This window comes from Nocardioides sp. NPDC127514, from assembly GCF_040302125.1.
In the GTDB taxonomy this organism is placed as follows: Bacteria; Actinomycetota; Actinomycetes; order Propionibacteriales; family Nocardioidaceae; genus Nocardioides.
Map to the genome: position 1 here is coordinate 36,417 of NZ_JBEORF010000031.1, position 56,953 is coordinate 93,369.

At 70.3% G+C, this 56,953-nt stretch carries 53 protein-coding genes (1 of these 53 running past the window's edge); 35 read left to right on the top strand and 18 right to left on the bottom strand.

What is annotated here, in order from left to right; genetic code table 11:
- Together ABTX24_RS22935 and ABTX24_RS22940 are read left to right on the top strand one after the other, a co-directional pair.
- Positions 1–1,490 (top strand): Asp23/Gls24 family envelope stress response protein (locus tag ABTX24_RS22935; RefSeq protein ID WP_350842844.1); only part of this gene is annotated, 1,490 nt, incomplete at its 5' end.
- A gap of 976 nt (positions 1,491–2,466) precedes the next feature.
- Positions 2,467–3,762: an HNH endonuclease gene (locus tag ABTX24_RS22940; RefSeq protein WP_350842846.1), complete on the top strand. Its 1,296-nt coding sequence runs from the start codon at positions 2,467–2,469 to the stop codon at positions 3,760–3,762.
- Between the two features lie 12 nt (positions 3,763–3,774).
- Here the strand turns inward: ABTX24_RS22940 and ABTX24_RS22945 are convergent, their stop codons facing one another.
- On the bottom strand, positions 3,775–4,197 hold the full coding sequence (locus ABTX24_RS22945) for a carboxymuconolactone decarboxylase family protein (RefSeq protein ID WP_350842848.1): 423 nt from the start codon (positions 4,195–4,197) through the stop codon (positions 3,775–3,777).
- A 54-nt stretch (positions 4,198–4,251) separates the two neighbouring features.
- Positions 4,252–5,370, bottom strand: a complete 1,119-nt coding sequence (locus ABTX24_RS22950) for a substrate-binding domain-containing protein (protein WP_350842850.1) — start codon at positions 5,368–5,370, stop codon at positions 4,252–4,254.
- A 134-nt stretch (positions 5,371–5,504) separates the two neighbouring features.
- On the opposite strand from ABTX24_RS22950, the gene ABTX24_RS22955 reads away from it, so the two are divergent.
- The 13 genes from ABTX24_RS22955 (at position 5,505) to ABTX24_RS23015 (ending at position 16,242) form a co-directional block, all read left to right on the top strand.
- Positions 5,505–5,903, top strand: coding sequence for a MarR family winged helix-turn-helix transcriptional regulator (locus tag ABTX24_RS22955; RefSeq protein ID WP_350842851.1), 399 nt, complete (start codon positions 5,505–5,507; stop codon positions 5,901–5,903).
- A 127-nt stretch (positions 5,904–6,030) separates the two neighbouring features.
- Positions 6,031–7,272 carry an urea ABC transporter substrate-binding protein gene (gene urtA / locus ABTX24_RS22960; protein WP_350842853.1) on the top strand — a complete coding sequence of 414 codons (1,242 nt, stop codon included), beginning with the start codon at positions 6,031–6,033 and terminating at the stop codon, positions 7,270–7,272.
- Positions 7,273–7,276: 4 nt separating this feature from the next.
- The gene (gene urtB / locus ABTX24_RS22965; RefSeq protein WP_350842855.1) at positions 7,277–8,161 is read left to right on the top strand and encodes an urea ABC transporter permease subunit UrtB; all 885 of its coding nucleotides are present in this window, start codon (positions 7,277–7,279) and stop codon (positions 8,159–8,161) included.
- Complete coding sequence (gene urtC, locus ABTX24_RS22970; RefSeq protein ID WP_350842857.1) at positions 8,158–9,261, top strand: urea ABC transporter permease subunit UrtC; 1,104 nt, start codon at positions 8,158–8,160, stop codon at positions 9,259–9,261. Before urtB ends, urtC begins: the two co-directional genes overlap by 4 nt.
- Positions 9,258–10,025, top strand: coding sequence for an urea ABC transporter ATP-binding protein UrtD (gene urtD, locus ABTX24_RS22975; RefSeq protein ID WP_350842859.1), 768 nt, complete (start codon positions 9,258–9,260; stop codon positions 10,023–10,025). Before urtC ends, urtD begins: the two co-directional genes overlap by 4 nt.
- Positions 10,025–10,702: an ATP-binding cassette domain-containing protein gene (locus ABTX24_RS22980; protein ID WP_350842861.1), complete on the top strand. Its 678-nt coding sequence runs from the start codon at positions 10,025–10,027 to the stop codon at positions 10,700–10,702. Before urtD ends, ABTX24_RS22980 begins: the two co-directional genes overlap by 1 nt.
- Before the next feature lie 25 nt (positions 10,703–10,727).
- Positions 10,728–11,030, top strand: a complete 303-nt coding sequence (locus ABTX24_RS22985; RefSeq protein ID WP_160022202.1) for an urease subunit gamma — start codon at positions 10,728–10,730, stop codon at positions 11,028–11,030.
- Positions 11,031–11,037: 7 nt separating this feature from the next.
- Positions 11,038–11,376 carry an urease subunit beta gene (gene ureB, locus ABTX24_RS22990; RefSeq protein WP_457163741.1) on the top strand — a complete coding sequence of 113 codons (339 nt, stop codon included), beginning with the start codon at positions 11,038–11,040 and terminating at the stop codon, positions 11,374–11,376.
- A gap of 2 nt (positions 11,377–11,378) precedes the next feature.
- Positions 11,379–13,073, top strand: a complete 1,695-nt coding sequence (locus ABTX24_RS22995; protein ID WP_350842937.1) for an urease subunit alpha — start codon at positions 11,379–11,381, stop codon at positions 13,071–13,073.
- A 5-nt stretch (positions 13,074–13,078) separates the two neighbouring features.
- The gene (locus tag ABTX24_RS23000; RefSeq protein WP_350842863.1) at positions 13,079–13,741 is read left to right on the top strand and encodes an urease accessory UreF family protein; all 663 of its coding nucleotides are present in this window, start codon (positions 13,079–13,081) and stop codon (positions 13,739–13,741) included.
- The gene (ureG, locus tag ABTX24_RS23005; protein WP_350842865.1) at positions 13,734–14,477 is read left to right on the top strand and encodes an urease accessory protein UreG; all 744 of its coding nucleotides are present in this window, start codon (positions 13,734–13,736) and stop codon (positions 14,475–14,477) included. Before ABTX24_RS23000 ends, ureG begins: the two co-directional genes overlap by 8 nt.
- Positions 14,452–15,204: an urease accessory protein UreD gene (locus tag ABTX24_RS23010; protein ID WP_350842867.1), complete on the top strand. Its 753-nt coding sequence runs from the start codon at positions 14,452–14,454 to the stop codon at positions 15,202–15,204. The genes ureG and ABTX24_RS23010 overlap by 26 nt, the downstream gene beginning before the upstream one ends.
- Before the next feature lie 12 nt (positions 15,205–15,216).
- Positions 15,217–16,242 carry an Atu2307/SP_0267 family LLM class monooxygenase gene (locus tag ABTX24_RS23015; RefSeq protein WP_350842869.1) on the top strand — a complete coding sequence of 342 codons (1,026 nt, stop codon included), beginning with the start codon at positions 15,217–15,219 and terminating at the stop codon, positions 16,240–16,242.
- On the opposite strand, the gene ABTX24_RS23020 is transcribed toward ABTX24_RS23015, so the two are convergent.
- From ABTX24_RS23020 to ABTX24_RS23075, 12 genes are all read right to left on the bottom strand, one after another.
- Positions 16,223–17,425 carry an amidohydrolase gene (locus tag ABTX24_RS23020; protein WP_350842871.1) on the bottom strand — a complete coding sequence of 401 codons (1,203 nt, stop codon included), beginning with the start codon at positions 17,423–17,425 and terminating at the stop codon, positions 16,223–16,225. The two genes, ABTX24_RS23015 and ABTX24_RS23020, sit on opposite strands and share 20 nt — an antisense overlap.
- Positions 17,422–18,654, bottom strand: coding sequence for an amidohydrolase family protein (locus ABTX24_RS23025; RefSeq protein ID WP_350842873.1), 1,233 nt, complete (start codon positions 18,652–18,654; stop codon positions 17,422–17,424). Before ABTX24_RS23025 ends, ABTX24_RS23020 begins: the two co-directional genes overlap by 4 nt.
- Entirely contained in the window at positions 18,651–19,784 is a 1,134-nt protein-coding gene (locus ABTX24_RS23030; RefSeq protein ID WP_350842875.1) for a hypothetical protein, read from the bottom strand. Before ABTX24_RS23030 ends, ABTX24_RS23025 begins: the two co-directional genes overlap by 4 nt.
- Positions 19,785–19,805: 21 nt before the next feature.
- Positions 19,806–20,660 carry an ABC transporter permease gene (locus tag ABTX24_RS23035; RefSeq protein WP_350842877.1) on the bottom strand — a complete coding sequence of 285 codons (855 nt, stop codon included), beginning with the start codon at positions 20,658–20,660 and terminating at the stop codon, positions 19,806–19,808.
- Positions 20,657–21,430 (bottom strand): ABC transporter ATP-binding protein, encoded by a 774-nt coding sequence (locus ABTX24_RS23040; protein WP_350842879.1) that lies wholly within the window; start codon positions 21,428–21,430, stop codon positions 20,657–20,659. The genes ABTX24_RS23035 and ABTX24_RS23040 overlap by 4 nt, the downstream gene beginning before the upstream one ends.
- A gap of 67 nt (positions 21,431–21,497) precedes the next feature.
- Positions 21,498–22,163, bottom strand: a complete 666-nt coding sequence (locus ABTX24_RS23045; RefSeq protein ID WP_350842880.1) for a GntR family transcriptional regulator — start codon at positions 22,161–22,163, stop codon at positions 21,498–21,500.
- Positions 22,163–23,632 carry an NCS2 family permease gene (locus tag ABTX24_RS23050; RefSeq protein ID WP_350842882.1) on the bottom strand — a complete coding sequence of 490 codons (1,470 nt, stop codon included), beginning with the start codon at positions 23,630–23,632 and terminating at the stop codon, positions 22,163–22,165. Before ABTX24_RS23050 ends, ABTX24_RS23045 begins: the two co-directional genes overlap by 1 nt.
- 87 nt (positions 23,633–23,719) lie before the next feature.
- Positions 23,720–24,121: a type II toxin-antitoxin system VapC family toxin gene (locus ABTX24_RS23055; RefSeq protein WP_160022224.1), complete on the bottom strand. Its 402-nt coding sequence runs from the start codon at positions 24,119–24,121 to the stop codon at positions 23,720–23,722.
- The gene (locus ABTX24_RS23060) at positions 24,118–24,366 is read right to left on the bottom strand and encodes a FitA-like ribbon-helix-helix domain-containing protein (RefSeq protein WP_141794184.1); all 249 of its coding nucleotides are present in this window, start codon (positions 24,364–24,366) and stop codon (positions 24,118–24,120) included. The genes ABTX24_RS23055 and ABTX24_RS23060 overlap by 4 nt, the downstream gene beginning before the upstream one ends.
- Before the next feature lie 39 nt (positions 24,367–24,405).
- On the bottom strand, positions 24,406–26,823 hold the full coding sequence (locus ABTX24_RS23065) for a GH92 family glycosyl hydrolase (protein ID WP_350842884.1): 2,418 nt from the start codon (positions 26,821–26,823) through the stop codon (positions 24,406–24,408).
- 63 nt (positions 26,824–26,886) lie between these two features.
- Positions 26,887–27,978: an N-ethylmaleimide reductase gene (nemA, locus tag ABTX24_RS23070; protein ID WP_350842886.1), complete on the bottom strand. Its 1,092-nt coding sequence runs from the start codon at positions 27,976–27,978 to the stop codon at positions 26,887–26,889.
- A gap of 24 nt (positions 27,979–28,002) precedes the next feature.
- Entirely contained in the window at positions 28,003–29,175 is a 1,173-nt protein-coding gene (locus ABTX24_RS23075; RefSeq protein ID WP_350842888.1) for an ROK family transcriptional regulator, read from the bottom strand.
- A gap of 169 nt (positions 29,176–29,344) precedes the next feature.
- On the opposite strand from ABTX24_RS23075, the gene ABTX24_RS23080 reads away from it, so the two are divergent.
- The 4 genes from ABTX24_RS23080 (at position 29,345) to ABTX24_RS23095 (ending at position 33,717) form a co-directional block, all read left to right on the top strand.
- Positions 29,345–30,616 (top strand): ABC transporter substrate-binding protein, encoded by a 1,272-nt coding sequence (locus tag ABTX24_RS23080; RefSeq protein ID WP_160022232.1) that lies wholly within the window; start codon positions 29,345–29,347, stop codon positions 30,614–30,616.
- Between the two features lie 101 nt (positions 30,617–30,717).
- Positions 30,718–31,656, top strand: coding sequence for a carbohydrate ABC transporter permease (locus tag ABTX24_RS23085; protein ID WP_160022234.1), 939 nt, complete (start codon positions 30,718–30,720; stop codon positions 31,654–31,656).
- Entirely contained in the window at positions 31,653–32,522 is an 870-nt protein-coding gene (locus ABTX24_RS23090; protein WP_160022236.1) for a carbohydrate ABC transporter permease, read from the top strand. The genes ABTX24_RS23085 and ABTX24_RS23090 overlap by 4 nt, the downstream gene beginning before the upstream one ends.
- A 7-nt stretch (positions 32,523–32,529) precedes the next feature.
- The gene (locus ABTX24_RS23095; RefSeq protein WP_350842890.1) at positions 32,530–33,717 is read left to right on the top strand and encodes an AGE family epimerase/isomerase; all 1,188 of its coding nucleotides are present in this window, start codon (positions 32,530–32,532) and stop codon (positions 33,715–33,717) included.
- 2 nt (positions 33,718–33,719) lie between these two features.
- Here the strand turns inward: ABTX24_RS23095 and ABTX24_RS23100 are convergent, their stop codons facing one another.
- Positions 33,720–34,631: a dioxygenase family protein gene (locus ABTX24_RS23100; protein ID WP_160022240.1), complete on the bottom strand. Its 912-nt coding sequence runs from the start codon at positions 34,629–34,631 to the stop codon at positions 33,720–33,722.
- A 97-nt stretch (positions 34,632–34,728) separates the two neighbouring features.
- Here ABTX24_RS23100 and ABTX24_RS23105 point away from each other — a divergent pair, with 97 nt between their 5' ends.
- The 9 genes from ABTX24_RS23105 (at position 34,729) to ABTX24_RS23145 (ending at position 44,463) form a co-directional block, all read left to right on the top strand.
- Positions 34,729–35,220, top strand: coding sequence for a MarR family winged helix-turn-helix transcriptional regulator (locus ABTX24_RS23105; RefSeq protein ID WP_350842892.1), 492 nt, complete (start codon positions 34,729–34,731; stop codon positions 35,218–35,220).
- Between the two features lie 111 nt (positions 35,221–35,331).
- Positions 35,332–36,315 carry an ABC transporter substrate-binding protein gene (locus ABTX24_RS23110; protein ID WP_350842894.1) on the top strand — a complete coding sequence of 328 codons (984 nt, stop codon included), beginning with the start codon at positions 35,332–35,334 and terminating at the stop codon, positions 36,313–36,315.
- A gap of 10 nt (positions 36,316–36,325) precedes the next feature.
- Complete coding sequence (locus ABTX24_RS23115; protein WP_350842896.1) at positions 36,326–37,783, top strand: FecCD family ABC transporter permease; 1,458 nt, start codon at positions 36,326–36,328, stop codon at positions 37,781–37,783.
- Positions 37,780–38,838, top strand: a complete 1,059-nt coding sequence (locus ABTX24_RS23120) for a FecCD family ABC transporter permease (RefSeq protein WP_350842898.1) — start codon at positions 37,780–37,782, stop codon at positions 38,836–38,838. The genes ABTX24_RS23115 and ABTX24_RS23120 overlap by 4 nt, the downstream gene beginning before the upstream one ends.
- Positions 38,835–39,647, top strand: a complete 813-nt coding sequence (locus tag ABTX24_RS23125) for an ABC transporter ATP-binding protein (protein WP_201450985.1) — start codon at positions 38,835–38,837, stop codon at positions 39,645–39,647. Before ABTX24_RS23120 ends, ABTX24_RS23125 begins: the two co-directional genes overlap by 4 nt.
- A 45-nt stretch (positions 39,648–39,692) precedes the next feature.
- Positions 39,693–40,607 (top strand): ABC transporter substrate-binding protein, encoded by a 915-nt coding sequence (locus ABTX24_RS23130; protein ID WP_350842900.1) that lies wholly within the window; start codon positions 39,693–39,695, stop codon positions 40,605–40,607.
- 58 nt (positions 40,608–40,665) lie between these two features.
- On the top strand, positions 40,666–41,406 hold the full coding sequence (locus tag ABTX24_RS23135; RefSeq protein ID WP_350842902.1) for an AAA family ATPase: 741 nt from the start codon (positions 40,666–40,668) through the stop codon (positions 41,404–41,406).
- Positions 41,407–41,836: 430 nt separating this feature from the next.
- On the top strand, positions 41,837–43,078 hold the full coding sequence (locus tag ABTX24_RS23140; protein ID WP_350842904.1) for an HNH endonuclease signature motif containing protein: 1,242 nt from the start codon (positions 41,837–41,839) through the stop codon (positions 43,076–43,078).
- Between the two features lie 206 nt (positions 43,079–43,284).
- Positions 43,285–44,463 (top strand): Cmx/CmrA family chloramphenicol efflux MFS transporter, encoded by a 1,179-nt coding sequence (locus tag ABTX24_RS23145; protein ID WP_350842906.1) that lies wholly within the window; start codon positions 43,285–43,287, stop codon positions 44,461–44,463.
- Here ABTX24_RS23145 and ABTX24_RS23150 read toward each other — a convergent pair.
- Positions 44,460–45,725: an alpha-L-fucosidase gene (locus ABTX24_RS23150; protein ID WP_350842908.1), complete on the bottom strand. Its 1,266-nt coding sequence runs from the start codon at positions 45,723–45,725 to the stop codon at positions 44,460–44,462. The two genes, ABTX24_RS23145 and ABTX24_RS23150, sit on opposite strands and share 4 nt — an antisense overlap.
- Before the next feature lie 5 nt (positions 45,726–45,730).
- Entirely contained in the window at positions 45,731–46,327 is a 597-nt protein-coding gene (locus tag ABTX24_RS23155) for a TetR/AcrR family transcriptional regulator (RefSeq protein WP_350842910.1), read from the bottom strand.
- Positions 46,328–46,472: 145 nt separating this feature from the next.
- On the opposite strand from ABTX24_RS23155, the gene ABTX24_RS23160 reads away from it, so the two are divergent.
- The 4 genes from ABTX24_RS23160 to ABTX24_RS23175 all read left to right on the top strand — a co-directional run bounded on the left by ABTX24_RS23160 (position 46,473) and on the right by ABTX24_RS23175 (position 51,070).
- The gene (locus ABTX24_RS23160; RefSeq protein WP_350842912.1) at positions 46,473–47,861 is read left to right on the top strand and encodes an APC family permease; all 1,389 of its coding nucleotides are present in this window, start codon (positions 46,473–46,475) and stop codon (positions 47,859–47,861) included.
- A gap of 45 nt (positions 47,862–47,906) precedes the next feature.
- Positions 47,907–48,971 (top strand): agmatinase, encoded by a 1,065-nt coding sequence (speB, locus tag ABTX24_RS23165; protein ID WP_350842914.1) that lies wholly within the window; start codon positions 47,907–47,909, stop codon positions 48,969–48,971.
- A 1-nt stretch (position 48,972) separates the two neighbouring features.
- On the top strand, positions 48,973–50,325 hold the full coding sequence (locus ABTX24_RS23170) for a flavin monoamine oxidase family protein (protein ID WP_350842916.1): 1,353 nt from the start codon (positions 48,973–48,975) through the stop codon (positions 50,323–50,325).
- 148 nt (positions 50,326–50,473) lie between these two features.
- Complete coding sequence (locus tag ABTX24_RS23175; protein ID WP_350842918.1) at positions 50,474–51,070, top strand: adenylate kinase; 597 nt, start codon at positions 50,474–50,476, stop codon at positions 51,068–51,070.
- On the opposite strand, the gene ABTX24_RS23180 is transcribed toward ABTX24_RS23175, so the two are convergent.
- The gene (locus tag ABTX24_RS23180) at positions 51,043–51,933 is read right to left on the bottom strand and encodes a LysR family transcriptional regulator (protein ID WP_350842939.1); all 891 of its coding nucleotides are present in this window, start codon (positions 51,931–51,933) and stop codon (positions 51,043–51,045) included. The two genes, ABTX24_RS23175 and ABTX24_RS23180, sit on opposite strands and share 28 nt — an antisense overlap.
- Positions 51,934–52,004: 71 nt before the next feature.
- Between ABTX24_RS23180 and gabT the strand changes: the two genes are divergently transcribed.
- The 3 genes from gabT to ABTX24_RS23195 all read left to right on the top strand — a co-directional run.
- Complete coding sequence (gabT, locus tag ABTX24_RS23185) at positions 52,005–53,342, top strand: 4-aminobutyrate--2-oxoglutarate transaminase (protein WP_350842920.1); 1,338 nt, start codon at positions 52,005–52,007, stop codon at positions 53,340–53,342.
- On the top strand, positions 53,339–54,823 hold the full coding sequence (locus tag ABTX24_RS23190) for an NAD-dependent succinate-semialdehyde dehydrogenase (protein ID WP_350842922.1): 1,485 nt from the start codon (positions 53,339–53,341) through the stop codon (positions 54,821–54,823). The genes gabT and ABTX24_RS23190 overlap by 4 nt, the downstream gene beginning before the upstream one ends.
- Positions 54,824–54,989: 166 nt before the next feature.
- On the top strand, positions 54,990–56,953 hold the 5' portion of the coding sequence (locus tag ABTX24_RS23195; protein WP_350842924.1) for an indolepyruvate ferredoxin oxidoreductase family protein. It continues 1,489 nt past the right edge of the window; the window shows 1,964 of its 3,453 coding nt (coding positions 1–1,964); the start codon lies at positions 54,990–54,992; its stop codon lies off the right edge, out of view.

A 56,953-nucleotide genomic window follows, 5' to 3' on the forward strand; every position in this document is an offset into this window, starting at 1 on the left:
ACGAGACCGTCATCGAGCCTCTCGCCGAGGCCCCCTCGGTCGACCCGCTCTCCGACCCCGAGCACGTCGTCACCGACACCGAGGAGGCTCCGGCCGCCGAGGTGGCCGAGCTTGCCGTCGAGACTGTTGAGATCAGTGGCGAGGTGGGCACCGACGTCGTCGGCGAGGTCGCCGTGACCGAGCCTGTCGAGGCCGTCGACGAGGTTCCGGCCGAGGCGGTCGAGACCGAGGGTACGTACGAGGCGGTCGAGACCGAGGGTACGTACGAGGCGCCGCTCGAGGGCGTCGACGCCGAAGCCCCCGTCGCCGAGACCACCGAGGAGGTCGAGGAGACCGCTGTCGAGGAGCCGGCCGAGGAGGCGCCGGTCGACGAGGCGTCGGTCGAGACCGAGGCCGTTGTCGACGCCGCCGACACCGAGGTGACGGACGCCGCGGACGAGGTCGTCACCGAGGAGGCCGCTGAGGTCACCGAGGCCGACGGGGTCGTGGTCGACGCCGAGGACGCCGTCGTGCCCGCTGACGCGATCGAGTCCGACGAGGCCGAAGAGACCGTGGTCGAGCCGGAGGGCGAGGCGCTCGCCGAGGAGGTCGCTGTCGAGGAGCCGACCGAGGTCGAGGACGTCGTCGTGACCGCGGACGAGGGTGAGGCGTCCGAGGTCGTGGCTGAGGAGACCGTCGGTGAGGCGGAGGACGAGCCGACCGATGTCGAGGCGGAGGAGACGGTCGAGTCGGCCGACGAGGTTGTCGACGAGGCTGCTGATGAGACTGCTGACGTGACGGAGTCGGTCGAGGCCGACGCGGAGATCGTCGACGTCGTCGAGGAAGAGGCGCCGGCTGAGGAGATCGCTGTCGACGCGGTCGCTGCTGAGGAGGCCCCGGTGGAGACCGAGGTCACCGAGGAGGTCGAGGCGGCCATCGAGCCGACCGACGTCGTCGAGGAGGCGCCGGTGGAGACCGAGGACGAGGTCGAGGAGGCCGAGGCGATCGTCGACGAGGCGCTGACCGACGACCCCACCGAGGCGCCCGCCGACGAGGTCACCGACACCGTGGCCGAGGAGACCGAGCCGGTCGAGGAGCCCGACGCGGCCGAGGAGACCGTGTCTGAGACTCCGGCCCCCGGCTTCGCGCCGGAGCCGGTGGTCGAGCCGGAGCCGACCGCCGACTCGACCCTGACCGGGGTACTGCGCGCCGCCCGTGCCGCCCGCGAGGAGCGCGGGAAGTCGACGGTGAGCGAGGGCCTCGTCGAGCGCCTGGTCCACCACATCGCGGCCAAGGTCGAGGGCGTACACGCCATCGACGACGAGGGCACCGTGGTCGACATCGCCGACGACGTCGCCACCATCACCGTGTCCTACGTGATCGAGTACGGCACCCCGGTCAAGGCCACCGCCGTCACCATCCGCACCCAGGTCATCGAGGCCGTCGAGGACTACTTCGACATCGACGTCGAGGCCGTCGACGTCAACGTGAGTGACTTCCACATCGCCTGATCGTCTCCGGACGGCATGAGAGAATGACCGAAAGCCTCGGAGCGCACCGCGCTCCGAGGCTTTCGTGTATGACGACCCTTCACACCGACCTCGACCTTCCCCGCCCCCTCACCGCGCGTCTCGCCCGGGCTGACGACCATGTCGCCCTTCGCCATCTCTGGCTGCTCTTCCGGCACGAGATGTCGGGCTACAGCTCCACCCTTCCGTTCGCCGACGGCACCTTTCGGTCCGAGTGGCTCGATGCTGCGCTTCGCTCCGAACCTGGGTGGTGCGCCTGGATTCTCACCGCGGGGGTTCATCCCATCGGGTTCGCTCTTGTTCGGGATGCCGACCAGCCTGTACGGATCTTGAACAGCTTCTTTGTCGTCGCTGGGGTTCGTCGGGGTGGAATCGGGCTTCAGTTTGCTCGGGCTGTTCTCTCTGAGTACCCGGGGGAGTGGGGTGTGGCTTATCAGGAGCGGAATCGTGCGGCTGGTGGGTTTTGGTCGCGGGTCACTGCGGGGTGTGATCGGTCGTGGTCTGAGACCGTGGGGGCTGGTGGGGTGGTGGATATGTGGATCTCGTTCTCTGTGGGTTCTGCCTGTTGATCTAGCCTTGGCGCCCGCTGGTCGGGCCGCTCCTTCCGCTGGTCGAGCCGCCGGAGCCGCTAGGCGGAGGCGTGTCGAGACCAACACGGTTCTCTTGCGCGGGAAACCTCGGTTGGGTGACTGTGTTTTCGTTTCGGGGTTCGCCGCCGACCCTTGATTTGAGTGTTTCTCGATCGTGCGCCGCGTCAAGGACGCCCTTCGGGCGCCGCTGCGCGGTGGCCTTCGGCCATCCTTGACTCGGCACCCGATCGAGAAAGATTTCGCCTGTATCGGGGCGGCGGCGAGAGAGTGGCGCGGAGTTCACGTTACTTGTTCGCTGACCGCGTAACACGGGTTTGAACTGCTTAAATAGGTCGCTTGATGATGCTCGTGCGCATATAATAAGACTCATGTACGAGACCATCGACCACCTCCTCGCTGGGCCGTCTCCTGGGGCGTCCGAGGCTGAGCTGGTCGACTGGATCGCGCGCCTTGAAGCCGTCAAGTGCACCGCCGAGGCCCTTCAGGCCGAAGCGGCGGTACGCCTGGATGAAGCTGTCCGGGAGCGCCAGGCCGAGGCCGGGGTGCCGGCCCGGAAGCTCGGCGAGGGCGTGGCCTCCCAGGTTGCGTTGGCGCGGCGGGTCTCGCCCGAGAAGGGCGCCAAGCTCCTCGGCCTCGGGAAGGTTCTGACTGCGGAGATGCCGCACACCTTCGCCTTGATGAAGGCTGGCCTGTTCTCGCAATGGCAGGCCACCATCCTGGCCCGCGAAACCGCCTGTCTCTCCCTCGAGGACCGCAGGGTCATCGACCACGAACTCTGTGCGACGGGGCCGAACAGTGAACCCGCTCGGGCGATGTCGATGGGGCTACGCCAGCTCGAGAACGCCGCTAAGAAACTCGCCATCACCCTCGACCAAGCCTCCGTCGTCGCCCGCGCCGCCAACGCCGTGAAAGACCGCCGCGTCAGCCTGCGTCCGGCACCCGACACGATGACCTGGCTCGGCGCGCTGTTGCCGGTCAAGGACGGCGTCGCCGTCTTCGCCGCCCTCGACCAAGCGGCCAAGACCGCTGCGGCTGCCGGGGACGAACGCACCCGGGGTCAGGTCATGGCCGACACGTTGGTCGACCGGATCACCGGCCGCGGCCAGGCCGATGGCAAACCGCGGATCGAGGTCAAGATCGTGATGTCCGCCGACTCCCTCACAGGCGACGCCGACCAGCCCGCCATGGTCGAGGGCTACGGACCCGTCCCCGCCGCCTGGGCCCGCGAAGCACTCAACGACGCGGACGTATTCGTGCGGCGGTTGTTCACCGACCCCGCCGGTCAACTGGTCGCGATGGAATCCCGCTCCAGGAAAGCACCCGACGGGTTGGCCGAGTTCATTGCGACTCGTGACGGTGGGATCTGCCGCACCAACGGGTGCGATGCTCCGATCCGGAACATCGACCACGTCGAACGCCACGCTGACGGCGGTGAAACGAGATCCGAGAACCTGCAAGGGCTCTGCGAACGATGCAATCAAGCCAAGGAAGCCCTCGGCTGGCGGGCCAGACCAGGGCCAGATGGCAGCATCATCACCACCACACCCACCGGGCACACCTACATCAGCCCGCCACCCGAGACCTGGGCACAACCCCCACCGACCTGGTCCCGAGCCGAGTTCGGACTGCGCGACGTACTCCTCGAACACACCCTCGCTGCCTGAGCCATGTCGCGCTCAGGCGAGGGGGAGGAGGTCGCGTTCGGCGAAGACCTTCTTGGCGGTGAAGGTGGCGTTCAGTGCGCGGGGGAAGCCGCAGTAGACCGCGGAGTGGAGGAATGCCTCGATGATCTGTTCAGGGGTCAGGCCGACGTTGAGGGCGGCGTTGATGTGGACCTCGAGCTGGGGCTCGCAGCCACCCAGGGCGGTGAGCATGCCGAGGGTGACGAGCTGTCGGTCCCGCGGCTCGAGGCCGGGGCGGGCGTAGATCTCGCCGAAGCCCCAGGCGACGACCTGGTGGCCGAGCTCCGGGGCGATGTCGGCCAGCGCGTCGATGACTCGAGCACCGGCCTCGCCGTCGATCGCGTCGAGGATCTCGCGTCCGTGGTCGTGGCGGGCGGCGCGGGAGATGGGGTCCTGGGAAGGGTTCTCGAGGGTCATGCCGCGCACGCTAGGAGTTGGAGCGCACTCGAAGTCAATGGACCGAAGCAGGCGTCAGGAGGCGTACGCGATCTGCTCCTGGATCTCGAAGCGGAGGCCATCTGCGGCGGCGATGTAGACGTCCTGGTCGACGAGGTTGCCGTGCATCCGCATGAGGCCGCGGGGGCTGGAGTAGCTGCGGCGGTCAGTGAGGCGCAGGGCTGGCTCGACCTCGAGCCCGCCGCAGGCGTCGCCGATCTGGCGCAGGAACATCAGCGACTCGTAGCAGGACTCGCCCACGGCGTTGAGGGAGGGCGCGTACTCGCCGAAGCGGCGGTAGTAGCGCTCGGCCAGGTCGGCCGACTCGGGGGTGGTGAGGCCGTCGAAGTAGGCGGCGGCCGCGAAGACGTTGGCGTTGGCGCCGGCGCCACCGGCGAGCAGGGTGTTCTCCTCGACCGCGGGGCTCAGCCGGGTCAACGACTGGCTCAGCCCGGCGGCGGCGAAGTGGCGGTTGAAGTGCACCGCGTCCTGTCCCATCAACAGCATGATCACCCCGTCCTGCTCGCCGCCCTCGAGGCCACGCAGCACACCGGCGAAGTCACGGGTCCCCAGCGGGACGTACGTCTCGCTCACGACCTCCGAGGGCGACCCGCGCAGCGCTGCCCGGGCCGTGGACCCGGTGACGCGCGGGAAGACGTAGTCGTTGCCGACCACCGCCCAGCGGGAGGCGCCGTGGTTGGCGCGCATCCACGCGGTCGCGGGGAGCAGCTGATTGACCGGGCGCTCGCCGATCATGAAGACCCCAGGAGTGTCGTCGCCGCCCTCGTGCATGGCGGCGAAGGCGTACAGCGCCCGGCCGCCGACGCGCGCGGTGATCGCCTGGCGTACGGCGGAGATGTGCCAGCCGGCGATGGCATCGACCCGGCCGAGCTCGACGAGCCGAGCGACCTCGGCGGCGACCTCGTGGGGAGGCCGACCCGCATCGATCGCGACCAGCTCGACCGGCCTTCCGGCGATCCCGCCGCCGGCGTTGAGCTCCTCGGCGGCGAGCTCGCCGCAGGCCAGGCAGCCTGGGCCGTAGATGCCGGTCGGGCCCTGCATCGGCACCACGAACGCGATCGAGAGAGCCCCCGGCGGACGCGGTGCGAGGCCCAGCAGGGCATGGGGCGCCGGGGTGAACGACGGCGGAGACATCGGCACCTGCTCCCAGACGAACCAGACCAGCTGAAGCGGACGGATGACTCACCATTGAGCCGATGGATGGTTAGGGTACGGGAGTCGGGCCCTCGGCGCAGCGGGCATCCAGCAGACATTCGTGGGAGGACGCCATGGAGGTGGCCGAGACGGCCGTCACGGATCTCGCCGTGCTGCTCGCCCAGGCACAGCGCCGGATCGAGCGAGCGCTCGCCGAGGCGTACGCCGAGTTCGACCTCACCGCGGAGCAGTGGCGCATCCTCAGCGTGCTGCTCGACGATCCGGGCCAGACGATGACGCGTCTCGCCGACGGCGCCGCGCTGCCGGCCGGCACGCTGACCAGGCACGTCGATCGCCTCGTCGAGCGCGGGCTCGTGCTGCGCAAGATCCATGCCGAGGACAAGCGCCGCGCCGTGGTCGCGCTCTCGCCGGTGGGCGCCTCGGCTGCCCGGGAGATCCGCGCCCGCCAGCAGACCGAGGCCGTCGCCAGGGTCGCCCGCGATCTGCGTACCGTGCTCGAGAAGCTGCCCTGAGCTCGGCCGACTGAAGGCGTTTCCATCTGGAAACAAATCGTCGCGGAGTCCGACACATCCGCGAAACAACCCGTCCCTAGATTCCTTCCATTCGAGAGCAATTGTCCGATGGAAGGACCCCCATCCCGTGCGTACGAAATTCTCGAGCCGCCTCCTCGCGGCCAGCTCGGTGCTCGCCCTGGGCATGACCGCGACCGCCTGCGGCGGCGCCAAGACCGGTGACACCGCGACCAGCGAGAGCTGCGTCGACACCAGCGGCGACACCATCAAGATCGGCTTCCTCAACTCCCTGTCGGGGACGATGGCCATCAGCGAGACGACCGTCTTCAAGTCCCTGTCCATGGCGGCCGAGGAGATCAACGCCGACGGCGGCGTGCTCGGCAAGAAGCTCGAGATCGTCAGCGAGGACGGCCAGTCCGAGCCGACCGTCTTCGCCGAGAAGGCGACCAAGCTGATCCAGGACGACTGCGTCGCGGCCGTCTTCGGTGGCTGGACCTCCAGCTCGCGCAAGGCGATGCTGCCGGTGTTCGAGGGCAACGACGCGCTGCTCTTCTACCCGGTGCAGTACGAGGGCCTGGAGTCCTCGCACAACATCTTCTACACCGGGGCGACCACCAACCAGCAGATCATCCCCGCTCTCGACTTCCTCAAGCAGGAGAAGAAGATCGAGTCGATCTTCCTGGTCGGCTCCGACTACGTCTTCCCGCGCACGGCGAACAAGATCATCAAGCAGTACGCAGACGCCAACGGCATCGAGGTCCTCGGCGAGGAGTACCAGCCCCTGGGCTCGACCGACTTCGGCACGGTCGTCGACAAGGTCAAGGCCGCCGGCGCGGACGCGGTCTTCAACACCCTCAACGGCGACTCCAACGTGGCCTTCTTCAAGGAGTACAAGGGGAAGGGCCTGACCGCCTCGGCGATGCCGGTGCTCTCGGTCTCGATCGCCGAGGAGGAGGTCCCGGGCGTCGGCGTGGGCAACCTCGAGGGGCAGTACACCGCCTGGAACTACTACCAGACCATCGACAGCCCGGCGAACCAGAAGTTCGTGACCGACTTCAAGGCGGCCAACGGCGCCAAGGCGGTCACCTCCGACCCGATGGAGGCGGCCTACACCTCGCTGCACCTGTGGAAGGGCATGGTCGAGAAGGCCGACTCCTTCGCGGTCGAGGACGTCATCGACGCCTCCGACGGCGTCACGTACGACGCGCCGGAGGGCACCGTCGAGGTGAACGGCGACAACCACCACATCGCCAAGACCGCGCTCATCGGCCAGGTGAACTCCGAGGGTCTGATCGACACGGTCTGGTCGAGCGACGAGCCGATCGAGCCGGACCCCTACCTGAAGTCCTACGACTGGTGGAAGAACTAGCCCGTTGGACGCGCTCCTCGCCCAGGTCTTCACCGGCATCTCCGCCGGTGCGGTCCTGCTCCTCATCGCCCTCGGCCTCACCCTGACCTTCGGTCAGATGGGTGTGATCAACATGGCTCACGGCGAGTTCATCATGGCCGGCGCGTACACCGCCTATGTCGTCTCGACCATCGTCGCCAGCACCGAGCTGAGTCTGCTGATCGCGCTCCCCGTGGGGTTCGTGATCGGCGGGCTGCTCGGGCTGGCGCTCGAGGCGAGCGTGCTGCGGTGGATGTACGCCCGTCCGCTGGACACGCTGCTGGTCACCTACGGCGTCGGCCTCGTCCTGCAGCAGGTCGCGCGTGACATCTTCGGGGCCCCGGCCAAAGAGGTGCCCGCGCCGAGCTGGCTGGACGGGTCGATCCCGATCCTGGGCTATGACTTCCCGCTGACCAGGCTCTTCATCATCGTCCTGGCCGCCGCGTGCGTGGCCGCGCTGCTGGCGGTGCTCCGATTCACCGCCCTCGGGCGGCAGATCCGGGCGACCGTCGGCAACCGCGACCTCGCCGAGACCATCGGCATCTCGACCCGCCGCACCGACCGGGCCACGTTCTTCATCGGGTCCGGCCTGGCCGGTGTCGCCGGAGTGGCGCTCACGCTGCTCGGGTCCACCGGCCCCAACCTCGGCACGTCCTACATCGTGCAGGCGTTCCTGGTGGTCGTGGTCGGCGGCATCGGGCACCTCAAGGGCACGATCGTCGCGGCTCTCGGGATCGGCCTGCTGCAGGCGTTCTTCGCCCACGCCCTGACCGGCTCGGTCGCGCAGGTGATCGTCTTCCTGGCGATCGTCGCGTTCCTGCAGCTGCGCCCGCAGGGCATCCTCTCGGTCCGGACCAGGAGCTTGGCATGAGACTCTCCAACCTCAGATGGGCCTATCCGTACGTCGGCTGGCTGCTGCTCGCGGTCGCCCTGCTCGTCCTCGCCCCCGCGGTCCTGTCCGACTTCCGCCTCGGCCTGCTCGCGAAGTACTGCTGCTACGCCATCGCGGCGGTCGGCATCGGTCTGGCGTGGGGCCGTGGCGGGATGCTGGTGCTCGGCCAGGGGCTCTACTTCGGGATCGGCGCCTACGCGATGGCGATGCACCTCAAGCTCGCCGACGCCGGCCCCGGCGGGGTGCCGGACTTCATGGCGCTCTACGGCGACGCCACGGTGCCGGGCTGGTGGGAGCCGCTGCGCAACGGCGGGCTCGCGCTGGTCGTCATCCTCGTCCTGCCGGCACTGGTGGCGGGCCTGCTGGGGCTCGCGGTCTTCAAGCGGCGGATCAAGGGGGCGTACTTCGCCATCCTGAGCCAGGCGCTCGCCGCCGCCTTCGCGATTCTGCTCGTCGGCCAGGTGAAGACCACCGGCGGCGCCAACGGGCTGAACAACTTCCAGGGCTTCTTCGGGTACGCCCTGTTCGATCCGGCCAACAAGCGGATGCTCTACTTCATCGCCGCCGGGATCCTGCTGGTCTCGATCCTGGTGATGGCCTGGCTCTACCGCACCCGCTTCGGTGAGCTGCTGGTCGCGGTGCGTGACGGCGAGGAGCGAGTCCGCTTCCTCGGCACTGACCCGGCCAACGTCAAGCTGGCGGCGTACGTCATCGCGGCCGTCCTCGCCTCCATCGGCGGCGCGCTCTTCGTGCCGATCGCCGGGATCGTCTCGCCCGACGACGTCGGCGTGGTCGCCTCCATCGGGCTGCTGGCCGGGGTCGCGCTGGGCGGGCGGGCATCGCTGCTCGGTCCGGCCGTCGGCGCGCTCCTGGTCGGGTACGCCGAGACCTCGCTCTCCGAGGCCTTCCCGGGGTCGTGGTCCTACTTCCAGGGAGCCCTGTTCGTGCTGGTCATCCTGCTGTTGCCCGGTGGGCTGGCACAGCTGCTGGGGCTGATGAGAGGTCTGGTCTCGCGCCGTACGGAGTCCACGTCGTCCGGGGAGCCGGAGACACGAGTGGCGGAGGAGGTCACGGCATGAGCACCGACACGCTGGAGGTCAACGATCTGCGGGTCGAGTTCGACGGTTTCGTGGCGATCGACGGGGTGTCCCTGACCCTGCAGCCGGGCCGGCTGCACTTCCTGATCGGCCCCAACGGCGCCGGGAAGACGACCCTCGTGGACGCCCTGACCGGCCTGGCGAGCGGAAGTGGTGAGGCGCGCTATCGCACACGCGATCTGCTCACGCTGGCATCGCACCGGATCACCCGGCTCGGGGTGGGACGTACGTTCCAGACCGCCACGGTCTTCGAGGAGCTCAGCGTGCTGCAGAACCTCGACATCGCCGCCGGTGTGCACCGGGCGCGGTGGCGGCTGATGCTGCCGCGGCGCGGGACACCCGAGCAGGTCGCCGAGGTGCTGGACACCGTGGGGCTCACGGAGCTGGCGGACCGGCCCGCGGGCGTGCTCTCGCACGGGCAGAAGCAGTGGCTGGAGATCGGCATGCTGCTGGTGCAGGACTCCTCGGTGATGTTGCTCGACGAGCCCGTCGCCGGGATGTCGGCCGAGGAGCGGGAGGAGACCGGTGAGCTGCTGCGCCGGATCAGCCCGGAGCGGACCGTCGTGGTCATCGAGCACGACATGGACTTCGTCCGACGCTTCGCCGACATCGTGACCGTGCTGCATGCGGGGAAGGTGATCGCCGAGGGCACTGCCGCCGACATCAGGGAGGACGCCGAAGTGCAGCGGGTCTATCTGGGCGACACGGTCGCCGCGGTCACCGAGACGACAGGGGAGGACGCCTGATGCTGAGGATCGAGTCGGTCACCGGCGGCTACGGCCGCACCACGGTGCTCCACGAGGTCAGCCTCGAGGTTCCGACCGGCGCCGCGGTGGCGCTGATGGGACACAACGGCGCCGGCAAGACGACCCTGCTCAAGGCGGCGGTCGGGCTGGTCCGGGCCAAGAGCGGCCGGGTGCTGCTCGACGGCGAGGACGTCACCGCGCTGCGACCGAGCGCACGGGTCAAGCGAGGTCTGGGCTACGTCCCGCAGGGCCAGCAGAGCTTCGGCGACATGACCGCGCTGGAGAACCTCCAGCTGGTCGGCGACCGGGCCGGGATCAGCGAGATGATCGACCTGTTCCCGGCGCTGAAGGACCTCCTCGGGCGACGCGCCGGGCTGCTCTCCGGCGGTCAGCGCCAGCAGCTCTCGATCGCGCGTACGCTGCTGACCAGGCCGCGGCTGCTCATCCTCGACGAGCCGACCGAGGGCATCCAGCCCAACGTCGTCGCCGAGATCGAGCGGGTGATCGCCGAGCTCACCGGTCGCGGCGACCTCACCGTGCTGCTCGTCGAGCAGCACGTCGGGTTCGCGCTGCGTACGGCCTCTGCCTACTACATCCTCGAGTCCGGCCGGATCACCGCGAGCGGTGACGGCGGCACCGAGGCGCACGATCACGTCCGATCCCAGCTGGCCGTCTAGGCCGGCCGTCCAGAGAGTTGGCGAGATGCATCTGACCCCGTCCGACACCGAGAAGCTGCTGCTGTCCGTAGCCGGGATGGTCGCTCGAGACCGGCTCGCCCGTGGGGTGCTCCTCAACTACCCCGAGTCCGTCGCCCTGATCTCCACCTGGGTGATCGAGCGGGCCCGGGAAGGCGCCCTGGTCTCCGACCTGATGACGCAGGGCCGCGCCGTGCTGACCCGCGAGCAGGTCATGCCCGACGTCGTCGACATGCTCGTCGAGGTACAGGTCGAGGCGACCTTCCCCGACGGCCGCAAGCTCGTCACCATCCACCAGCCCATCGCCTGAAGCGGAGATGTCCATGCAGTCCAGCGGTCCCGGAGCCGTACGCGTCGCCGACGGCACCATCCGGCTCAACACCGACCGGAGCGAGTCGGAGCGGCGTACGTTGGTCGTCCTCAACACCGGCGACCGACCGGTCCAGATCGGCTCCCACATCCACCTCGCCGAGGTGAACTCCGCCCTCGACTTCGACCGCGAGGCGGCCGAGGGGTTCCGGCTCGACATCCCCGCCGGCACCTCGCGCCGATTCGAACCGGGTGCGTCCCGGGAGGTCGCGATCGTGGCGCTCAAGGGTGCCCGGGTCGTGCCCGGCCTACAAATCAAGCACATCCAGGTGAAGGACGGTGAGTGAGCATGGTGGAGATCAGCAGGAGCGAGTACGCCGCGCTCTACGGCCCCACGACCGGCGACCAGGTGCGCCTCGGTGACACCGACCTGTGGATCGAGGTCGAGGACGACCTGACCGCCGGTGGCGAGGAGTCGGTCTTCGGCGGCGGCAAGTCGATCCGCGAGTCGATGAACCAGTCGACGGTGCCGCGGTCCGAGGGTGCCCTCGACACGGTGATCACCAACGCCCTCGTGCTCGACCACTGGGGCATCGTCCGTGCCGACGTCGGCATCCGCGGCGGAAGGATCGTCGCCCTGGGTCGCTCCGGCAACCCCGACGTCGCCGACGGCGTCCACCCCGACCTGGTGATCGGACCGGGCACCGACGTGGTCAGCGGCGAGGGGAAGATCCTCACCGCCGGGGCGATCGACGTCCATGTGCATCTCCTGTCGAGGTCCCAGATCGTCGAGGCGATCTCCACCGGGATCACCACCGTCGGCGGTGGCGGCACCGGCCCCTCGGAGGGCTCCAAGGCCACTACGGTCACCCCCGGACTGTGGCACCTGGAGACCATCCATCGCGCGCTCGACGACATGCCCGTCAACCTGCTGCTGATGGGCAAGGGCAACACCGTCTCCGCGGCCGGGCTCGCCGAGCAGGCGCTGGCCGGCGCCGCCGCCTACAAGGTCCACGAGGACTGGGGCTCGACCCCGGCCGCGATCGACGCTGCCCTCAAGGCCGCCGACGAACACGGCCTGCAGGTCGCGCTCCACTCGGACTCGCTCAACGAGGCGGGCTACCTGGAGTCGACGGTCTCCGCGATCGCCGGCCGTTCCATCCATGCCTTCCACGCCGAGGGCGCCGGGGGAGGGCACGCGCCCGACATCCTCTCGGTCGCCTCGCTGCCGTACGTAATCCCGGGCTCCACCAACCCGACCCTGCCGCACACCGTCAACACCGTCGCCGAGCACCTCGACATGCTCATGGTCTGCCACCACCTCAACCCGCGCGTGCCCGAGGACCTGGCCTTCGCCGAGTCGCGGATCCGGGCGACCACGATCGCCGCCGAGGACGTACTGCACGACCTCGGCGCGCTCTCGATCACCTCCTCCGACGCCCAGGCGATGGGCCGCATCGGCGAGGTCGTCTGCCGCACCTGGCAGGTCGCCCACGCGATGAAGGCCCGGCTCGGCTCGCTGGGTGGGAAGGCGGACAACATCAGAGCCAAGAGGTACGTCGCGAAATACACGATCAACCCCGCCATCGCGCATGGGATTGCCGCCGAGGTCGGCTCCGTGGAGCCCGGCAAGATGGCCGACCTGGTCCTGTGGGATCCGCGGTTCTTCGGCATCCGGCCCGAGGTCGTCATGAAGTCCGGCGCGCTGATCTGGGGTGCCCTCGGCGACCCTAACGCCTCCATCCCCACCCCGCAGCCGGTGCTCATGCGGCCGACGCTGGTGGGGCCGGGAGCGGACCACGCGGTCTCGTTCGTCGCGCCGGCCGCGCTGGAGGCCGGGCTGGCCGACCGTCTCGGCCTGCGCCGCCGTCTCGTCGGGATCTCGCCCACCCGCGAGATCGGCAAGGCCGACATGGTCAACAACTCCGCGACCCCCGAGATCCGGGTCGAGCCCGAGACGTTCCGCATCCACGTCGACGGCGAGCTGATCGAGCCCGCCCCCGCCACCGAGCTGCCGCTGACGCAGCTCTACTCGATGTTCTGAGCCCGATGTCCGACGATCTGCTCATGATGCTGCTCGCCGACGCCCGTCTCCCGGTCGCCGGCCACACCCAGTCGGGCCAGCTGGAGGCAGCCGTACGCTCCGGGCTCACCGCCGAGCAGGTGCCGGTCTTCATGCGGTCGCGCCTGGCCAGCGTCGTGCGGGTCGAGGCGGGCACGGCGGTGGTCGCGCTGCATCGGCTGCGCGCCGGTCTGCCGCTGGAGCCGGTCCACGACGCCTGGGCCGCCCGCACGCCCTCGGCCGCGATGCGCGACACCTCGTGCACCCTCGGTCGCGCGCTGTTACGGCTGGTCAGGCGCCTGTTCCCGGACTCGCCGCACGTCATGGAGGTGGCCGGGATCGGGCGGCCCTGCCGCCCCCTCGTCCTGGCCGCTGCGGCCGCCACCGGTGGCATCGCGCCGGCCTCGCTGGGCCGGCTGGTGGCGTACGACGACCTGCAGACCGTCGCCTCGGCATCCCTCAAGCTGCTGCCCCTCGACCCGCTCGACGCCACCTCGTGGGTGCACGAGCTGCTCCCCGAGGCCGAGCGGCTCGCCACGGAGGTCGCCCCGCTCACCGAGCCCCCAGACATCCCAGCGCCCAGTGCGCCCCAGCTAGACCTGTGGGCCCAGACCCACGCCGACACGACCAGGAGGTTGTTCAGTGCCTGAAACCGAGACGAAGAACGGGACGAAGAACGACAGGGGGCTGCGCATCGGCGTGTGCGGTCCGGTCGGGACCGGCAAGAGCTCGCTCATCGCGCTCCTGTGCCGGGAGCTGTCCGCCGATCTGGAGATCGGCGTGGTCACCAACGACATCTACACCGACGAGGACGCCCGCTTCCTGCGCTCCGCCGGTGTGCTCGACCCGGCCCGCATCCGGGCCGTCGAGACCGGCGCCTGCCCCCACACCGCGATCCGTGACGACGTCACCGCCAACCTGATCGCCGTCGAGGAGCTCGAGGAGGACTTCGCGCCGCTGGACGTGGTCCTCGTCGAGTCCGGCGGCGACAACCTCACCGCCACCTTCTCCCCGGCGCTGGTCGACACCCAGATCTTCCTGATCGACGTCGCCGGCGGTGGCGACGTCGCCCGCAAGGGCGGCCCCGGCATCGAGCGCGCCGACCTGCTCGTGGTCAACAAGACCGACCTCGCCCCGTACGTCGGTGTCGATCCGGTCGCGATGGTCTCCGACGCGGGGTCGGTCCGTGAGGGCCGTCCGGTCATCGCGCTCTCGCGCACCGATCCGGCCTCGGTGGAGGCGCTGGTGACGTGGGTGAGGTCCGAGCTGACCCGGCACCGCGGCGGCGCCCTGGTCCCGGCCGACCCGGGGCCGATGGCGCCCCACTTCCACGCCGACGGCACCAGCCACACCCATGACCATGAGCATGACCATCAGCACGCCTGAGCTCGCCACGGGCTCCCTGACCCGAGTGCGCGTCGGGGCGGTCGACGGCGGCCGGGTGCGCGTGGAGACCGACGTCACCGGACCCGCGACGGCTCCGGCGCTGCGTCCGATGCTGCTCGCCAGCGACGCTCGCTCGGCGCGGATCTCGCTGGTCCCCGACGGCGCGATGCTCCTCGCCGGCGACCAGGTCACGGTCGAGGTCGAGGTGGGGGAGGGCGCCAGCCTGACCCTGGTCGAGCCGACCGGGACGGTCGCCTACGACATGGACGGCGGCCACGCGTCCTGGACGGTCGCGATCACCCTCGCCGCCAACGCCGGCCTGGTCTGGGCGGGGGAGCCCTTCGTGGTCTCCGCCGGCGCCGACGTCACCCGCGACACCCGGGTCACCCTCGCTCCCACGGCGAGGCTCGCCCTGCGCGAGACCCTCGTCCTCGGCCGCCACGGCGAGCGCCCCGGCCGGGTGGCCACCACCTGGTCGGCCCATCAGGACGACGGGTGCCCGCTCCTGGTCGAGTCCCTCGACCTGGACGCGAGCTCGCTGGCGCCCGGACTCCTGGGCCCGCACCGCGTGCTCGCGTCGGTCACGGCGCTAGGCCGGGACGTACCGCCAGACGCCTGCCCCGACGGGCGGCTCGACCTGGAGCGCGGCGGCACCCTGTGGCGCCACCTGGCCGGCGAGACCCACGAGGTCCCGGCCGGCCCCTGGGAATGCGCCACGACTGGTTGATGTTTCAACGGCGTGACTGACATCGAGTTCGGCCTGGACACCTTCGGCGGGGTCACCCGCGACGCCGAGGGCAAGCCGCAGCACCACGCGCAGGTGATCCGGAACATCGTCGAGGAGGGCGTGCTCGCCGATCAGGTCGGCCTCGACTTCTTCGGTGTGGGCGAGCACCACCGCCGCGACTTCGCCGTCTCCAGCCCGGAGATGGTGCTCGCCGCGGTCGCCTCCCGCACCGAGCGACTGCGGCTCGGCTCCGCGGTGACAGTGCTCAGCTCCGACGACCCGGTGCGGGTCTTCGAGCGGTTCGCCACCCTCGACGCGGTCTCCCAGGGCCGCGCCGAGATCGTCGCCGGGCGCGGCTCGTTCACCGAGTCGTTCCCGCTGTTCGGCTTCGATCTCGCCGACTACGAGGAGCTCTTCGAGGAGCGGCTCGAGCTGCTCGCCGCCCTGCTCAAGGAGGAGAAGGTCACCTGGGAGGGCCGCACCCGCGCGGCACTCACCGACCAGGAGGTCTTCCCGCGCACTGAGAACGGCCTGACCGCTTGGGTCGGCGTCGGCGGCAGCCCGGAGTCGGTCGTACGCACGGCCCGCCATGGCTTCGGACTCTTCCTGGCGATCATCGGTGGTCCCGCCGACCGGTTCGCGCCCTACATCGACCTCTTCGAGCGCGCCCAGGACGAGTTCGGGGTGCAGCGCCAGCGCGTCGCTGTCCACTCGCCCGGGTTCGTCGCGGCGACCGACGAGCTGGCGCGCCAGACCGTCTACGAGGGCTGGCTCGCGATGCGCACCCAGATCGGTCGCGAGCGCGGCTGGCCGCCGCCGAGCCCCGGTGACTTCGAGCGCGAGATCGAGGGCGGATCCCTCTACGTCGGCTCGCCGGAGACGGTCGCCCGGAAGCTGGCCGGCACCATCAAGGTGCTCGGCGTCGACCGCTTCGACCTGAAGTACGACCAGGGCCAAGTGCGCCACGAGGACCTGATGGGCTCGATCGAGCTCTACGGCACCCAGGTCGTGCCGCTCGTCAAGGACATGCTGGGCTGACCTCGACGGTCTCGACGCGCGTCGCCACCACCTCGCCGGCATGCAGGACGGTCCGCGAGGTGGGCCCGGCGGCGATGGCGGCGGCCGGTGTCGGCACGTCGAGGACCAACAGGTCCGCCGGAGCGCCGACGACGATGCCGTACGCCTCCAGCCCGAGCGCCCGTGCGGCCGCGTCGGTGACCAGGTCGAGCGCGACGGCCAGGGTCTCATCGGTGCGGAAGCCGGACTGGTAGGCGACCTGGCGGGCGATCGCGAGCATGTCGCCGTCGCCGTAGGGCCACCAGGCGTCGCGGATGTTGTCGGACCCGGACCAGACCGTGGCCCCCTCCTCCCGCAGCGCGAGCACCGGCGGCATCGGCCCGGCCGGCCCGTTGGTGAGCACCGAGACACCCGCCTCGGCGAAGAGCCCACCGACCCGGCGGGCCTCCTCGAGCGGGATCGAGCCGAGGCCGTACGCGTGGCTGACGTTCACCTGTCCGCCCAGCCCCTCGGCGCGGGTGCGTTCGGCGATCAGCTCGTACTGACGGACCGCGGGAGCGCCGAGGTCGTGGAGGTGGATGTCGACGCCGGCGCCGTGCCGAGCCGCCAGACCGAAGACGACGTCGAGGTGGGCCTCGGCGTCGCCGTCGAAGCCGTCCGGGTCGAGCCCACCGACGAGGTCCGCGCCCGCGGCCAGCGCCTCGTCGAGGAGCTTCTCGGTGCCGGGCGAGGTGGTGATCCCGCTCTGCGGGAAGGCGACGATCTCGATGCGCAGCCGGTCGCGGAGCGCCTCGCGCACCTCCAGGACCGCCCCCAGCCCGGCCAGGCCGACGTCGGGGTCGATGTCCACATGCGTACGCACGGTCCCGGTGCCGAACGAGATCATCTGCTCCGCGAGCGCGCGAGCGCGGTCCACCACGGGCACGCCGACCTCGCCGCGCAGGATGTGCTCGGCCGCGACCCGCTCGCGGACGGTCGTACCCGGGCGGTGCGGCTGCCAGCCGGAGCCGACCAGCGTCTTGTCCAGATGGGCGTGACCGTTGACGAGGGCGGGCAGGAGGAGCGCGCCGCCGAGGTCCAGGTCTGCGCCGGCGGCCGACGCGGAGGCGGGCGAGATCGCCGAGATCCTCCCGTCGGCCACCGAGACGTCGACCCGGTGGCCGTCTGCCAGGGTGGCGTTGCGAAGTGTCCTGCTGCCGGTCATGAGGTGACCTCCATGCTCTGCGTACGAATGCTTCGTTGCTCGTGCACGAGCGCCCCCGACCGGATCGAGGTCAGGACCGAGGGCACCTGCAGCGCGACGAGGTGCGGTTCGTCGGTGTCCAGGACCACCAGGTCGGCGACGTCGCCCACGGCGGTGCCGTGCGGGGCTCGCCCGAGGATCCCGGCCGGGTGGTCGGTGATCGAGGAGACGAGCAGGTCCAGCATCGCAGGACCGACCAGCTGCCGGGTCAGCCCGGCGGTCCACGCTGCCTGGAGCAGGTTGCCGTTGCCATAGGGCGAGAAGGCGTTGTGCAGGTTGTTGTTCGAGACCGCGACCCGCACCCCGGCGGCGTCGGCACGCTCCAGCGGAGCCAGGCTGCGGCTGCCGGGCTCGCCGGCCCCGCCGAGATAGAGGTCGGTCGCCGGCATCACGACCAACGAGATCCCGGCCTCCGCCATCAAGGCGTACGCCACCTCCTGCTCGTCCACCGGCATCGCCGCCAGCTTGGTGACGTGCCCGAGGGTGACCTGTCCCTGCATGCCGAGGGCACGGGTGCGCTCGGCGACGGCCGCGACCATCGACCCGGACGGGTCGTCGTCGAAGTCGAGATGCAGGTCGACCGGGAGCCCGAACCGCTCGGCCAGGCCGAAGACGGTGTCGAGATGGGCCTCCTGGTCGTCGTCGACGTAGGGACAGCCGCCGACGACACCGCCGCCGTGCCGCAGCGCGGCGCTCATCAGCGCGGTCACCTCGCGGGAGAGCCCGTTCTGCGGGAAGACCGAGAGCTGCAGGTCGATCCGCTCGGCGTTCTCCTCGCGCAGCGCGATGTGCAGGTCGAGCATGTCGAGCCGGATGTCGGCGTCGACCTCGACGTGCGCCCGCGCGGCCACGACCCCGTGGCGCACCAGCGACTCCACGCCCCGCCGGGCGCCGACCTCGACGATCCCCGCGGGCTGGCTACGCCGCACCTCCTGCATCAGTGCGATCGCCGGGCCCACGCCCGGGCCGGTGGGCTCGAGCCCACCGGCGCCGAGCAGGTGGGCCTTGTCGAGGTGGACGTGGGCGTCGACGAAGGCGGGCATCACGACCGCCCCGGCGGCGTCCAGAACGGTCTCCGGCCCGATGGGGGACGGGCCGGAGACCGCCGAGACGCGGCCGCCGTCGATCCCGAGATCGACCAGCCCGGTGGACGTACGGGCCCCGAGAATGCGCGCGACCGGAGTGCTCAACGCTTGATCTCGGGGTCGATGTAGTCGTTGGTGACCAGCTCGTCGCCGGTGATCTCCGGGACGTCCTTGCCGCCGTCCTCGAGCACCGCGGTCATCGTCTCGATCACGCTGTCGACGCGCGCGATGTCGAAGCTGCCGTACGCGCCGTCCGGGCCGTTCGCGACGAGCCCCTCCTCGACCTGGACCTTCACTGAGTTCGCGTTGCCGCCGGGGGTGATCGGGGGACCGTCCTTGATGGCGTCGGCGATCTCGATCAGGGTGTCGTTGACCGGCTTCGGGTCCTTCAGGTAGTCGATCTCCGACTGCTGCAGCAGCGGCACCAGCTCCTCCAGGCACGGGCTCAGCGTCTCCTCGTCGTCCGCCCGGACCGCGTACGCCTGCTGGTAGACCTGGTAGCCGGCGTCGTCGAGCATCAGATGGGCGGTCGGCTTCGCCCACTCGGCGACGTCATGCTCCCAGCGGTAGGGCTCGTTGCTGACGTAGCCCTGCTGGAACAGCGCGCCGCCATCGGCGACGAACCGGCTCGGGCTGCCGTCGAAGGAGCCGTCGAGCTGCTTCTCGTCGATCAGGCCCTCGTGCACCAGGTAGTCGACCCAGCTGACGCCCTGGGCGTGCAGCACCGGCGCACCGGTCGCCTTCACGTCGTCCCAGGTCTTGACCTCGGGGAACTTGGCCGGGTCGAACATCACCATGAACGGCGACTTCTGCATCATCGTGAACACCCCGCGGGTGGGGAACTTCTCGTAGTCGCGGATCGCGATGTCGGTGGCGACCACGCCCAGGTCGATGGTGTCGTCGGTGTACATCTGCGCGGTCACCGGCTGGCCGCCGATGAACGGCCCGCCGAGCCGGATCTCCGCGGTGACGCCGGTGTCGCCGATCTCGCCGACGTAGGCGCCCTTGTCGACGTCGATCTCGCCGTCCGGCCCGATGAGGTTGTAGGCGGGGGAGCGCTCGGGGGTGGCGTACCAGTCGGTCTGGATGACCACGGTCGACGGGCAGGCGGCGGCGAGCGATCCCTTCGGGGCGTCGGGGTCGCCGATCGCCTCCTCGCTGCCACCGCAACCGGTGAGCGCGAGCGCGGCGAGGGCGGTGGTTGCGGTGATCCGGGTCCAACGGGCGTACGTCATGGGGTTCTCTCCAGTGTGGGGTCAGCGGCGAGGTGAACGGTGGGTCTCGACGGCGCGCAGGACGGCGCCGAAGAGAAGGAAGAGGGCGATCCCGACCAGGGAGGAGGCGGCCAGCGCGGCCATCATCAGGTCGGTGTCGAGGCTCTGCCGGTAGGTGTCGATCAGCCGGCCGATGCCGGGCTGTCCCTGGCGGAAGAAGAAGTCGGCGATGATCGAGCCGACCACGGCCATCCCGGCCGAGATCCGGAAGCCGGCCAGCGCGGCCGGGAGCGCCGCGGGCAGCTGCAGATGGATGAGCCGCTGCCACCGCGAGGCGCGGAAGAGCGAGAACTGGTCGTGCAGGTTGTCGTCGACCGAGGCGATGCCGAACATCGTGTTGGTGATGATCGGGAACAGCGAGTGCAGCACGCAGACGACCAGCCGCGAGGTGAACTCGTAGCCGAACCAGAACCCGAGCAGCGGCACCATCGCCAGGATCGGGATGGTCTGCAGGATCACCGCGTACGGATAGAACGACGCCTCCGCCCAGCGCGCCTGGCTCATCACGATCGCGAAGAAGACACCGATCGCCATCGCCAGCAGCAGACCGACCAGGGCGACCTTCGTGGTCGACCACAGCGCGGTGAAGATCTCGGTGCGGCCGGCCTGCTCCAGGAAGCCCGCCTCGAGCACCTCCCAGGGCGAGGGCAGCAGGAACTGGCGGCTGGGGGAGAGGAGCTGGGTGCTCACCAGCGTCCAGACACTGAGGACGACCACCAGGGTGAGGACGGGGGCGACCCAGCGTACGGTCCGGCTGCCGTGGCCGGGGTCGAAGCGGAGGAACGGGACCGTCGTCAGCGCGCGGGTCTCCGGCTTGGTCTCGACCAGCGTGGTCATGCCGCCTCCTCGGTGCTGCCGTGGGCGCCGGCGAGCGCGTCGGAGACCTGGCGGCACAGGTCGGCGTACTCGGTGCTGAAGCGCAGCCCCTCGGGTCGCGGCCGGGGCAGGTCGATGCGGAGGTCGGCGACGATCCGTCCCGGCTGGGAGGAGAAGACCAGCACCCGGTCGGAGAGGAAGACCGCCTCGGGGACCGAGTGGGTCACGAAGATCCCGGTGAACGGGTCGGTCGCCATCAGGGTGTCGAGCTGGCTGTTGAGGTCCTGGCGGGTGATCTCGTCGAGAGCTCCGAACGGCTCGTCGAAGAGGAACAGCTCCGGCCGCTGGACCAGCGAGCGGGCGATCGAGACCCGCATCCGCATCCCGCCCGAGAGCTGGGCCGGCCGATGGTCCGCGTACGCCGTCAGCCCGACGACCTCGAGCGCCGCGCGTGCCCGCTCCTCGGCCTCGGCCTTCTTGGTCCCGGCCAGCCGCAACGGGAGGAGCACGTTGCCCAGGGCTGTACGCCACGGCAGCAGCGTCGCGTCCTGGAAGACGTAGCCGATCTCGCCCTCTCCGCGCTCGACGCTGCCGCTGGTGGGCACGTCGAGGCCGGCGACCATGCGGAGCATCGTCGACTTGCCGCAGCCCGAGGGCCCGACGAAGGAGACGAACTCACCCGCGCGGATCTCGAAGCTCGCCTCGGCGAGCGCGGTGGTGCCGTTGGGGAACGACCTGGTGACGCTGTTGCCGGCCACCAGCACGGGCGGCTCCGTATACCGTTCGATCATTCTTGTATACAAACAGCGCACGGTTTCGTCCCCGTTTCAGACGACGGCCGGTCTGGTTACGCCGCGGTCAGGGTCGCTGGCGCTCCGCGCGAGCCACCAGCAGGTCGACGAGGAGGTCGGCGTCACGGGTGACATCGGCGCGCATCGAGGACTCGGCCCGCTCCTGGTCTCCGGCCAGGACCGCCTCGGCGATCTCCTGGTGGTGCTTCCACGACTGGCCCGAGCGCTCCTCGAGCTGCATCTCGAAGACCCAGCGCACCTGCATCCGCAGCGACCGGGTCATCTTGGCGAGCTCGTCGTTGCCGGAGGCGATCCCGATGGCGTCGTGGAACCGGGCGATCAGCTCCGGTAGCGCGGCGTAGTCGCCGGTGGCCGTCGCACGAGTGCCGAGCTCGAGCACCTCGGTGAGCTCCTCGCCCTGGTCGCCACCGCGGCGCCGGGCCGCCAGGCCGGCGGCCAGCACCTCGAGGTTCTCCCGGATCACCATGAGCTGGCGGGTCCGCTGCGCTGACGGGAACGCCACCGTCGCGCCCCGCCGCGGGACCGTGTCCACGAATCCCTCTTGCGCCAGCACGTGCAGCGCCTCGCGCGCGGGCACGCGGGAGACGCCGTACTCCGTGGCGAGCGCCTGCTCGCGCAGCCGGTCGCCGGGAGCCAGCTCGCCGGCCATGATCTTGCGACGGATGTCGCGAGCGACCACCTCGCGCAGAGGCTGCGGGGTGGACGGGTCCATCAGCCGATCCAGCTCGAGATCGGGTGGATCGCGAAGTAGACGGCGAACATGACCGCGACCAGCCACATCAGCGGGTGGACGGTCTTGGCCTTGCCGCGGACGATCTTGATGAGCACGAACGCCAGGAAGCCGGCGCCGGTGCCGACCGAGATCGAGTAGGTGAACGGCATCAGCGCGATCGTCAGGAACGCCGGGATGGCGATGTCAACGTCGGCCCAGTTGATGTCCTTGACCTGCTGCATCATCAGGAAGCCGACCAGCACCAGGGCGGGCACGGCCGCCTCCGACGGGATGATCTCGACGAGCGGGGAGAGGAACGTGGTGAGCAGGAAGAGCACACCGGTCACGACCGCCGCCAGACCGGTGCGGGCGCCCTCGCCGACGCCGGAGGCCGACTCGACGTAGGAGGTGTTGGACGAGACGCCACCGGCGCCACCTGCCGCGGCCGCCAGCGAGTCGACGACCAGGATCGAGCGCGTACGCGGCGGAGTGCCGTCCGCACGCAGCAGCCCCGCCTCGGAGCCGATCGCGGTCATCGTGCCCATGGTGTCGAAGAAGTCGGCGAGCATCAGCGTGAAGACCAGCAGCACCGCGGTCACGATGCCGACGTTCTCGAAGGAGCCGAGCAGGTTGAACTCGCCCAGCGTCGCGAACGAGGGCCAGTCGACGATCCTGTCCGGGAAGGCCGGCACGTTGAGCGCCCAGCCGGTCGGGTTCTCTGCGCTGCCCTTACCGATCCCGGCGATCGCCTCGACGACGATCGCGAGCACCGTGGTCGCCGCGATCGAGATCAGGATCGCGCCGCGTACCTTGCGCACCCACAGCGTGATCACCAGGGCCAGGCCGATCACGAAGACCAGCACCGGCCAGCCCGCGAGCTGCCCCGTCGGACCCAGCTGCACCGGAACGGTCGTGTTCGCGGCGTCGGGGATGCGGCGCACGACCCCGGCATCGACGAAGGCGATCAAAGCGATGAACAGACCGATGCCGACCGAGATCGCGGTCTTGAGCTCGCGCGGCACGGCGTGGAAGACGGCCTCGCGGAACCCGGTCAGCACCAGTACGAGGATCACCAGACCCTCGATCACCACCAGGCCCATCGCGTCGGCCCAGGTCATCTGGCTCGCGATCGAGAAAGCCACGAACGCGTTGAGCCCGAGCCCGGTCGCCAGCGCCAGCGGGTAGTTGGCCACGACGCCCATCAGGATCGTCATCACGCCCGCCACCAGCGCCGTACCCGCCGCGATCGCGGCCAGGTTGTCGCCGCCGTTGCCGCCGAGGAGGTCACCGTTGACGTCCTCCGCGAACCCGAGGATCAGCGGGTTCAGCGCGACGATGTAGGCCATCGTGAAGAACGTGACCACGCCACCGCGGACCTCGCGCCCGACGGTCGAGCCGCGGGCACTGATCTGGAAGAACCGGTCAAGAGCGTTGGTACGTTCCGGGGTCGAAGTGCTCACGCCCCGCATCTTCGCAGATGCGGGGCGCGGAGATGTCGTTGGTTGAGCCGTGAGCGCCAGCGAGCGTGTCGAAGCCAACACGGACGCTGACGCGGGTCAGTTGATCGTTCTCACGGGGCAGCGCGCAACGCCGGCCTTGGCGATACGTACGTCGGCGGTGACGAGGGTGAGGTCGTGGGACTCGGCGACCGCTACGTAGCCGGCGTCGTAGGTCGACAGGTTGCTGCGCAGCTCCCACATCCGGGGCAGGCACGGGCCGGTGGGTGCGGTGATCACCGTGATCGCCTGGAGCCAGTGCAGCGCTCGGTCAGCGTCCTGGTCGGTGAGCTTGCCGCCCAGGAGGAGTCCGCGAAAGACGCTGAGCACCTCGGTGCGCCAGACCTCCGGAACGACCCATTCGGGGTCCTCGGCGAGGATCTTGGTCGCCGCGTTCACCCGCGGGTCGGTGCCGGGGTCCGCGAAGAGGAGTGCGACCGCGGAGGCATCGGGGACGATCACGCAGCGCCCTCGGTGCGCTCGCCGCGCGCGGTGTCGCGGGCGGCGAGCACATCCTCGGTCGTGAACTTCGAATCGCCCCTGCTGGCGACCACACGGTCGATCAGGGCCTGGTTGTTGGCGAAGGAAGCCTCCCGGAGGACCACGTCACGCAGGTAGGAGTTCAGCGACTGGCCGCGGTCCTTCGCGCGCTGGGCCAGGACGTCGCGTACGTCATCTGGGATGTCGCGGATCTGCAGGTAGGCCATGCACTCATTATGAGTGCATTATGCATTCGTATCAAGTGTTCAGTCGGTGTGGTAGATCGGGCGGTCTGCCTCGGCGGTGCCCCATTCGCGGTTCGGCTCGGAGCCGACGTCGATGCGGACGGTGCCGCCGCGGGTCATCACCGACTCGGGCAGCCAGGACTGGGTGCGCGACGCTCCGTCGAGGCTGACGGACTGGACGTAGATGTTCTCGGCGCCGGCGCCGGGGGAGTCGATGGTGATGTCGACGCCGTTGCCGCGGTGGATCACCACCCGCTCGAAGACGGGACTGGAGAGCAGCATCTCGGCGCGGGCGGGGTCCTGCGGGTAGATGCCCATCGCGGAGAAGACGTACCACGCCGACATGGTGCCGAGGTCGTCGTTGCCGGGCAGGCCGCGGGGGCCGGTGCCATAGGCCAGGTCGGCCATGGCGCGGACCGTCTCCTGGGTCTTCCAGGGCGCGCCGAGCGCGTTGTACATCCACGGGACGTGGATGCCGGGCTCGTTGGTCGGGTCGTAGCGCAGCGCGTCGCCACCGGTGTACTGCCAGGAGCCGTCGGCCTTGTGGAAGAACGCGTCCAGCCGCTGGATCGCACGCTCCCGCCCACCGACGGCCTCCGCCAGCCGGGCGACGTCGTGCGGCACCATCCAGGTGTACGTCGCGCTGCTCCCTTGCGCGAAGCCGGTCTGCGTCGACGGCGTGAAGCCACCGACCCAGCTCCCGTCGGCGTTGCGGGCCTGCTGGTAGCCGCCCTCGGGCGTGGCGGCCGGGTTGAACGTGTGCTGCCACCAGCCGGCCCGATCCATCAGCGAGTCCGTCTGGGAGGCGGAGGCGCCGAGGCGGCGGCCCCAGTCGGCGAGCGCGTAGTCGGCGACGGAGTCCTCGAGGGTCTCCGCGGCGCCGCCCCAGCATCGGCAGGTGTCCTGGGGTGCGTACCCCTTGGCGAGATACTCGGCCAGGTTCGGTCGCTGGCCGATGCACTGCCCGGGGCAGCCGTAGCTGGACAGCCCGTCGGGGTGCGGCACCGTGGCCTGGCGGACCAGCGAGTCGTAGGCGCCCTGAGCGTCGAAGTTGCGCACCCCGAGCGCGTAGAAGCCGGCCAGCGTGGGCGCGCTCGGGTCGCCGGTCATCACGTGGGTCCAGCCGCTCAGGTGGACCCAGCGGTCCCAGACCCCACCGTGCTGGCGGGAGTAGGCGTGCAGGGAGCGGGCGAAGTCACCGGCCACGCGCGGCTCCAGGAGCGCGAGCAGCTGGGTGTGGGCGCGGTACTGGTCCCAGCCGGAGAAGTTGCCGTACTGCGCCTGCTGGCCGCGCTCGATCCGGTGGACCTCCTGGTCGCTGCCCCAGTAGGTGCCGGCCACGTCGGAGATCACGTTGGGCTGCAGGTAGGAGTGGTAGAGGCCGGTGTAGAAGGCGGTCTGCTCCTCGTCGGTGCCACCGGAGACCTCGATCGAGGAGAGCGCCCGGCGCCACTCGGCCTTGGCCTCCGAGGCGATGGAGGAGACGGTGTCGCGTCGCCCGATCTCGGCGGCGAGGTTGGCCTCGGCGGCGGACTGGCTGGTGTAGGAGATCCCGATCCGCATCCGCACGCTCTGGTCACGGCTCGGGTCGAACGAGACGTACCCGCCCGAGCCCTGTCCCTGGCGGGCGGCGCCGGTCTCGTAGCCCTCACCGCCCCGCGCCTCGGTCGAGCCCGGCTGGAGCTCGCCGTTGACCCAGGTGCCGTGGCCGGAGAAGCCGCGGTCGAACTGCGCGGTGAAGTAGAGCCGGTAGTAGGAGCGCTTGTTGCTCCCGCCGCCGTTGCCGCGCCGGCCGCAGAAGGCGCCGGTGAGCACCGAGCCGCTGACGGTCCGCTTCGCCTCGTCGATCCGCGTCACCGCCGTCTCGCTGCCGTTGAGCGAGTTGGAGGTGCGGAAGAGCAGGTTGGCCGGCTTGTCGGCCGGGAAGGTCAGGTCGCTGACCGAGGCTCGCGTGGTCACCGCGGTGTCGACCTCGGCGCCGTTGGCCAGGCCCAGCCGGTAGCGTCCCGGCTCGGCCAGCTCGTCGGCGTGGCTGAAGTTCGAGGCGTACGTCGCATCGGTCACGTCCGCGGTGGGCGAGCCGGTCATCTCGCCGGTGTGCGGGAAGATCGGCACGTCCCCGGCGGCGCCGGGATGGCAGCCCGCGCCGTTGACATGGGTCAGCGAGAAGCCGCGCAGCCGCGTGGTGTCGTAGGAGTAGCCGTTCGACGCGGCGGTGTTGGTCTGGTCGCCCGCCGTGGAGGTCGGGCTGAAGGAGAGCATCCCGAAGGGGCGTACGGCTCCGGGATAGGTGTTGCCGCCGTTCGACGACCCGATCAACGGGTCGACGAGCGCCACCGGATCACCGGCGGGCGGCGCGGCGGCCCGGGCCGCCGAGAACGGAGTGAACGCGCCGCCGAGCAGCGCAAGGGACAAGGCACACGTCGCGAGAACCCGCATGGCGGAGAACGATTCCAGAGGAACGTCCTCCGCCATGCGGGTTCAGGTGAGAGCGAGTTGAACTCAGGCGGTCCACTCGGGGTAGTCGGTGTAGCCGGCCTCGCCGCCGCCGTAGAAGGTCGACAGGTCGGGCTCGTTGAGGGGCAGGCTCTGCTCGAGACGCCGGGGCAGGTCCGGGTTGGCGATGAACGTACGCCCGAACGCGGCGGCGTCGATCAGGTCGGCCTCGAGGAGGCGGGCGGCCTTCTCGGGGGTGTAGGAGCCGGCGCCCACGATCGGGCCGGGGTGTGCGGTGCGCAGCTGCTTGCGGTAGTCGTCGGTCAGCGCCGGGCCGCCGGCCCAGTCGGGCTCCGACAGGTGCAGGAAGGCGATGCCGCGCTTGCCGATCTCGGTCGCCAGGTAAAGGCCCATCTCAGCGCCCTCGGGGTCCTCGAGGCCGTTGAACGAGCCGATCGGGGAGATCCGGATGCCGACGTGCTCGGCGTCCCACTCGTCGACGACCGCGTCCAGCACCTCCAGCGCCAGCCGGGCACGGTTCTCGAGGGAGCCGCCGTAGGAGTCGGTGCGCTCGTTGCTGCTCGCGCTGGAGAACTGGTGGAGCAGGTAGCCGTGGGCGGCGTGGATCTCGACGAGGTCGAAGCCGGCCTCGCGGGCGTTGCGCGTCGCGCGGCGGTAGTCGTCGATCACACCCGCGATCTCGGAGGTCTCCAGGGCGCGGGGCGTGGGGCAGCTGACCCGGGTCGGGGTGCCGTCCTCACCGCGTACGGTCGTGCGGTTGCGGTAGGGGAGCGCCGAGGCGCTGACCGGGAGGTCGCCGTCGTGGAAGGACTCGTGGGAGACCCGGCCGGTGTGCCACAGCTGTGCCGCGATCCGGCCGCCGGCCTCGTGGACGGTGTCGGTGACGTGTCGCCAGCCCTCGACCTGCTCGGCCGAGTAGATGCCCGGGGTGTCCATGTAGCCCTTGCCCTGCGGCGAGATCTGGGTGCCCTCGGACACGATCAGCCCTGCCGAGGCGCGCTGCCGGTAGTAGTCGGCCATCAGCGGGTTGGGTACGTCGCCGGGCCGGCTGGCACGCATCCGGGTCAGTGGCGCCATCAGGACGCGGTTGGGGAGGGTCGTCGAACCCAGGCTCAGCTGCGAGAAGAGTGAAGTCACGAGGTGCTCAACGTAAGCGGGCGCTCATATTGTTCCCGACGGCGTCGGAGTGGTCGAGCCGGCGATGACCAGAGCCCCCATGACGCCCGCGTTGTCGCCGAGTTCGCTGGGGACGACGTCAAGTGCGGCAGCGGTGTCGGGCTGGGTGAAGCGGTCGATCGAGTCCTTGATGCCGAGCACGAAGGACTCCGACTGGCGCATCGTGTCGCCCACGACGATCAGGGCCGGGTTGAGGTGGTTGCAGAGGTCGGCCAGCACCCGGCCGACCGCGCGGCCGGCGTCGTCGAGGATCCGGTTGACCCGGATGTCACCCTCCTGGGCGAGCTCGAGCAGGCGCTCGACGCTGAGCGTCTCGTCGTAGGCGGGCTGCAGCAGCTCGACCAGCCGGGACCCGCCGAAGGCCTTCTCCAGGCAGCCGCGGTTCCCGCAGCGGCAGATCGGCCCGTTGTCCTCGAAACGGACATGGCCGATCTCGCCGGCGATCCCGGTGATCCCGCGGTAGAGCTTGCCGGCGAGGACCAGGCCGGCGCCGATGCCGCTGGACGCCTTGACGTAGATGACGTCGTCGACGTCGCGCGCGGCGCCGTACTCGACCTCGGCGAGCGCGCCGAGGTTGGCGTCGTTCTCGATCTGGACGGGCAGGCCGATGCGGCGGGCGAGCTCCTCGCCGGGGGCCAGGTCCATCCAGTTCCCGAGGATGGGGGAGACGACGATGCCGCTGTGCGGGTCGACGGGGCCGGGGATCCCCATGCCGACGCCGAGGACGCGGTCCTTCTTGGGGTCGATGCCCACCTCGGCCAGGCACTCGCGCACGAGGGCGGCGGCACGGTCGATGGTCTCGACCGCGGAGTTGTCGACGTCGAGCCGGATCTCGTGGTCGATGAGCGGCTTCGCGGCGAGATCGGCGACCGCGACCCGGACGTGGCGATGGCCGATGTCGACGCCGATGAGCGTGCCGGGAGAGCCGCTGATGGTGAGGAGCGAGGGTGGTCGCCCACCGCCCCGGGCCAGTGCTGCGCCGGTGGTCTCGACGATCTGCTCGGAGGCGAGCAGCTCCTGGACGATGCTCGACACGGTGCTGCGGGAGAGTCCGGTGCGCTGGGCGAGCTCGGCGCGGCTGACCGGCGCCGACCGCCCCAGCAGGTCCAGAACCTGGGAACGGTTGGCGACGCGCAGCCGCGATTCCGGAGTGGTCATGGGCGTGACTGTAGGTGATTATGTCGATTTGCGACAGATCTCAGGTTGAAAACGTCCTGCGTTATGCGTTGACTGGACAGAACAGAGAGGCGTACGTTTGCCCGGCACGCGACCGCGAGTAACCCAGATCACACACCGACGTGGCGGTCGCGCAACCGGAGGATCAAAGATGAACGCAACGCGTAAGGCCCTGGCCGCCGGCCTGGCCGCCCTGAGCCTGCTGGCGGTCTCCGCCTGCGGCAGCGACAACGAGAGCGGCAGCACCGATGAGGTGGAGGTCTTCACCTGGTGGGCCGAGGGCAGTGAGAAGGCCGGGCTCGACGCCTTGGTCAAGGTGTTCGACGAGCAGAACCCCGACCTGAAGTTCGTCAACGGCGCCGTCGCCGGTGGTGCCGGCAGCGACGCCAAGAACGTGCTCCAGTCCCGCCTGCAGAACGGTGAGCCGCCGGCCACCTTCCAGGCGCACGCGGGTGCCGAGCTGACCGACTACATCAACGCCGGCCAGATCGAGGACCTCACCGACCTCTACGAGGAGAAGGGCTGGAACGAGCAGTTCCCGGAGGGTCTGCTCGAGCGCCTGACCCAGGACGGCGGCATCTACTCCGTCCCCTCGAACATCCACCGCGCCAACGTGCTCTGGGCCAACCCGGCCGTCCTGAAGAAGGCCGGCATCGACGCCAACAAGACGTACGACTCGCTCGACGCGTGGATCGCCGACCTGAAGACGATCAAGGCCAAGGGCATCATCCCGCTCTCGATCGCGACCGACTGGACCCAGGTCCACCTCCTCGAGACCGTGCTCCTCGCCGATCTGGGCGCCGAGGCGTACAACGGTCTGTGGGACGGCACGACCGACTGGGGCGGCAGCGAGGTCAAGGACGCTCTGGCTGACTACAACACGCTCCTCTCGCTGACCAACACCGACCGCCAGGGTCTCGACTGGCCGGACGCGACCCAGCTGGTCATCGACGGCGAGGCCGCGTTCAACGTCATGGGCGACTGGGCCGAGGCCGCCTTCCAGGAGCAGAAGAAGACGCTCGGCACCGACTACACCGCGGTCCCGGTCCCGGGCACCGACGGCGTCTTCGACTTCCTGGCCGACTCGTTCACCATGCCGGTGGACGGCCCCAACCCCGAGGGCACCGAGGCCTGGCTCGACACCATCGCCAGCGACGAGGGCCAGGTGGCCTTCAACAAGGCGAAGGGCTCGATCCCGGCCAGCACCACGGCCGACACCGCGGACTTCGGTGAGTACCAGCAGACCGCGATCAAGTCGTGGGGTGAGGACGAGATCGTGTCCTCGCTCGCCCACGGTGCCGCGACCTCGGTCAACTGGCTGACTGACATCACCGCCGCCGTCGCCAAGTTCGGCAGCAACAAGGACGTCGCCGAGCTCCAGGAGGGCCTCGCCGAGGCCGCCGAGGACAACAAGCCCGAGTGACCCCGGGCTCTCCCGAGCCTGACGAGATCATCTGGTCCGAGGGGTTGCGGCCGCACCAGCTGCCGTAGCCCCTCGGCCGCCCCTTGTGAAAGGACGGACACATGTCCTCCACGGTGCCCAGCGCCGTCAAGCGGCCACGACGGCCCAAGGGCCGCATCGGCGGCCACGGGTGGGTCGCACCCGTACTCCTGATCCTGCCGACCGTCATCGTCATCGGTGTCTTCGTCTACGGCCTGATCGGGTCCAACATCAACACATCCCTGCAGGACCGCCACAACATCGGGCCGTCCCAGGGTTTCGCCGGTCTGGACAACTATCGCGACCTGTTCGCCGACGACGACTTCATCTACTCGCTGCGCAACCTGCTGCTCTACACCGCGACGTTCCTCGTCGGCACCCTGTGCCTGGGGTTCCTGTGGGCGTGGCTGCTCGAGCGCAAGGCCCGCGGCGAGTCGCTGTTCCGGGCCATCTACCTGTTCCCGATGGCGGTCTCGTTCGTCGCCTCCGGTGTGGTCTGGCGCTGGCTGCTCAACAACGCCGAGGGTGACCGTGCCTCCGGCCTGAACCGGCTCTTCGACACCCTCCACCTCGACTTCCTGCAGAACCCGTGGTGGACCCACGAGCGGTGGGGCATCCTCGCGATCGCGGTCCCTGCGATCTGGCAGCTCAGCGGTTACGTGATGGCGCTCTTCCTGGCCGGCTTCCGTGGCATTCCCGAGGAGCTGCGCGAGGCGGCCCGGATGGACGGCGCCTCGGAGTGGCAGCTCTACCGCCACGTCATCTTCCCGCAGCTGAGCCCGGTCGCCCTCTCCGCGATCATCATCATCGGCCACATGTCGCTGAAGGTCTTCGACCTGATCATGGCCATCGCGGGCCAGACCAACTACACGACCCAGGTGCCGGCCACCCAGATGTGGATCGAGTTCACCCGCGGCGACTACGCCAAGTCGGCCGCCATCGGAACCATCCTGCTGGTGATCGTGGCCATCCTGATCGTTCCCTACCTCGTCTCGACCTACCGTCAGGAGCGCCGCCGATGACTACCGATGCCATCCCGGCAGCCGTCGCGAGCAAGATCCCGGGCGAGCGTTCGCGCGGGATCTGGCGCGCCGTCAAGTACGTCCTGCTGATCACCTTCGCGCTGATCGTCCTGCTCCCGGCGTACGTGCTGCTCGTCACCAGCTTCAAGGGTCTCGGCGACGCGACCCCCGCCAACGCCTGGAAGCTTCCCGAGTCCTGGGAGACGGCTGGCTGGTCGCGCGCCTGGGAGCAGCTCGGGCCGGCCCTGGGACGTACGTTCGCCATGGTCATCCCGGCCTCGATCATCTCCTCGGTGCTCGGCTCGATGAACGGGTTCGTGCTCTCGAAGTGGCGCTTCCCCGGCGCCGACGTGGTGTTCACGCTGATCCTGTTCGGGATGTTCATCCCCTACCAGGCCGTGATGGTGCCGCTGGTCCAGCTGATGAGCAACCTCGGCGTCCCCTCGGGCGTGCCGAGCCTGATCGTGCTGCACGTGGTCTACGGCCTGCCGATCACGACGCTGATCTTCCGCAACTACTACGCGGGGGTCCCGGTCGAGCTCGTCGAGGCCGCTCGGGTCGACGGCGCCGGCATGCTCCGGACGTACGCCTCGATCATCCTGCCGATCTCCGCGCCGGCGTTCGTGGTGGTGCTGATGTGGCAGTTCACCTCGGCCTGGAACGACTACCTGTTCGCGCTCTTCTTCTCCACCTCGCGCAACGGGCCGGTGACGATCGCGCTCAACTTCCTGGCCAGCGGTCAGCTCCAGGACTACTCAGCCAGCATGGCGGGCGCGCTGATCGCGTCCGTGCCGACCCTGATCATCTACATCCTGCTCGGTCGCTACTTCGTGGGCGGGCTGATGGCAGGCTCGGTCAAGGGATGATCGTCTGATGATCGACGCGGACGCCGAGTGCCGTCGGCTGGCCGGGTTCGCCCGGCCGTCGGCGGCCTCGCCGGCCGGCTTCTGGTGGCTGGACGAGTCGGGTCGCCCGGACCCGGCCGAGCCGGTGCACACCTGGATCACCGCCCGGATGACCCATGTCTTCGCCCTCGCCCACCTGCGCGGGGACGTCGACGACGCCGCCGCGCTCGCCGCTCACGGCGTCCGAGCCCTGTGCGGCGCCCTGCGCGACGACGAGCTCGGTGGCTGGTACGCCTCGGTCTCGGCCGAGGGCGAGCCGGTCGGCACCCTCAAGGAGGCCTACGCCCACGCCTTCGTGATCCTGGCCGCGAGCAGCGGCGTCGCGGCGGGTGTGCCCGGTGCGGACGCGCTGCTCGACGAGGCGCTCGGGGTGATGCAGCAGCACTTCCTCGACGACTCCGGCCGAGTGGTCGACAGCCTCGAGCGCGACCTCCGTTCGGGGGAGGCCTACCGGGGCGCCAACTCCAGCATGCACACCGTGGAGGCGTTCTTGGCCGCGGGTGACGTCACCGGCGACGCCACCTGGCACCAGCGCGCGCTCGCGATCGCCGAGCACCTGATCCACGATGTCGCCCGCGCCCACGGCTACGACCTGCCCGAGCACTTCGACCTCTCCTGGTCGCCGCTGCCGGACTACAACGCCGACCGCCCCGGCGACCCGTTCCGGCCCTACGGCTGTACGCCCGGGCATCTGCTGGAGTGGTCGCGACTGCTCCTGCACCTGGACGCGTCGCTCCCGGACGCGCCGTCGTGGCTGGTCGAGGATGCGCGGGCGCTCTTCGCGCGCGCGGTCGAGGTCGGCTGGGTCGACTCCGATGACGGGCCCGGCTTCGTCTACACGACCTCGTGGGACGGGACGCCGGTGACCCGGCTACGGCTGCACTGGGTGGCCGCGGAGGCGCTTGCCGCCGCCGGCGCCCTGCACACCCGCACCGGCGAGGCCGGCTATGACGAGTGGCGCCTGCGGTTCGAGGCGTACATCGAGGCACACCTGATCGACCGCGAGCTCGGCAGCTGGCACCACGAGCTGGACGAGCACAACCGACCCTCGCACGTGATCTGGCACGGCAAGCCGGACGTCTACCACGCCTATCAGGCGTTGCTGCTCGCCCGGATGCCGCTCGCCCCGGTGCTGTCGGTGCAGCTGCGCCGGTAGCCTCAGGCCGCCTGGAACGAGCGGCGGGAGAGGCCCAGGCCGTAGCCGTCCAGGGTCGTGGTGACCGGAGCCGTCGGGTCGGTGGCCGCGCCCAGGGTGACGAAGAGCGGGGTGAAGTGCTCGACGGTCGGGTGGGCGTACGGCATGCCGGGGGCCGCGGTGCGGAACCTGGCCAGCTCGGCGACGTCGCCGCGGTCCAGGGCCTCGGCCGCCCAGGCGTCGAAGTCGGAGGACCAGCCGGCGGGCTTGTTCTCGGTCATCGACTCGCGGGTGAGGTAAGGCAGCCCGTGGGTCATGTGGCCCGAGCCGACCACGAGCACACCCTCCTCGCGCAGCGGCCGGAGGCGCTCGCCGAGGGCGAGCAGCTTGTCGGGATCCTCGGTGGGCAGCGAGAGCTGCACGACCGGGATGTCGGCCGCCGGGTACATGATCTTCAGCGGCACCCAGGCGCCGTGGTCGAGGCCGCGGCGGGTGTGCTGGTGGGCCGTCTCGGCGTCGGGCATCAGCGCCGCGGTGGTGCGGGCGAGCTCGCTCGCGTCCGGGGTGTCGTAGCGCACCGAGTGGTAGATAGGGTCGAAGCCGCCGAAGTCGTAGACCAGCTCGTCGGGATGGGTGGCGCTGATCGAGAGCGGCGCCGACTCCCAGTGGGCGGAGATGACGAGAATGGCCTTCGGCCGGGGCAGCGACCGCGCCCAGGCGTGCAGCGGGTCGAGCCACTCCGGGCTCTGCAGCGGCAGCGGGCCACCGCCGTGGGACAGGTAGAGGCTCGGCAGCGGCCCGTCAGCGGGCGTCCAAATGCGATGTGGGTCGGCCGCCTCGCGTGCCTGGACCGTCCGTAGGTGCTGGGCGAACGGATGCGTCTGCGGGAGGCGGGCGTCCGCGGCGGCGGTCGTGCTCTCGGGTGCGGTGGTCATGGCGGTCTCCTGCGATTCGGCCCAATAGTTGTTGCTTGAACTAACTCTAGGCGACCGTTGTTTGTTCCACGCAACTTTCTGCGGCACACTCCCTGGCGTGGAGGGCAACTGGCTGTCGCCGGCGGAGCGGTCGGCATGGGTTCGCCTCATCGCCGTGCTCGAGCTGCTCCCGGGCGCTCTCGACTCCCAGCTGCGCCGCGATGCCGGGCTGACCCATTTCGACTACGGCGTGCTGGCCATGCTCTCCGAGGTGCCGGACCAGACCCTGCGGATGACCGAGCTGGCCGGATACACCAACTCGACGCTGCCGCGGCTCTCGAACGTGGTCAAGCGCCTGGTCGACCGCGGCCTCATCGAGCGCCACACCTGCCCGGGTGACCGCCGCGCGACCAACGTACGTCTCACCGAGGCGGGCCACAAGAAGATGGTCGCCTCCGCCCCTGGCCACGTGGACGCGGTGCGCGAGTACGTCTTCGACTCGCTGAGTCCCGAGCAGGTGGACCAGCTGGCCGAGATCGCCGGGACCATCCTCGACCGGCTGGATCCGACGGGAGCGAGAAGGCCGCCGATCGACCCGGATGCGGGTTAGGGACCCAGGGGAGGGGATGGCGCTCAAACGGTAGGTCGCGTTAGGTTACCCTAACCTTTGGTTGGTGGCTCGGCGCCGACCTGACCCGAGCGCAAACCTGAAGGAACCCCCGTGAACCGTCGTTTCCGTATGGGCCCACTCGCGGCCGCCGCCGCCCTTGCCGTCCTCACCCTCACCGCCTGTGGCGGCTCCACCGAAGCCTCCGACGACGCTGACGGTGCCGGCTCGGCCTTCGTCTACGAGGACGCCCGTGGCAAGACAGTCGAGATCGACGGCACGCCCGAGACGATCGTCGCCCAGGCCAGCGCCGCCGCGGCGCTGTGGGACAACGGCCTCGAGGTCGACGGCGTGTACGGCGACCTGCCCGATACGGAGAACTACCTCATCGGCAACCTCGACGTCTCCCAGACGAAGGTCCTGGGCAAGGCCTTCGGCGAGTTCAACGTCGAGGAGTACGCGGCGATGAACCCTGACCTGCTGATCGACATGACCTTCGACAAGAAGACGCTCTGGTACGCCGCCGAGGTGGAGAAGCAGGTGGAGAAGCTCGCGCCCACCATCGGGATGCCGTTGACCGGGCTCTCGGTGACCGAGCAGATCGAGGCGTTCAACAAGCTGGCGACGGACCTCGGCGCGAAGCCGGAGGTCGACGACGCCAAGGCCGAGTTCGAGGACGCCGTCGCACGGATCAAGGCAGCGGTGAAGAAGAACCCTGACCTCACCGTGCTGGCCGTGTCGAGCTACGGCGAAGAGATCTACTTCGCGAACGCACCCGAGCACCCCGACCTCGCCTACCTCGCCGAGCTCGGCGTGAAGTTCCCGAAGGTGACGCCCGACGAGCAGGGGATCTTCGAGCCGGTCAGCCTGGAGAACATCGGCAAGTACCACGCCGACCTGCTCCTGGTCGACGCCCGTGACACCGGCGGTCTCGCGGAGCTCGAGAAGAAGGACATCTTCAAGCGCCTGCCCGCCGTCGCCGGCGGTCAGCAGGACCTCTGGTACCCGGCCGCGCCCTACAGCTACCAGGCGTACGCGAAGATCTTCAGCGGCTACGCCGACCAGCTCGAGGCCGCCCAGGTCCTCGAGCAGGGCTGACGGGCACGACGTGCGTCTCAGTGACCTCGCCTCGGGCGAGGCCGTCACGGCGCGCGCGGACCACACCAGGGTGCAGGTCCCGCGTGGGCCTGCTCCCATCGCCCTCCGGGCGACCGCGGCGGTCGTCGACCTCGCCCTGGTGGCCCTGCCGCTGGTCGTCGGCGTGCTGGTCGTGCACTCGCTGCGCGACGCGAACGGCGGCGGCACCGTGGACCGGGTGGCCTTCGGCGGCTTCGCACTCGCCGTCGCGGCCGCCGTCCTCGTGTGGAACCGCGGGTTCGCCGAGGGCCGGCGGGGCGCCTCGACCGGCAAGACCTGGCTCGGGCTGATCGCCCGCGGCCCCGACGGCCGCCCGCTCGGCGTACGTCGCAGCCTGCTGTTCGCGCCGCGACAGGTCGTGCGCCGGATCACGGCCATGGACGAGGGCTTCGCCGAGATCGAGGTCGACCTCACCCCGGCGAAGCTGCGTCTGCGGCGAGTCACCGGCCTGCTCGCGCTGCTGGTGCTCCTGTCGGTCCTGGTCCTGGCGAGCGTCGCCGTCGGTTCCCGGCCGCTGAGCTTCGGTGAGATCTGGCACGGTCTCCTCCCGCCGTACGACACGACCCCCACCGAGGCCGACCTGATCGTCCGCGACCTGCGTACGCCGCGGACCCTCCTCGGCCTCGTCACCGGCATCGCGCTCGGCCTCGCCGGCGGGCTCATCCAGGGACACACCCGCAACCCGCTCGCTGACCCCGGAATCCTCGGCGTCAGCGCCGGTGCCGCGTGCGCGGTGGTTCTGGCGATCACGTTCCTGGGCGTGACGAGCCCGGTGGGCTACATCTGGTTCGCCCTCGCGGGTGCGCTGATCACCAGCCTCGCCGTCTTCGGGCTCTCCGCGGCCGGGAGCGGCAGCCCCTCACCGGTCTCCCTCGTCCTCGGCGGCGCTGCGGTGGCGGCCTTCCTCTCGGCCATCACCTCCGCCGTGGTGCTCCTCGACCAGACCACCCTCGACGCCTACCGCTTCTGGATCGTCGGCTCGGTCGCCGGCAGAGGACTCGAGATCCTGGTGCCGCTGCTGCCCTTCTTCGCCCTCGGCATCGTGCTCGCCATGATCAACGCCCCCGGGCTCAACGTCCTCAGCCTCGGCGAGGAGATCGCCCGCTCCCTCGGCACCAACGTCGCCCTGAACCGCACCCTGGGGATCACCGCGATCACCCTGCTCGCCGGCGCGGCCACCGCGGCCTGTGGGCCGATCGCGTTCATCGGCCTCGCCGTACCCCACATCGCGCGGGCGTTCACCGGGCCGGACTACCGGTGGCTGCTGCCGTGCTCCGCCCTGATCGGCGCCGTCATGCTCATCACCTGCGACATCCTCGGCCGGGTCGCCGCGCGCCCCGGCGAGCTCCAGGTCGGCATCGTCCTCGCTCTGGTCGGCTCGCCGTTCTTCATCGCTCTCGTACGCCGCCGGAAGCTGGTGACACTGTGACGACGACGCTCGTACCCGGCCGTCCGCGCTTCGGGTGGGGGCCGGTGACGATGGTCTGGCGCCCCCGCCTGGTCGCGGTCAACGTCGGCCTCCTCGTGCTGGTCTTCCTGCTGGTGTGCCTCAACGTCGGCCAGGGCGACTACCCGATCAGCGTCCCCGACACGGCCAAGGCGATCCTCGGCGGTGGCAACGAGGCCGAGCGCTTCATCGTCTGGGACCTGCGCCTGCCGCGGTCGGTAGTCGGCCTCCTCGTGGGCGCCGGCTTCGCGATGTCGGGGGCGATCTGGCAGTCGATCACCCGCAACCCGCTGGCCAGCCCGGACCTGCTCGGCATCACCGCCGGCGCCAGCGCCGGGGCGGTCGCGGTGATCGTCTTCGGCGGCGCCGCCTTCCTGGGCACCACCATCGGGGTGCCGGCGGCGGCCATGGCGGGCGGTCTGCTGACCGGGGTCGTGATCTACCTGCTCGCCTGGCGACGGGGGATCGAGGGCTTCCGGCTGGTCCTGATCGGGGTGGCCGTCAATGGCATCCTGCTCGCACTGACCAACTGGATGCTCGTCATCGGCGAGATCTGGGACGCCCAGGAGGCGACCGTCTGGCTCAACGGGTCGCTCAACGGCAGGGGCTGGGACGACGCCGCGCCCGCCGCCATCGCGGTCGGGGTCATCGGCACGGTCGCCCTGGCCTCGACCTTCCAGCTCTCCGCGCTCAAGCTGGGCGACGACACCGCCCGCGCGCTCGGCGTACGGGTGCAGCTCAGCCAGTCGGTCCTGCTGATCGCCTCGGTCCTGCTCGCCGCCATGTGCGTCACCGCGGCTGGACCGATCGGGTTCATCGCCTTCGTCGCACCCCAGGTCGCGCTCCGCATCGCCCGCACCCCGGGGCCGCCGCTGATCGCCTCGGCGCTCACCGGCGCCGCCCTGGTGGTGGGCAGCGACTACGTCGCGCGCGTGCTCCTGCCCGTCGAGCTCCCGGTCGGGATCGTCACCACCGCCATCGGAGGCCCCTTCCTGATGTATCTGATCATCCGTACCAACCGGAGGTTGTCGCGATGAGCGAGCACCAGATCACCGCTGAGGACCTGGTCCTCGCCTACGGCGACCGGGTCGTCGCCGACGGTCTCACCACCGAGATCCCGTCCGGCAAGGTCACCACGATCATCGGCCCCAACGGCTGCGGCAAGTCGACCTTCCTGCGGGCCGTCGCGCGGCTGCTCAAGCCGCGCTCCGGGCAGGTGCTGCTCGACGGCAAGGCGATCACCTCGATGCGTACCCGTGAGGTGGCGAAGGTGCTCGGCATGCTGCCGCAGTCGCCCACCGCGCCCGAAGGCCTCACCGTCGCCGACCTGGTGGCCAAGGGGCGTCACCCGCACCAGTCGTGGCTGCGCCAGTGGTCCAGCGACGACGAGACCGAGGTCGACGCGGCGCTACGGCTGACCGGGATGCAGGAGCTCGCCGCCCGCCCCGTGGACGAGCTCTCCGGCGGGCAGCGCCAGCGGGCGTGGATCTCGATGGCGCTGGCGCAGGAGACGGACATCCTGCTGCTCGACGAGCCGACCACGTACCTCGATCTCGCTCACCAGGTCGAGGTGCTCGACCTCGTGGACAAGCTCCACGCCGACCTGCAGCGCACCGTCGTCATGGTCCTCCACGACCTCAACCTGGCGGTCCGCTACAGCGATCACCTGATCGTCATGCGCGAGGGACGCATCGTCACCTCCGGCGCGCCCGACGAGCTCATCACCGCCGAGCTGCTCCGCGACGTCTTCGGACTCGACAGCCAGGTGCTCGTCGACCCGGTCTCGGGCCGCCCGATGATCGTCCCGATCGGCGTGCGCCGCTCCGCGCCCATCGTCCAGCACTGAACGTGCCCCGGAAGACCGGGGAACGCCATGATGAAAGGAAACCACGTGCGCAAGCACCTGTCCGGCGTCGCTGCCATGCTCGCCGCCGCCCTCGTCCTCACCGCCTGCGGCGGCAGCTCCTCGGGAGAGGAGGCGGCCGCCGAGACGCGCGAGGTCAAGCACGCCAAGGGCGTGGCCGAGGTGCCCGTGGCCCCGAAGCGGGTCGTGGTCCTGGACACCGGAGAGCTCGACGACGCGCTCGCGCTCGGCGTGAAGCCCGTCGGTGCCGTACGCGTCGACGTGGCCACCGACTTCCTCAGCTACCTCGGCGACCAGACCGAGGGGATCGAGGAGGTGGGCACCATCTCCGAGCCCAACCTCGAGAAGATCGCGGCCCTCGACCCCGACCTCATCCTGTCCAGCACGGTCCGCCACGAGGCGATCTACGACCAGCTGAACGCGATCGCCCCGACCGTCCTCGCGCCCGACCTCGGCGACACCTGGAAGGACAACTTCCTGCTGTACGCCGACGCGCTCAACAAGACCGACGAGGCCGAGAAGATGCTCGCCGACTTCGAGAGCGACGCCGCCGCGCTCGGCAAGACCGTCGGCACCGGCAAGACCCTGTCGATCGTCCGGTTCCTCCCCGGCCAGATCCGGCTCTACTCCGACAAGTCCTTCTCCGGCGTCATCCTCGACGACATGGGCCTGACCGTCCCGGAGCAGGCGGTGGGCGAGGACACCTACCTCGAGATCTCGCCCGAGCAGGTCACCACCGCCCAGGCCGACCACCTCTACGTCAGCACGTACGGCCCGGAGGGCGACACCGACAAGGCCAAGGTCCTCGGCGGACCGCTGTGGCAGCGGATCCCGGCGGTCGAGTCCGGTCACGTCCACGACATCAACGACGACCTGCTCAGCGGCATCGGCATCCAGGCCGCCCAGCAGATCCTCGCCCAGTTCGAGAAGGAGCTCGGCTGAGCTGACCGCGCGGACGCCGGTATCGAGTCGCACCGAGCTGCGCTCCATACTGGCGTCCATGCGGTTCGACGAACGCTATATCGCCCGGGTCACGCTCGATCCGCGCCATGACACCGGTCGATATCCGTTCACCCTGCCGGTCGTCCGCGAGCTGGCCGGCGGGGATGGGATCGACTTCGACGAACGGGTGACATTCCTGGTCGGCGACAACGGCACCGGAAAGTCGACGATCATCGAGGCGATCGCGGTCGCGTCCGGGTTCAACGCCGAGGGCGGCTCCACCTCCTTCCGGTTCGCCACCCGCGCGACCGAGTCGTCGCTCGCCGACTACCTCGTGATCGAGCGCGGGCTCAAGCGGCCGCGCAACGGCTACTTCCTGCGCGCGGAGTCCTTCTACAACGTTGCCACCGAGATCGAGCGCCTCGACCTGGACACCTCCGACGCCTACGGCGGGGTCTCGCTGCACGAGCGCTCCCACGGGGAGTCGTTCCTCGACCTGGTGATGCACCGATTCGGGCCCGGCGGGCTCTACATCCTCGACGAACCCGAGGCGGCGCTCTCGGTCAAGGGCTGCCTGGCACTGGTCGCGCGCATCATCGAGCTTGCGGACGCGAGATCTCAGTTCATCATCGCCACGCACTCCCCGGTCCTGCTCTCGGTGCCGGGGGCCCGGATCCTGCAGTTCGACGAGGACGGGCGTATCGGGCAGGTCGCCTACGACGACGCCGAACCGGTCAACCTGACTCGGCGGTTTCTGGCGGACCCGGGGCGGTATCTGCGGTACGTCCTCGAGGACTAGGTCTCTGGGGTCCTGTGTCTGAGTTCCAGCGTGGGTGGGGCCAATACCGGGATTGGGTTGGGAGATTTAGAAGCAGGGTGTCTGGGTTGGGTGACATTTACCTGTCTTGCGGGCTTCCAGCAGCGGTCCGGCCTGGGTTTGGGATACCTGTCCCTGATTGCGTTTGTCCGCTTTTCCCGTGGCTTGGCTTGGTCTTGTGTGGTAGGCTCGGCGCAGGCGTAAACGTGAAGGCCGACCACCTCGAAAGAGGCGTGCCCCATCCATCCGAGACACAACGGGTGTGGGGTAATCCAGGGGAACCAGGGGCGTGCACGCTGAGCTGCGAGGGTAAGTAATAGCCCGTACTCCGGGCCTCCGAGACCAGCGAACCAACCGGGATTCTGCACGGGCAGAAACCCTTGAGTTCGTACGTCGGGAGGTGACCGGTTCGATGACCACGCTGCAGCAACCTCAGCACCCTGTGCTGGGGGCGGTGGTCGCGGTCACTGCCTCGCTCGAGGCGGTTGCTCAGGCGAACCCCTCGTTCATGATCACCGACCAGAAGGCCGCTACCTTGCTCGAAATCGCCCGGGCGAAAGCCCAGCTGGCCGAGCTCGAGCTGCGGGTGCTCGCCACCGCTGACGACGTGGCCGCCGAGTCCGCGGCCCGGGATGTCGCGGCGTGGCTACATCACCACACCCACCAACGCCCCGAGACCCTCCGCGCCGACCTCCGGCTCGCTGAGGCCCTGGACCGCTCATATGGGCTGGTGGCGGCCGCCATGCGGGCCGGTGCCTGCAACCCGGCCCAGGCCCACGTGATCGTGAACGCTCTCGACGAACTGCCGGTCGATCTCGACCCAGAGGTCCGGATCAAGGCCGAAGAGGCCCTGGTCGCCTATGCGACCCGGTTCGACCCCACCCAGCTGCGTCGTCTGGGGCGCCGGATCCTGGAGGTGATCGCGCCTGAGATCGCTGAGGCGGAAGAGGCGAAACGGCTGGCGGCCGAGGAGGCCCACGCGCGGAAGAAGACCCGCCTGGCGATGCGGCGCCTCGGGGATGGCACCACCCGGATCTCGGCGGTGGTCCCGGATGCGACCGCGGACCGGCTGGCCACCAACTTGGAGGCGTTCGCCTCACCCCGCCGCGATGACGGCACCCGCACCGAGACCGGCGAGTACCTGCCCTACGACCGCCGCCTCGGACGGGCGTTCTGTCAGCTGTTGGAGACGATCGACCCGGCCCGGCTGCCCATCCATGGCGGGGATGCGACCACGGTGATCGTGACCATCGACCTCGACCAGCTCCGCAAGGAAGCCGGCATCGCCCAGATCGTTGGTGGCAGCCCGATCACCGCCGCCGAAGCCCGCCGGCTGGCCTGCACCGCGGCCATCCTCCCGGCGGTCCTCGGCGGTGCCTCCGAGGTTCTTGACCTGGGACGCAAGGAACGGTTCTTCACCGCCGCCCAACGCCGTGCGCTGTTGCTCAGGTCAGCGACCTGTGAGGCCGAAGGCTGCGACATCCCGGGGACCTGGGCTGAGGCCCACCACTGGATCGAATGGGCCCAAGGCGGTGCGACCGACCTCGACAACGCCGCCCTGCTCTGCTCCCATCACCACCACCGCGCCCACGACTCCGCGTACCTCCACGAGCGCTTACCCAACGGCGACATCCGATTCACGCGCCGGACATGAGCCGAGACCATGGTGATGCCTTCGGGTAGTGTCCGGGGCATGTCGAGTCCCGAGTCGGACAGGTCAGGGGCTGCCGGTCACACCGCCAGCCCCGTGAACCGCTGAGCACCGCCACCCGCCTTTCGCGCGGGTGAGTGCGGCGTACTCCGGGCTTCCGGCCGTGGTGACCAGATGCGTCCCTGTGACCTCTCACCTCGGAGTACTCGATGCCTCTTGCTCTCTACCTGCTCGCCCTGGCGGTCTTCGTCATGGGCACCTCTGAATTCATGCTCGCTGGGCTCGTCCCCGCGATTGCCGCTGACCTGGACGTCTCCGTCGGTACAGCGGGTCTGCTGACCTCCGCGTTCGCCGTCGGCATCGTCGTCGGCGCTCCTGTGATGGCTGCCTTCGCCCGACGCTGGCCGCCGCGGCTCGCGCTGCTGGTCTGTCTGCTCGTGTTCGCCGGTTGCCATGTTCTCGGAGCGGTCACACCGGCTTTCCCGCTCCTGCTCGCCGCCCGCGTGCTCAGCGCTTTCGCCAACGCGGGCTTCCTCGCGGTCGCCCTGAGCGCGGCCACCAGGCTTGTGCCTGAGGACCGGAAGGGGCGCGCGCTGGCGATCCTGCTGTCAGGCACGACGATCGCCATGGTGGCAGGCGTTCCGGCCGGGGCGCTGCTCGGCACCGCGGCCGGGTGGCGGACCACCTTCTGGGCGATCGCGCTGCTGTGCGTTCCCGCGACCATCGGGATCCTCCGGGGTGTCGGGTCCGCTCCGGGCGCGACGGCCGCCGACGGTGGCACCCCCGGGCTCCGTGCCGAGCTCGGCCGGCTCCGCTCGCCCCGTCTCCTCCTCGCGATGGCCCTCGGTGCCCTGGTCAACGGCGGCACTTTCGCGGCCATCACGTACCTGGCGCCGGTCGTGACCGGGACGGCGGGTCTGGCCGAGGTGTGGATCTCGGTGATGCTGGTGATGTTCGGGGTCGGGTCGTTCCTCGGGGTCACGCTCGCCGGGCGGCTCTCGGACCACCGGCCCGGCCTCGTGCTCGTCGTCGGCGGCCCGCTGCTGCCGGTCGGCTGGATCGCGCTGGCGCTCGTCGCACCTCAGCCCGGGCTCCTTCTCGGCCTGGTCCTCGTCCAGGGCATGCTGGCGTTCGGGGTCGGTAGCACCTTGATCGCGCGGGTGCTCTACGCCGCCTCGGGCGCGCCGACGATGGCGGGGGCGTACGCGACCGCCGCCCTGAACACCGGAGCGGCGGCCGGGCCCGTGCTCGGTGCACTCGGCCTGGCGACCGGAGCGGGCGCGCTGGCTCCGGTGTGGGTCGCGGCCGCGATGACCACGCTGGCGCTCCTGGTCATGCTCCTCTCGAGGCGCGCGTTGATGATGTCGGTGCCCGCACGCCTCGGCTAGTGCGACTCGTGCTCGCGGTGCACCGACACCTCGCCGTCGAGCTCGAGGGCGATGACGGTGCACAGCGGGTCGAGGACGTCGTCGGTGGTGAGGACGTACTCCCAGCCGGGGACGTCGTGGAGCCCGCCGATGCGTTGATGGTCGAGCTCGGCGCCGGTCCCGAGGACGTACGCCTTCAGGACCTGGTTGCGCAGGCCGCGGACCACGACGTAGTCGTTGGGCCGGTCGAGGACGTAGAGAAACAGGGTCCGGCCGTCGGCCGAGACGGCGGTCGGACCGTAGAAGTGACCGTGGGGGAGGCCGCGGCGGATGCCGTGGACCGCGGGGGAGTGGCGCGCGACCCACTCGCCGAGTGCCTCGAGCCGCTCGGTCTGCTCGGGCGTGATCGTGCCGTCCTCGCGCGGCCCTACGTCGAGCAGCAGGTTGCCGCCACCGCCGATGGTCTCGACGAAGGTGCGTACGAGCTGGCGCGGTGACTTGTGGTTGTGGTCCTGCGGCTGCCAGCCCCAGGAGTCGTTGATGGTCAGGCAGAGCTCCCACGGGCCGTCCGGCGGCACGATCGGAACACCCTGTTCCGGGGTCACGTAGTCGCCGTGGCCGAGCATCCGGCCGTTGACGACCATCTCGGGTGCGAGCTCGCGCAGCTCGGCACGCAGCTCGCGCATCCGCCACTGGCGCTCGTCGCGCTCCCACTCGCCGTCGAACCAGAGCAGATCCGGTTGGTAGCGGGTGACCACCTCCCGGATCTGGGCGCGGTGGAACTCCAGGTAGCGCTCCCAGCGCTCGGGCTCCTCCGCGCCCGGCCGCGGCACGGCGTGCGGGTTGTCCTGCACCACGTGGTGCTGCACCTCGGGCCGCACGGTCGCGTAGTCGGGATGGGACCAGTCGAGGTGGGAGAAGTAGAGGCCGACCTTCAGCCCCCGGCGGCGTACGGCCTCGACGAACTCGGCGACGAGGTCACGGCCCGCCGGGGTCCGCTCGACCACGGAGAGGTCGTTGGCATCGGTGTCGTAGAGCGCGACCCCGTCGTGGTGCTTGGCGGTGAGCACGGCGTACGTCGCCCCCGCCCGCTCGAAGAGCTCGGCCCAGGCGTCGGCGTCGAACCTGGAGGCGGTGAAGCCGTCGAGCTGGGCCATGTAGTCGGCGTAGGGGACCCGGCCGTCGTAGAACGACCACGACTCCGCGACGCCGTTGACGCTGTAGATGCCCCAGTGGACGAAGATGCCCAGCTGGGCCTCGGGGAACCAGGACGTGATCGGCATGTCCGCTACCCCTCGTGTCCGGCGACGACGGTGCGGGTGTGCGCGAGGGCGTGCTCGCGCAGGGTGGTGCCGCCTCCGGTGACGATGCCGATACTGAAGCCGTCCCACATGGCGCGCAGGCGCTCGGAGACGGCCTCGCGGTCGGGCACCTCCGGGAGCGCCGCGGCGAACAGCCGGACCAGGTCGGCGTGCCACTCGTCGTCCATGGCGCGCTGCGCGGCGGCGAGCTCGGAGTCGTACGGCGCTCGTGCCCACAGCTCGAGCCAGAGAAGCCAGCGCGGGTCACGCTCGTCGAGGGCGAGGTAGACGTCGGTGAAGGACACCAGCGCGTCGACGCCTCCGGAGCCGTCATTCTCGGCCTTCTCCAAGATGGGTGCTCGCTGTGCCGCGTACTCGTTCTCGCTCCATCGCAGGGTCTCGAGGAGCAGGCCGTTGCGGGTGCCGAAGTAGTAGAGGAGGTGGCCTCCGCTGGTGCCGAGCCGGGCAGCGAGGGAGGCCATCGTCACCTTGGCGAGCCCCTGCTCGGCCACCATCTCCAGGGTGGTCGCGAGCACCTGCTCGCGCGGTCGTTCCAGGCGTCTGTTGGAGCGTGTGCGCGTCACCTCGACAGTGTCTCCTTGTGCTCGCTCGGTGAAATCTTCGGTCCCACCCCTTGACTCTAGCGGTGATCTGGGTCACTTTGAATGCCGTTCAAAGTTTTGTACAGCGTTCAAAACACGCTGTACCCTCATCACAAGGAGACCCGCGATGATCGAATCCATGCAGGTGAGCCCCGACGGGGTGAAGCCGGCGCAGGAACGGCGGCGGCTCGCGCGGGTGCTCGGACCCGGCGCCGCGGTCCTGCTCGTGCTGTCGTGCATCACGCCCGCATCGAGCCTGTTCATCATCGTCCCGGAGCTGTTCGCGACCCAGGGGAGCGGCGCGGTGCTGGCCGTCGTCGCCGGCTTCGCGGTCTCGATCGCGATCGCCGCGTGCTACGCCGAGCTCGGCACCCGCACCGCCAGCTCCGGCGGTGAGTACGCGATGGTCACCCAGACCCTCGGCAAGTCGATGGGCTGGCTGACGTTCTCCCTGGCGGGCGTGCTGCTCTGGCTGATCCCGCCGATCTTCGCCCTCGGTACCGCCGACTACCTGGCCGACCTGGTGGAGCTGCCGCGGGCCGCGACCGGTGCGATCGTGATGCTCCTCTCGACCGCGACCGCGATCCTCAACATCAAGGCCAACGCCGTCGTCACCGGCACCTTCCTCGCCCTCGAGATGATCGCCGCCGCCGTCGTCGTCGTGCTCGGGCTCGGCCACGTCCAGCGCGGTCCCGGCGAGCTGGTCTCGCCGCACGTCATCGGTGAGACCGGCCTGGAGCCCTTCACCCTGGCGATCCTCATCTCCGGTCTCGCCGTGAGCACGTTCCTGGTCAGCGGCTTCGGCACCACCGTCTACCTCTCCGAGGAGATCGTCGACCCGCGTCGCAACGTCGCCCGCGTCATCTTCTGGACCCTCGGCCTGGGCGGCCTCGTCATCCTCATCCCGACCGTGACCACGGTCCTCGCGGTCGACGACCTCAGCGACCTCGCCTCCGGCAACTTCTCCCAGTGGGTCGCCGCCTGGGGTGGCGAGCGCGTCGCGGTCGCCGTGAACGTCGCCATCGCCATCGCGATCCTCAACGCCGTCATCGTGATGGTGCTGCAGAACGCCCGGGTCGTCTACGCCTCCGCGCGCGACCGCTCCTGGCCCGCTCCGGTCAACAACGTGCTGACCAAGCTGCACCCCCGCTACGCCACCCCGTGGCTCGCGACCCTCGTCATCGGCATCCCCGGAACGATCCTGGCCGGAGCCGTCGAGATCGAGTCTCTGCTGGGCGTGACCTCGGTGGTCATGTCCACGATGTACGTCGTGGTCGCGATCGCCGCCCTCCGCGCGCGTCGACTGGCACTGGCTGCCGAGAGCTGGAGGATGCCGTTGTGGCCGTTGCCCCCGCTGGTCGTCATCGGCGCGATCGGCTATGCGCTGGCCGGCTCCGCGCGGATGGACGTCCTGATCACGGCCGGCGTCGTGGTCGCCGCCCTCGCCTACTACTACGTCTACCTCGCCCGCCGACCGGGCGAGCGGTTCCTGGTCGTCGACCCGACCGAGGACTGAGCACGACGGACGTATCCAGAGAAACGAACGAGAGAGAAGAACGCCATGGCTCGCTACGGAACCCAGTTCGGCCCCGACATCACCTTCCTGGGTGTCGACCGGTGCGACTGGGCCGACCCCGCGACGTACGAGGGGGCCGACGTGGTCATCCTCGGTGCCCCCTTCGACGGAGGTACGTCGCACCGGTCGGGCACCCGGTTCGGCCCGCAGTTCATCCGGCAGACCTGCTACCTGGCCCACGACGGGTCGCGGCCCTCGCTCGCGATGCGGGTCGACGCGCTCAAGGATCTTCGGGTGCTCGATGCGGGCGACGTGGAGATGTTCTCCGGCGACGCCGAGCGCTCGGTACGCGACCTGCAGGAGGCCGTGCACGCCGTGACGAGCAACGGCGCCATCCCGCTGGTGCTGGGCGGCGACCACACGATCGCCTGGCCCGACGCCGCCGGCGTCGCCCAGCACCTCGGCCAGGGGCGCGTCTCGATGATCCACTTCGACGCCCACGCCGACACCGGCGACATCGAGTTCGGCTCGCTGATCGGGCACGGCCAGCCGATGCGCCGGCTCATCGAGTCCGGCGCGCTGCGCGGCGACCGGTTCCTGCAGATGGGGCTGCGCGGCTACTGGCCCGAGCCCGAGACGCTGGACTGGATGGCCGAGCAGGGCATGCGCTCGTACGAGATGACCGAGATCGTGCACCGCGGCCTGGAGGAGTGCCTGACCGAGGCCTTCACCATCGCCACCGACGAGTGCGACGGGGTCTTCCTCTCGGTCGACATCGACGTCTGCGACCCGGGGCATGCCCCCGGCACCGGCACCCCCGAGCCGGGTGGCCTGACCGCGCGCCAGCTGCTCGACTCGGTCCGCCGGATCGCCTACGAGCTGCCGGTGGTCGGCATCGACGTCGTCGAGGTCTCCCCGCCCTACGACCACGCCGACATCACCTCGTTCCTCGCCAACCGGGTCGTCCTCGAGGCGCTCTCGGGCATCGCCCGCCGCAAGCGCGACGAGGCCGACGGGACCCGCTGGGACCCGAGCCTCCCGCTGCTGGCCCAGCGTCCCGACCGGCGCCCCGACCGACGGCCCACCGACACTGACAAACAGGAGAACTGACATGACCACCCACGACGTGATCGTGGTCGGCGCCGGCGTGACCGGCCTGACCGCGGCCTGGCGACTGGCCCAGGCAGGCCAGGACGTACTCGTCCTGGAGGCGCGCGACCGCGTCGGCGGCCGGCTGCGCACCGAGGCGCACGGCGCGCCCGGGGAAGAGGCCGACTTCGAGATCGGCGGCCAATGGGTCTCGCCGGACCAGGACGCCCTGATCGGGATCCTCGACGAGCTCGGCCTGCCGACCTACCCGCGCTTCCGCGAGGGCGAGTCGCTCTACGTCGACAAGGCAGGGGTGGCGCACCGCTTCGGCGACGACATGCCCGTCGGCGAGGCCACCTCTGCCGCCATCGCGCAGCTCACCAAGACGCTCGACGCGCTGGCCGCGGCCATGGACCCGGCCCGGCCGTGGGAGCTCGACGACGCCGACCACCTCGACAGCGTCTCGTTCCGTGCCTGGCTCGAGCAGCAGTGCGACGACCCGGTCGCCGTCGACAACATCGCCCTCTACATCGGGCCGGCGATGCTGACGAAGCCCGCCCACTCCTTCTCCGCGCTCCAGGCCGTGCAGATGGCCGCCAGCGCGGGGTCGTTCAGCAACCTCGTCGACGCCGACGTGATCCTCGACCGCCGAGTAGTCGGCGGCCTGCAGCGGGTGCCGCTGACGCTGGCAGAGCGGCTGGGCGATCGCGTCCGGCTCAGCCAGGACGTCACCCACATCGAGTGGGACGAGGACGGTGCCGTCGTCCACGTCGGCTCCGAGATCCACGCCGCCCACCGGCTGGTCCTCGCGGTGCCGCCGACCCTGGTCAAGCGGATCCGGTTCAGCCCCGAGCTTCCGGCCGAGCACCGGATCGCCCGCGAGCACCAGTCGTTCGGGCTGGTCATCAAGGTGCAGGCACAGTACGAGACGCCGTTCTGGCGTGCGGACGGGCTCAGCGGCACCGGCTTCGCGCCCTGGCAGCTGGTGCACGAGGTCTACGACAACACCCCCGAGGGCGAGCAGCGCGGGATGCTGGTCGGCTTCGTCTCCGACGAGCGCGCGGACGCGGTCGGCCGGCTCTCCGACTCCGAGCGCCGGCACCAGGTGCTCGAGTCGCTGGCGGCGTACTTCGGGGACGCGGCGCTCGAGCCGCTCACCTTCGTCGAGAGCGACTGGCAGCACCAGGAGCTCACCGGCGGTGCGTACGGGACGAGCTTCGACCTGGGCGGGCTGACCCGCTGGGGCGCGGTGCTGCGTGAGCCGCTCGGGCCGATCGAGTTCGGCAGCAGCGACGTCGCCGGCCACGGCTTCCAGCACGTCGACGGCGCCGTACGCGTGGGCGAGGAGATCGCTCGCCGGATCGGCGGCCGCTGACCGAGAGGTCTGCCTGAGGTCTGCCAGAGATCTGTCAGAGGTCTGCACGGATGCAACGTGATCGCAGCGAAGCGGTGCCTAGCCTCCGACCGGGCGCGCTCATCGTGGGGGTGAGCGCGCCACCCCTCGAGAAAGGTCCTCCCTTCGTATGCGCCTCCTCCTCATGGGACCGCCCGGTGCCGGCAAGGGCACCCAGGCCGCCGTCATCGCCGAGCGGTTCGCCGTGCCGGCGATCTCGACCGGCGACATCTTCCGGACGAACGTCGCCCAGCAGACCACGCTGGGCGTGGCGGCACAGACCTACATGGACGCGGGCGAGTACGTCCCGGACGAGATCACCAACGCCATGGTCGCCGACCGCCTCGCCGAGCGTGACTGCGCCGACGGGTTCCTCCTCGACGGCTATCCGCGCACTCCGCAGCAGGTCGTCGAGCTCGACTCGCTCCTCGAGCTCTCCGGAGTGGGGCTCGACGCGGTGGTGCTGCTCGAGGCGGATCCCGACGAGCTGGTGAGCCGGCTCCTGGCCCGGTCCGAGGATCAGGGCCGGGCCGACGACACCGAGTCGGTCATCCGCCGGCGGCTGGAGGTGTACGCCGCCGAGACCGGCCCGCTCGCAGCCGGCTATGCCGAGCGCGACCTGCTCGCCACCGTCGACGGTCTCGGCCCGGTCGACGAGGTCACCGAGCGGATCCTGGCCGCGCTGACGTCGATGTCCGCTCAGCGGACGGCGACCTCGGCGCCGTAGCGCTCGACGCAGAACGCCGAGAGCCGCTCCGCCAGGCCCGCGAGGGCCTCGGCGGCGTGGTGCTGCGGGTCCCAGGCGGCGTACAGCCTGATCCGGACCCTCCCGGCCGGCGCCTCGATGTGCAGGGGCACCAGGCCGAAGCGCGGGTCGTCGGAGACGACCGCGATCCCGCGGCCCGAGGCCGCGAGCGCCTGCGCGACCTGGGCGTTGGACACCTCGAGGACGTCGCCGTAGCCGACGGCGGCATCCTCGACCGCTGCGTCCAGGAGCGGCCGCGGCCGCAGATCCTCGGTGAGGAGCACGAGAGGCCGCGCCACCAGATCGCGTACGTCCACGGACCCCCGCGCCGCCCACGGGTCGTCCCGCCGGACATAGGCCCACACCGGCAGCACGGCGAGGGCGCGCGAGGCCAGGGACCGGGCCGGCGGCCGGGTGACGATCGCCAGGTCGGCGCCGGCGCGGACGGCCGCTGCCGCGCCGCGCGGGTCGAGCTCGCGGACCATCGCGACCGGGTCGTCGGGTCCGAGCGTCGCCAGGAACGGCGCGAGCACGTCGGTGAGCGTCGTCGAGGGCACGGCGAGATGGAGCTCGTCGAGCCGGCCGGAGGCGAGCACGCCGACCGCGCGCTCGAGGTCGTCGGCGTGCGCGAGCAGGTCACGGGCGCGGGGGAGGAGATCCTCGGCCGTCCGGGTGAGACGCAGCCGCCGTCCCTCCCTCGCGAACAGCGGAACACCCAGGTTCGTCTCGAGCTGCCGCAGCTGCCGCGACAGCACCGGCTGGGTTACGTGCAGCACCTCGGCGGCACGCGTCGCCGAGCCCGCGTCGGCGGTGGCGACGAAGTAGCGCAGCAGCCGCAGATCCATGCTCACGAGACATGATTGTAGTAGTCAAAAGGTCTTGGACGACATGTGTCGCCGAGGCTCATGCTGAACCCATGACCGAGTCCTCGACCCTCGAACAGTCCCGTCTCCTGCGTACGCCGCTTCCCGGCCCGCGCTCCCAGGAGCTCATGGCCCGCAAGGTGGCGGCCGTGAGCCAGGGCGTGGCCACGACCATGCCCGTCTTCGCCGCGCGCGCGGCCGGCGGGATCGTCGAGGACGTCGACGGCAACCGCTTCATCGACCTCGGCTCCGGCATCGCGGTGACCACCGTCGGCTCCAGTGCCGCCAAGGTGGTCGAGGCGGTCTCCGACCAGGTGGCGGCCTTCACCCACACCTGCTTCATGGTCACGCCCTACGAGGGCTACGTGGCCGTCGCCGAGCAGCTCGCCCGGCTCACCCCCGGCGATCACGAGAAGCGCACCGCGCTGTTCAACTCCGGCTCCGAGGCCGTCGAGAACGCGGTCAAGATCGCCCGCTCGTTCACCGGCAAGGACGCGGTCGTCGTCTTCGACCACGCCTACCACGGGCGCACCAACCTCACCATGGCGATGACCGCGAAGAACATGCCCTACAAGCACGGCTTCGGGCCGTTCGCGGGCGAGGTCTACCGGGCGCCGATGTCCTACCCGTTCCGCGACGCCGCCGAGATCGACGGCAAGCTGGCGGCGGCTCGGGCGACCTCCCTGATCGAGACGCAGGTGGGCGCCGAGAACCTCGCCGCCGTCGTGATCGAGCCGGTGCAGGGCGAAGGCGGATTCATCGTCCCGGCGCCGGGCTTCCTCTCCGCACTGGCGGAGTGGTGCCGGGCCAATGACGTGATCTTCGTGGCCGACGAAGTGCAGTCCGGTTTCGGCCGCACCGGCACCTGGTTCGCCGTCGAGCACGACGGCGTCGTCCCCGACCTGGTGGTCAGCGCCAAGGGCATCGCCGGCGGTCTGCCGCTCTCCGCGGTGACCGGCCGCGCCGACGTCATGGACGCCGTCCACCCCGGCGGGCTGGGCGGCACCTACGGCGGCAACCCGCTCGCCTGTGCCGCCGCACTGGCGGTGATCGAGACCATCGAGGCCGAGGACCTGCTCACCCGGGCCCGCGAGATCGAGACGCGTCTCGTCGGAAGGCTCCGTGACCTGCAGGCGAGCGACCCGCGCATCGGTGACGTACGCGGCCGGGGCGCGATGATTGCCGCCGAGTTCGTCGACCCGGCCACCGGCAACCCGGACGGCGCGGTGGCCAAGGCCGTCGCCGCCTACGCTCACAGCCAGGGTGTCATCACCCTGACCTGTGGCACCTGGGGCAACGTCATCCGCTTCCTGCCCCCGCTGAGCATCTCCGACGAGCTGCTCGACGAGGCCCTGGACGTACTCACGACCGCACTCGAGGAGACCAAGTGACCACCGGCCCCAAGACCAGCCCCAAGACCAGCATCGAGACCAGCTACCTCGACTCCCTCGAGCCCGGCAGCGGGGTCCTCGTCGGCGGCCGGTGGCGTCCGGGCACCGCCGGCGTCTTCGCGGTCGAGAACCCCGCCACCCGTGAGCTCGTCGCCGACGTCGCCGACGGCAGCACGGAGGACGCGACCGCAGCCGTCGACGCCGCCGCCGCGGCGCTCCCGGAGTGGTCGGCACTGCCGCCGCGCACCCGCAGCGACCTGCTCAGCCGGGTACGCGACCTGATGCTGCGCGACGCCGACGAGCTCGCCGCCCTGATCGCGCTCGAGAACGGCAAGTCCCTCGCCGACGCCCGCGGCGAGGTCGTCTACGCCGCCGAGTTCTTCCGCTGGTACGCCGAGGAGGCTGTGCGTCCGCACGGCGACTTCGGGTCCTCGCCGGCCGGCGGCACCCGCACCATCGTCACCCACAAGCCGGTCGGCGTGGCCGCCCTCGTGACCCCGTGGAACTTCCCGGCCGCGATGGCCACCCGCAAGATCGCTCCGGCCCTCGCGGCCGGCTGCACCGTCGTGCTCAAGCCCGCCGCCGAGACGCCGCTGACGGCCCTCGCGGTCGCCCGGCTGATCGCCGAGGCAGGCGTGCCGGACGGCGTCGTCAACGTGGTCCCCGGAACGGACGCTGCCGGCATCGTCAGCACCTGGCTCGCCGACCCGCGGGTCCGCAAGATCTCCTTCACCGGCTCGACCGGCGTCGGCCGCATCCTGCTCCGCCAGGCCGCCGACCGGGTCGTGAACACCTCGATGGAGCTCGGCGGCAACGCGCCGTTCGTGGTGACCTCCTCGGCGGACATCGAAGCGGCGGTCGAGGGCGCGATGGTCGCCAAGTTCCGCAACGGGGGACAGGCCTGCACCGCGGCCAACCGGCTCTACGTCCACGCTGACGTCGCCGAGGATTTCACCGCCCGCCTCGGCGCGGCCGTGGAGGCGCTTCGCGTCGGCCCCGCCGAGCAGGGCAGCGACATCGGGCCGCTGATCTCCGCGAAGGCGTACGCCACCGTCACCGGCCTCGTCGACGACGCCGTGGCCGCTGGAGCCGTGATCGCCCACCGCACCGAGATCCCGCAGTCCGCCGGCTACTTCTACCCGCCGACGGTCCTGACCGGCGTAACGGCCGACTCGCCGCTGCTGCGCGAGGAGATCTTCGGGCCGGTGGCCCCGATCGTGGTCTGGAACGACACCGAGGAGCTACTGGCCTCCGTCAACGACACCGAGTTCGGCCTGGCGGCGTACGTCTTCGGCGAGATGGGCGAGGCGCTGCACGTGGCCGAGCGGATCGATGCCGGGATGGTCGGCGTCAACCGTGGCCTGGTCTCCGACCCGTCGGCGCCGTTCGGCGGGGTGAAGCAGAGTGGCATCGGGCGCGAGGGCGCGCGGGCCGGTCTGGAGGAGTACCTGGAGACGCAGTACCTCAGCGTCGCCTGGTGATCTGCGCCTCACGAATTGGCAGAGCGCAGGCCCTATCCACGATGATGTGACCCAGGCCACCCGCACACCCTGCGGGTGGTCGCTCGGGACAGCCTCACCCGGCAGTCCCGGCACAACGCTCCAGACGGACCACCAGCGCCGCCCGGCAGATTGAGGAGTCACACCTATGACCGCAGTGTTCGAGCCCGGGACCTCGTTCGAGGCCTACGACCTGGCAGACCGCTATCGAGTCGGAGCCGGACCGGTGTTGCTCACCGGGATCCAGGCGATCGCGCGGATGCTCGTCGAGCAGCGGGCCCTCGACCAGCGCCGCGGCCTGCGGACCGGCACCTTCATCTCCGGCTACCCGGGCAGCCCGCTCGGCGGTCTCGACCAGCTGCTGCTGGGTCTGCCGAAGGAGATGGCCGACGCCGACATCACCGTGGTCCCCGGTCTCAACGAGGAGCTCGCGGCCACCGCGGTGTGGGGTTCGCAGTCCGCGGTCACCCTCGACACCGAGCGCTACGACGGCGTCACCGGCGTCTGGTACGGCAAGGGCCCCGGCGTCGACCGTGCGCTCGACGCGATGCGCCACGCGAACATGTACGGTGCCCACCCCACCGGCGGCATGCTGATGCTGGTCGGTGACGACCCGGCCGCGAAGTCGTCCACCGTGCCGGCCGTGAGCGAGCGGACCTTGGCGAGCCTCGGCATCCCGGTGCTGTTCCCGCGCAACGCTTCCGAGATCGTCGAGTACGGCATGGAGGGCATCGCCCTCTCCCGCGCCTCCGGCTGCGTCGTCGCGCTCAAGATCGTCGCCGACGTCGCGGACGGCGCCTGGGTGGTCAACCCGGAGATCGGCGTCCTCGACCCGGTCACCCCGAAGACCGAGTGGGAAGGCGTTCCCTACACCTACGAGCCGACCAAGATCGAGCTCTTCCCGGACCGGATCGTCGGCGCCGAGGCGAAGCTCTACGGCCCCCGGATGAACGTCGTGAAGGCGTACGCCGCCGAGAACCGGCTCAACCGGATCGAGGTCAAGGCGCCGAACGCCAAGGTCGGCATCGTCGCCTCCGGCTCGTGCTACGACTCGATGCGCCAGAGCCTGAAGGACCTCGGCCTCGACCACGACGACCTGATGGCCGCCGGGATCCGGGTGCTGCGCCTGGGCATGATGTGGCCGGTCGAGCCGACCATCGTCTCGGAGTTCGCCGACGGGCTCGAGGAGATCATCGTCGTCGAGGACAAGACGTCCTTCATCGAGCAGGGGATCCGCGAGATCCTCTACGGCGCTTCCTCCGCTCCCGTCATCATCGGCAAGAAGGACCGCAACGGCGTCCCGCTGGTTCCGCTCGACGGCGAGCTGACCGCCGGCCGCCTGCTCGCGCCGCTGCGTCGCGCGCTGAAGGGCCACGCCCAGCTCAAGGCCGCCGGGCCCGCCCGGATCGACCTGCCGCTGCTCTCGACCTCGCGCACCCCGTACTTCTGCTCCGGCTGCCCGCACAACCGCTCGACCGCGCTCCCGGACGGGAGCCTGGGCGGCGGCGGCATCGGCTGCCACACCCTGGTGACCGCATCCCAGCGTGAGGACAGTGCGGTCGTCGGCATCACCCAGATGGGCGGCGAGGGTTCGCAGTGGATCGGACAGGCGCCCTACAGCCACGCCGGTCACACGTTCCAGAACGTCGGCGACGGCACCTTCTTCCACTCCGCGCAGCTCGCCATCCAGGCGTGCGTCGCGGCCGGGGTGAACATCACCTACAAGCTGCTCCACAACGACGTCGTCGCGATGACCGGTGCCCAGAAGCGGCAGGGCGAGGTCGCGATGGCGCAGCTGACCCACAAGCTGATGAACGAGGGCGTCAAGGCGATCATCGTCGTCGCCGACGAGCCGAAGCGCTACCGCCGCGCCCACTTCCCCGCAGGCGTACGACTGTGGCACCGCGACCGCCTCGACGACGCCCAGCGGGAGCTGCGCGAGATCGAGGGCGTGACCGTGCTGATCTACGACCAGCACTGCGCCGCCGACGCGCGGCGTCAGCGCAAGCGCGGCACGATCGAGGCCCGCAACACCCGGATCGTGATCAACGAGGCCGTCTGCGAGGGCTGCGGCGACTGCGGCGTGAAGTCCAACTGCCTCTCCGTGCAGCC

Bases quoted from the DNA above. Each gene is read 5' to 3' on its own strand.
- gabT (WP_350842920.1), top strand. From the start codon at position 52,005: ATGACCGAGTCCTCGACCCTCGAACAGTCCCGTCTCCTGCGTACGCCG.
- ABTX24_RS23175 (WP_350842918.1), top strand. From the start codon at position 50,474: ATGCGCCTCCTCCTCATGGGACCGCCCGGTGCCGGCAAGGGCACCCAG.
- ABTX24_RS23145 (WP_350842906.1), top strand. From the start codon at position 43,285: ATGCCTCTTGCTCTCTACCTGCTCGCCCTGGCGGTCTTCGTCATGGGC.
- ABTX24_RS23090 (WP_160022236.1), top strand. From the start codon at position 31,653: ATGACTACCGATGCCATCCCGGCAGCCGTCGCGAGCAAGATCCCGGGC.
- ABTX24_RS22955 (WP_350842851.1), top strand. From the start codon at position 5,505: ATGGAGGTGGCCGAGACGGCCGTCACGGATCTCGCCGTGCTGCTCGCC.
- ABTX24_RS23035 (WP_350842877.1), bottom strand. From the start codon at position 20,660: ATGACCACGCTGGTCGAGACCAAGCCGGAGACCCGCGCGCTGACGACG.
- ABTX24_RS23000 (WP_350842863.1), top strand. From the start codon at position 13,079: ATGTCCGACGATCTGCTCATGATGCTGCTCGCCGACGCCCGTCTCCCG.
- urtC (WP_350842857.1), top strand. From the start codon at position 8,158: ATGAGACTCTCCAACCTCAGATGGGCCTATCCGTACGTCGGCTGGCTG.
- ABTX24_RS23170 (WP_350842916.1), top strand. From the start codon at position 48,973: ATGACCACCCACGACGTGATCGTGGTCGGCGCCGGCGTGACCGGCCTG.
- urtD (WP_350842859.1), top strand. From the start codon at position 9,258: ATGAGCACCGACACGCTGGAGGTCAACGATCTGCGGGTCGAGTTCGAC.
- ABTX24_RS23040 (WP_350842879.1), bottom strand. From the start codon at position 21,430: ATGATCGAACGGTATACGGAGCCGCCCGTGCTGGTGGCCGGCAACAGC.
- ABTX24_RS23060 (WP_141794184.1), bottom strand. From the start codon at position 24,366: ATGGCCTACCTGCAGATCCGCGACATCCCAGATGACGTACGCGACGTC.
- ABTX24_RS23125 (WP_201450985.1), top strand. From the start codon at position 38,835: ATGAGCGAGCACCAGATCACCGCTGAGGACCTGGTCCTCGCCTACGGC.
- ABTX24_RS23045 (WP_350842880.1), bottom strand. From the start codon at position 22,163: ATGGACCCGTCCACCCCGCAGCCTCTGCGCGAGGTGGTCGCTCGCGAC.
- ABTX24_RS23160 (WP_350842912.1), top strand. From the start codon at position 46,473: ATGATCGAATCCATGCAGGTGAGCCCCGACGGGGTGAAGCCGGCGCAG.
- ABTX24_RS23135 (WP_350842902.1), top strand. From the start codon at position 40,666: ATGCGGTTCGACGAACGCTATATCGCCCGGGTCACGCTCGATCCGCGC.
- ABTX24_RS22985 (WP_160022202.1), top strand. From the start codon at position 10,728: ATGCATCTGACCCCGTCCGACACCGAGAAGCTGCTGCTGTCCGTAGCC.
- ABTX24_RS23050 (WP_350842882.1), bottom strand. From the start codon at position 23,632: ATGCGGGGCGTGAGCACTTCGACCCCGGAACGTACCAACGCTCTTGAC.
- ABTX24_RS23020 (WP_350842871.1), bottom strand. From the start codon at position 17,425: ATGACCGGCAGCAGGACACTTCGCAACGCCACCCTGGCAGACGGCCAC.
- ABTX24_RS22945 (WP_350842848.1), bottom strand. From the start codon at position 4,197: ATGACCCTCGAGAACCCTTCCCAGGACCCCATCTCCCGCGCCGCCCGC.
- ABTX24_RS23075 (WP_350842888.1), bottom strand. From the start codon at position 29,175: ATGACCACTCCGGAATCGCGGCTGCGCGTCGCCAACCGTTCCCAGGTT.
- ABTX24_RS23030 (WP_350842875.1), bottom strand. From the start codon at position 19,784: ATGACGTACGCCCGTTGGACCCGGATCACCGCAACCACCGCCCTCGCC.
- ABTX24_RS23095 (WP_350842890.1), top strand. From the start codon at position 32,530: ATGATCGACGCGGACGCCGAGTGCCGTCGGCTGGCCGGGTTCGCCCGG.
- ABTX24_RS23080 (WP_160022232.1), top strand. From the start codon at position 29,345: ATGAACGCAACGCGTAAGGCCCTGGCCGCCGGCCTGGCCGCCCTGAGC.
- speB (WP_350842914.1), top strand. From the start codon at position 47,907: ATGGCTCGCTACGGAACCCAGTTCGGCCCCGACATCACCTTCCTGGGT.
- ABTX24_RS23180 (WP_350842939.1), bottom strand. From the start codon at position 51,933: ATGGATCTGCGGCTGCTGCGCTACTTCGTCGCCACCGCCGACGCGGGC.
- ABTX24_RS22950 (WP_350842850.1), bottom strand. From the start codon at position 5,370: ATGTCTCCGCCGTCGTTCACCCCGGCGCCCCATGCCCTGCTGGGCCTC.
- ABTX24_RS22980 (WP_350842861.1), top strand. From the start codon at position 10,025: ATGCTGAGGATCGAGTCGGTCACCGGCGGCTACGGCCGCACCACGGTG.
- ABTX24_RS22995 (WP_350842937.1), top strand. From the start codon at position 11,379: ATGGTGGAGATCAGCAGGAGCGAGTACGCCGCGCTCTACGGCCCCACG.
- ABTX24_RS23100 (WP_160022240.1), bottom strand. From the start codon at position 34,631: ATGACCACCGCACCCGAGAGCACGACCGCCGCCGCGGACGCCCGCCTC.
- ureB (WP_457163741.1), top strand. From the start codon at position 11,038: ATGTCCATGCAGTCCAGCGGTCCCGGAGCCGTACGCGTCGCCGACGGC.
- ABTX24_RS22940 (WP_350842846.1), top strand. From the start codon at position 2,467: ATGTACGAGACCATCGACCACCTCCTCGCTGGGCCGTCTCCTGGGGCG.
- ABTX24_RS23140 (WP_350842904.1), top strand. From the start codon at position 41,837: ATGACCACGCTGCAGCAACCTCAGCACCCTGTGCTGGGGGCGGTGGTC.
- ABTX24_RS23065 (WP_350842884.1), bottom strand. From the start codon at position 26,823: ATGCGGGTTCTCGCGACGTGTGCCTTGTCCCTTGCGCTGCTCGGCGGC.
- ABTX24_RS23085 (WP_160022234.1), top strand. From the start codon at position 30,718: ATGTCCTCCACGGTGCCCAGCGCCGTCAAGCGGCCACGACGGCCCAAG.
- ABTX24_RS23010 (WP_350842867.1), top strand. From the start codon at position 14,452: ATGAGCATGACCATCAGCACGCCTGAGCTCGCCACGGGCTCCCTGACC.
- ABTX24_RS23150 (WP_350842908.1), bottom strand. From the start codon at position 45,725: ATGCCGATCACGTCCTGGTTCCCCGAGGCCCAGCTGGGCATCTTCGTC.